Here is a 57,671-nt window from a genome sequence, read left to right as displayed (position 1 = left end):
GACGAAGGTCCCATTTGTCGACAGCCCATTATCGATGACGACCCAGTAGTCGCTCACCCGCTCGATAATCGCGTGTAGGCGCGAGACGGTCGCGTCGGCGCCCACGGTTATGTCGGCCGCCTCCGACCGCCCGATTGTCACACTGTGCGCGTCGCGATCGAGCGGAATCTCCTGCCAATTTCCCTGGCCGATCCGGTGCGACAGGGTGCCACCCCCGGCTGACTGTTCGCGCGCATGCACGCCTGCGTCTGGGTACGGCCCGGGACGCAGTGCCTGTTGTCCGTATGACGTGGACATGATGCGTCGTTCCCAATCCGAGGTACGTCGTGAACTGCGGGCACCGATTTGTATGACTCAGAATGCGCCTTTCTGCCGGCAATTTGTGCGAATTCAACTAACTTGATGCACGGGGTGGGGGGCTGATCGTTCCACCGGTCCGATTTCTGCCGCTATTCCACACCATGGTGCGGTTAGCGGGATATCGGGTTGTTCGTTCGGTCGCGACTATGCCCCAAGGTGGTAGCTTGCTCCGTTTATTGCGGATCCGGGGCGGGCAGCGGCCAGCGATCCACCGTGTGCAACGTCGAACCGGCTTGGCGCGCATAGTGTTCGGCGTGCAGGGCCGCCGGATGTAGTCGGCGGGCGGCCGCCAGCCAGCCGCCCGCTTGGCGGAGTACTTCGGCGCGGGTGAGCGGAGGGTCGTTCCCCAGCAGCAGACCACCGTGTTCGGGGGCCAGGACGACCGCCGATCCGAGGTGCTGGAGGCAGCGGCCGGTACCGAGATCGTCTTCGAGCTCGCGGTAGGCGGTGAGGGCGTGTTGCCAGTGCCGAAGCGCCCGGCGGGGTTCACCACGGGTCCACCACAGGACGCCAAGGGTTTCATGCGTCTGGGCACGACCTGCGGGGTCGCGGCCGTCGCGAGTCAGGGATTCGGCCAATTCCAGGCGGTCCTGGGCGGCGTCCAGCCGACCCTGATGCAGGTGGACGACGGCCAGGTTGATCAGCGCGCAGACCACCCCGGCCAGATCCGTGCGCGGCAGCAGCCACCAGGCGGCTTCCAGTTGCTCGGCCGACTCGGACAGCACGGTCGGACTCGGCGGCTCGGCGTGCAGTCGATGCAGCGCGGTGTAGTGCGACCAGCGCGCCGACAGACTGGTGGACAGGGCGCGCGACCCGCTTGCAGCAAAGCTCTTCTCGTCCCCATGCTCCCCCAACAGAGCGGTGATGGTATCGCCGAGGATTATTGCATCACCCTGCTAGTCGGGAAGGAGCTTTCCCAAGGGGCCCAAGTCGATGTTGAGATCTTCTGGGGTGAGGCCGAAATGGTCGCGCAGCTCGTCCATGCGTTGTTCGAGCAGCATCAGGGTGGTGCCGATGCGTTCGATCTGGGTCTCGGTCAGATCGCCCGCGTCCACGCGTCGCAGGGCCTGCCGTTCCATCAGCTGCCGCAGCAGCTCCACCAGTGTGAGCACGAGCGTGACCAGACCGCGCTCGACGGATTCGGGGTTGGTATCGATACGCGGTGGAATGCCACCGATTTCATCCATCTCGGGGCGGTTCCAGTTCGGGGTGTGCCGCGGATTCGACCGCGGAGACAGATAACGTACTGACGGATGAGATGAGGGCGCGCAGCGAGATCGCGACCAGATCGACGTCCGCGATGGCCAGCCTGATATCGCCGGTGATGACTACCCCGCCCGCCAGCACTCGGTCCAACAGATCGACGAGTGCGACCCGGCGCTCGCCGTCGACGCTCTGGTCGGCCGGTCTCATATCGGCTCCTGGTCAACGCCCGCGAACGAATACGGCGGCCACGGACCGGTGATTTCGAGTCGGATGCCGGGCAATTCCTCGCCGAGTTCACGTACCGTCGCGGCGAAGTCGTCGGCGCGGTCGTCATCGACCAGATAGGTGCCGTTGAGCACCATCCAGTCGCGGCGTCCGCTCAGCGCCGGATCTGTCGCCGCTTGGCGACGTCCCGCGGCGGAGTGTCGGACCAAGCTGGCGTGGATCTGCTCGGCCCGCTCCGCCGCGTCGCGTTCCACAGTCGCCTGTGCAGACAGTTCCGCCCGGCGACGGGCCAGATAGGCTGTGCCCCTGCCCTTTTCGGCCCCCATGCTCGACCGGGCATCGGCCACGGCGGCGGTGAGGGCGGCGCGGTCGGTGTAGGCTTTCACGCCCCACTCGGTGCGTCCGGTCACCAGGGTCAGCGCTGCGACGAAGTCCGCGCGCCGCGCGTCGAGCAGTTCGCGCACCCGCTCGTCGTCGAGAAAGACAGTGGCCAGGCGCAGCGGGACGGTCGGTCCGCGGCGCACCAGGGCCGACACGACCGCGTCGTGCGCGCGAGCCGTCGCAGCCAGCCAGTCCAGATCCTCCAGGTTCCGCCGTAGTGGCTGCTCCCCGAATACCGCGAGCGGCACCGATCCGACGAACGCCGCCAGCACATCCGAAACCACCGTGCATACCCGCTCGCCCGCCACGCCGGTCATCGAGCCGGAGTCCGCCGCGGCGTCCGCGGCGCGGGTCACCGCGTACAGCCAGACACCGAACTCGTCAGTCACGCCGCCTCGATTCCCTGGGCTCGCGGCGACGTTCGATAGATTGCGGGACCTCGCGTCCTGCCTCGAGTTCGGCGATCCGGTCGCGCAGTTCCCGGTTCTCCAGTTCGAGGTCGTGATCCTGCCGCTCGAGTGTGTGGGCCTTGCTGTTGAGCCAGGGGTCGGTTTCCCACCAGTCGATGCCCACCGCCTTGGCCGTTTCCAAGGACGCGATGACCAGTCGCAGCTTGATCGTGAGCAATTCGATGTCGAGCAGATTCACCTGGATATCGCCCGCGATCACCAGGCCCTTGTCGAGCACCCGTTCGAGGATGTCGGCGAGATTCGTCGAGTGATGTCCGCCTCCGAACGGCTGCGGTTCGGACGAGCCGCCACCGACCACCGTCATCGTCGATCTCTTCCGCCGATATCGGTGCTGCCGCGGTAATAGCGCCTGGTTCTGCGGTAGGCCAGCAGACCTCCGTCCAAATCGAGCTCGAGCTCGTAAAGCGCCAACATGTCCCCCGATGACGGGATACGGCGATCCTCGAGCACCTCCATCTCGACCAGCCAGCCGTCCTCGATGGGCTCCATGGAGGTCACTCCCTCCACGTGCTTGGAGGTCAGCTCCACGAGGATCTCGATTGCCGCGGCCGAGGCCTGCGCCGCGGTGATGGGAGGCGGCTCGTCCGACACCGAGTCCACATTCTCGGGGTTTTCGGGAGTGGTCATGCGTGCCACGCGAGTCACTCCTTCCGGGTGTTCGCCGTCGTGTCGCCTTCGGGCCGGAGGCGATCCAGAACGGCCCGCTGCGCTTGTTTCCGCTCGTCTTCGGACAGGCGCCCGGCGGCCGCGGCCGCATCGATCTCCTCGAGTTCGTGCCGCACTGCTGCGGGACTTTGTAGCTGCTGCTCTACCTGGTCCTGGATCAGTTCGCCCAGCCAGATCACGCCGCGCACCGGAGCGAGGGGCAACGACAAGATCGCTGAGACCAGACCCATGGTTCAGCTCTCGGGTGCCTGCTTGGTCACGAAGTCGTAGGCCGCCATAGGTCCGAGCAGGGACAGTTCGACTCGGTCGTCCCAATCCGAGGCGATCCGGCGCAACACATCCTCGAGATCGCCTTGCCGATCCCTGTCGAGTAGGACCGCGATATGGACCGCGTCCTCCTCGTGGGTGGGCTGGCGCTGGTTGACGAGCGGGTCGAACTCGTCGAGTTCGGAAATCACTCTGCGGGTGTCCTCGGCGCGTTTGGCTTCGATCGCCTGATTGATCATCTCGCCCAGCGCGATCCGGGCATCGCGGGTGGCGTCTTCGGGTTTGTCGCGGATCTCCTCGCGCAACCGGGCGACTTCGGCGTTTTCCTCGACGAGTTCACGCAGGACGGCATTCTCGACGTAGCGTCCCTTGATCACGAACTGTGCGCGACCCTCCAGTTCAGCCAGGGCGGCCCGGAACTCGTCCTCGTGTTCCCCGAGCAACTCGTTCTCCACCGCCCCGGCATCGGTCATCACCGCGCCGAAACGCAACGGCAGCACCGGAACCACGGCCGCCGACTCGTCCAGCAGCTTGGCGTGCGCGGCGAGGTCATCGGGCTCGCCGAGCGGGCGATCGGTGGTGATGTCACTGACCAGCGCGGCGATCTCGCCGTGCCGGACCACTTCGACATTGCTCGGGGGATCGCCGACACCACTGGCATGCGGCTGCGGCTCCACATCTGCGGGCACGATTCCATAGACGTACAGGGCGTGGCCGGTGGTCATCATTCCTCCCTGCGCCTGGAAGACCGGGGCGCTGTCTGGCGCCTCTCCTCGACGTCGTCGAGGAAGCCCTTGACTTTCTCGCCCGCCGCCTCCAGCGCACCCTTCGTCTTGTGTTTGCTCGCGCCTTCGGTGACCTCGCCGACGATATCGGTCAAGCCCTTGGGTTCACTGGTGGAAATTTCGAGCCGGTTGACCGCCTCGGCAAAGCGCAGATACGTGTCGACGCTGGCCACTACGACTCGGGCGTCGACGGTCACCAATTCGATGCCGACCAGCGACACGCGCGCGAACGCGTCGATGACCAGGCCTTTGTCCAGAATCGTGTCCACAACGTCGGCGAGGCTGGAGGAATTCGGGCGCGCCATGGTGCCGGTTCCGCCACCGCCTGCGGGTTCGATGGTCATGTTCGTGCTCTCCTCTCGCTCGACCGGCGCGCCGCTGTAGTGCGGCGCTGAGAGCCCGAGCGACGGCGGCGTGGGGCGGGCGCGGGCTGTTCGTCCTCGCCTTGCTCGTCCTCGTCGAACTCGTCGGACTCGTCCGTGCCTTCCTCTTCGTCTCGGTCTTCGTCGTCGACGGTTTCGGCCTCGGCGTCTTCTTCGCGCCGTGCGGTCTCGTCGTCCTTGACGACCTTGCTGTCGTGGATCTCGCCGTGCCAGCCCACGACGTCATCAGGATGCAGCACAGCCTCGGTCATGACGTGCCGCTCGAATTGCTTCAGTTCCAGGCGGCACCGGCGACCGGCCGCGCGCCACAGGTTGGCTGTCTTCTCGAAGACTCCGTGCGGTCGGTATTCGAGCACCACGAGAATGCGGGTGAGGCCCGGTGTGATCTCGTGGAAGCTCACCGCGCCGTCGATGTAACCCTTGGCGCCTTCGGAACGCCACACGATTCGCTCGTAGGGCACCTGCTCGACGATCGTGGATTTCCAAGTCCGCCTGGACCAGAAGACCTTGCCGGTCCAAGTGAGTTTCTCGTCCGAGACCTGCTCGACCTGCTCGACCTTCTTGGCGAACTTCGGAAAATCCGCGAACTGGGTCCACTGGTCATAGGCCAGGTCGATCGGAACGCCGAGATCGAGGTGCTCGACGATATTGGTCAGTTTGCGCTGCTTGCCGCCCCCCTTGCCTTTACCGCGGGTCATCGACTCCTTCGCCGCTTCGAAGTTGTCGCGGACGGTGTGCTTCAGCTTGTCCATCCCCGCACTCATCGAAGCTCGCAGTGGTAGGGCGCCCACGCTGAGTTTTTCCACTCCCGTCAACGCCGAAAATAGGCTTCCCCCGCCGTCGTCGGCGTATTGATTGAGCCGGTCGGCGGTCTTCGATACCTTGCCGGACAGCCCGGCAGCCGCGCGTGCGGCCAGGGTTGCGGTGAGATTCTGCACCGATTGCTGCAGGGGGCTGGTCGGGACGGCTTGTTGGGCCTTGCGCTGGATGGTCGATCCCGCCCCGGTCGCGGCCTTGGTGGCCCGGCCAGCGGACTCGACGCCCTTCTTACCGACTCGGGCCGTCGTATCACGCAATGTCTTGGCCGCCATCGGCCTCATCTCCTCGTGCGTCGCACGGGCGCTTCATCGGGTTCATCGGTTTCGGCGCGACTACGGCGTCGACGGGGCGATGGCGCCTTCCGGTCGGCGGAGCCGGGCGCACGGTCCGAAGTCGGGGAGGCCGTCCTGCGCCCGGCGGTACGCGTGCGGCGTGCCCGCGGGCGCGCGCTTGGCCGCTCGGAATCGTCCTCGTCGTACTCGTCTCGGGCTCGCTCGGAATCGTCCTCGTCGTACTCGTCTTCGTCTTCCTCGGCCGGTTCTTCCTCAGCGCGTTCTTCTTCGGCGGGTTCTTCTTCGGCCAGTTCTTCCTCGGGCCGCTCGTCCTCGTCCGAATCCGGCTCCCGTGACTCGCCTCGGTCCTCCTCCGAATCGAGTATCGCGGGCTGCTGCAACCGGGCGTTGAGTGCGTCGATGCGGTTGCTCGCTGCGGTGACCGCGGCGGAGCGCACAGCGCCCAGCAACTCACTCTTGACGGTATCGGTGATCTGGGTCAGCTCCGGCGACGATTTGAGCAACGATGTCCCGCGCTCGAGCAGATCCCCCGACGTTCCGGCCGACCGCCTCGACATTGCCGCACCCGCCAGCGCCAATGCCAAGCGCATCTTTCGCGTGCGCCCCAGCACATACCCGATGCCCACCCCTATCGCAATTCTTACTCCACCTTTCACGGCTCACTCCTTGCTCGCCTCGACATCCGAACGCATCAGCGAAGCTGGGACGTCCGAGATACGACGCCCAGAGTGGGATGGATCGGGACGCAGAACATTCGGCAAACTTCAGCGTATTCCTGGTTACCGGATAGGTCCATGGGTGCGGCCCGCGAAAGCGGTCGGACTTCGAGGTTCACCCGGACAATGATCTGCGCCGGGTCCAGCCTGGACCTTCCGGCGCCAGCCGGATGGTCCGCGATGCCGTCGGAGCGGGGTATTTCACCCGGGTCGACTCCGCACACAATCGGCGGCGAGTAGTCCTGACGCTCACCGACAACGGTCGAGACCGGCTCACCGCGTCCCAGGACTCGCAGCGTCGATGCTTCGATCGGCTCACCGCGTCCTTGCCCGAACGCTACCGCCGCCAATTCGCCGCCTACCCGCAACGTCTCGCCGACGAGACAACCCGCGACGGCGCTGAGTAGCGTCGACCGGTATGGCTACACCCCAGCACCCGGTCGCCACTGCGGGTACGCGAAAGTTGGCCGCGGCCTGCCGGGCGGAGATTCCAGTGCTGACCCGGCGGTTGCTATCGGCGATCTTCACCGACAACCCGGAGTGGACCGACTACACCTCGGTGCCGCGCAGGGAGTTACAGGAAGGGTGTCGGCAATATCTGACCCGGATTCTGGATCTCCTCGGCGGGGCGGCGACCGATCCCGAACACGACGATGTGGCCGCGGCGATCGGCAGGCATCGCGCGGCGCAGGCGGTGCCGTTGGAGGCGATGCTGCGCACCTTCCGGCTCGGCGGCGGAATCGTGTGGGAGGCGTTGCTGGACAAGGCCGATGCGATTGAGGCGCGGGAGATCCGCGAGGCGGGTACCGCGATGTGGACGGTGATCGATGGGTTGTCCTCGGCGCTGGTCACCTCGTATCGCAATGCCGAACTCGAACAGGTGCGCCGCGACGAGCGCCGCAGGCATGCGCTGATCGAGGATCTGCTCGCCGGGCGCGCGCATGATGCGACCTTCGCCGCGCGGGTGGCGCGCGAGCTGAACCTGCCCGTCCAGGGTGCGTATCTGGTGGTCGCGGTCCGCGGCGGCGAGGGGCGGCCGCTGCGCGCGGGCACCGAAACCGCATTGGGCGCGTTGGGGATTCGGTCGGTATGGCATGACCGGGTGGATGCCACGATCGGGTTGGTGTCGCTGGCCCGTCACGACAGCGCTACCGTGCTTACTCATCTTCGCCCCCAGATACGCGGACTGGCCGGAGTCTCGCCCGCCGTCGGGGGACTCGCCGATGTCGATTCCGCGCACGCCCTAGCCCTGATCGCGATGCAGACAATGCCCTGGGACGCAACGGGATTGGTCGCTCTTGACGAACGTTATCCGGAAGCGCTGCTGGTCCGGTCGCCCGACCTGACCGAGCTGCTGGTCACCCGAACCCTCGGCCCGGTGCTGGCGCTCCCGTCCAAAGAGCGCGACTCGCTGCTGCACACCCTCGCGGTGTGGCTGGCGGAGAACTGCTCGGCGGCCAATGCCGCGCCGCGTCTGCATTGCCACCGCAATACCGTAATCAACCGGCTGCAACGCCTCTCGACCCTGCTCGATCGTCCGCTCGAAGGGCAGCGTTCCTACCTGGAGCTCTCGCTCGCGCTCGCGGCGCTGCAACTCGGCGCGTCGGCAGAGTACCGATAGCGGAATTGGGCTCAGCGCCCATTCTCGAGACCGATTTCCTGGGCTCAGGAGTGATTGTTTGTGCGCTGGGTGGTGACGAGACTCGTCGATGATGACTCGCGCCATACCCGTGCCGAGTCGAAATCGTTCGAGACGAGGAGCACCACGAGTGCCGGACTTCGATCTTCTGGTGGTCGGCGGCGGCCCCGGCGGCTATGTGGCCGCCATCCGCGCCGCCCAGCACGGCTTGACGGTCGCCTTGGTGGAGAAGGAACGGCCGGGCGGGGTCTGCCTGAATTGGGGCTGCATTCCGACCAAGGCCATGTTGCGATCCGCGGAAGTTCTCCAGACCGTCAGCGCCGCAGCGGATTTCGGTGTCTACGCCGACAATGTGCGCTTCGATTTCGCCGCCGTGCGTCAGCGCAAGGATGGCATCGTCAAGGAACTCACCGACGGTGTCGCGGGTTTGCTCGCGGCCAACGGGGTGACGGTCATCGAGGGCCATGCGCGCTTCATCGATCCCACCACCGTCGAGGTGCACCAGGTGGGCCCCTCCCCCGTCGGCCCTGAAGGCCCGCGCTACGCCGCCGCCCCGACCACGCCGATCCGACAGGTCAGTGCCCGTGATGTGATCATCGCGACCGGCTCGGTGCCCGCTCGGCTGCCGATTCCGGGCGCCGACCTGCCGGGCGTGATCACCTCCGACGGCGCGTTCGGGTTGACCGAGGTGCCGAGGCGGCTGGTGATCATCGGCGGCAGCGCGGTCGGCGCCGAATGGGCCAGCCTGTTCGCCACCTTCGGCGCCGACGTCACGATCGTGGAAATGCAGGAACGGCTCGTTCCCGCGGAGGACACCGATATCGGGGCCGCGCTGGGCCGCTCCTTCGGCAAGCGCGGCATCACGGTGCTCACCGGTTCGACAGTGAAATCCATTGCACAAGAGTCGAATCGAACGCTGCGCGTGACTGTGGACGGCCCACAGGCGCGCGAGCTCGATGCCGACGTCGTACTGGTCGGTGTCGGTCGACGACCCAACACCGCCGACCTCGGTGTGGATATCGCCGCGATCGCCACCGACGACCGGGGATTCATCACCGTCGACGAGCAGTTGCGTACCGGTACCGCGCACGTGTACGCCATCGGCGACGTCACCGGTCGGGCGCTGCTCGCGCATGTCGCCTCCCATCAAGGCCTCACCGCCGCCGATGTGATCGCCGGACACCGGGCCCATATCGATTACACGGTGATCCCGGCGGCTACCTTCACCCATCCGGAGATCGCCAGCGTCGGACTCACCGAGGCCGCCGCCCGTGCCGCCGGGCACGAGGTGATCACCGCGCGCTTCCCGTTCGCGGCCCTGGGTCGAGCCAAAACCTTCGGCGAGACCGAGGGTTTCGTGAAAATCATTGCCGGGCAACAGCATCAGGAGGTCCTCGGTGTGCACATCATCGGGCCCTCGGCGAGCGACCTGATCACCGAAGGCGCACTGGCGATTTCGCTCGAGGCGACGCTCGACGAGTTGGCGAACACCATCCATGCCCACCCGACCCTCGGCGAGATCGGCATGGAGGCGGCCCTGGCCGGACTCGGACTGCCCGTACACATCGCGCCACGCAAACGCTGAGGAGTCACCGTGACCACGACCACCGCACCCCGGAAACCCACGTCGAAGGCCGCGGCCCGCAAGGCATTCGCGGGTACCGATCCCGAGACACTGCGCGGCTACTTCCGCGACATGCTGTTCGTGCGCCGCTTCGAGGAGCGCACCGCGCAGGGCTACACCCAGGCCAAGATCGGCGGCTACTGCCATCTCAACCTCGGTGAGGAAGCCACCGTCGTCGGACTCGCCGCGGCGATGCGCCCGACCGACTACTTGTTCACCAACTACCGCGAACACGGCTACGCGATCGCCAAAGGCATCGAGCCCGGCCGGGTGATGGCCGAGCTCTACGGCCGATCCACCGGCACCTCCAAGGGCTGGGGCGGCTCGATGCATATGTTCGACACCGCGACCCGACTGCTCGGCGGCTACGGCATCGTGGGCGGCCAATTGCCCTTGGCCGTCGGCGCCGCACTGGCCATCGACTACCGTGGCGGCGACGATGTGGTGGTCTGCCAAATGGGTGACGGCACAACGAATATCGGCGCATTCCACGAGTCGCTGAATATCGCCGCACTGTGGCACCTGCCGGTAGTTTTCGTGGTGATCAACAACCAGACCGGCATGGGCACCACCGTCGAACAGTCCTCCGCCGAACCCGACCTCTACAAGCGGGCCAGCGCATACCGGATGCGCGGCGAACGAGTCGACGGGACCGATGTGCTCGCGGTACGGGATATCGCCACCGAGTTGGTGGAAGCCGCTCGCCGGGAGGGAAAGCCAGCCCTGTTGGAAGCCGTCAGCCACCGGCTCAAGGGGCATTCGGTCGTCGACCCAGCGAAATACCGTAGTGCCGAAGCGGTTTCGTCCGCGCGCGAATCCGATCCGGTCGCGCGGCTACAGCGCGAGCTGATCGCCGCCGGTCTCCTGGACCAAGACGCGGTCGCCGCCATCGAAGCGGAGGTGAGCGAAGGGGTCGACGCCGCAGTGGCATTCGCCGACGCCAGTCCGCACCCCGAGCCGACCAGCCTGTTCGACTACACCTACGCCACCCCGGTGGCCGGTGAATCCCGACGGCTACCCGCCGATCCGCTGTTCTGAAACCTTCCCGCAACCGCTGAGGACACCACCGTGCCTGTCATGACCTATCGCGAAGCGCTGCGCGAAACCCTGCGCGAGGAGATGCGTCGCGATGACGACGTCCTGCTCATCGGGGAAGAGATCGGCGTCTTCGAGGGCTCCTACAAGATCACCGCCGGACTGCTCGCCGAATTCGGCGAAAAGCGGGTCCGCGATACCCCGATCGCCGAAGAGGGATTCGTCGGGGCGGCCATCGGCGCAGCCATGCTCGGCCTGCGCCCGGTCGTGGAACTCATGACGATCAACTTCTCCTTGCTGGCACTGGACCAGATCGTCAACCACGCCGCCAAGATCTACGGCATGTTCGGCGGACAGACCAGTGTCCCGATGGTGATCCGCACTCCCGGCGGCGGCGGCCAACAACTCGGCGCAACCCATTCGCAGAACATCGAGCTGTACTACGCGTTCGTGCCCGGACTGAAGGTCGTCGCGCCCAGCACTCCGGCCGACGCGCGGGCACTGCTGCGCGCCGCGATCGAGGACGACGACCCGGTGCTGTTCCTGGAGAACCTCGCCCTCTACAACACCAAAGGCGAAGTACCCGAGGATCTTCCGCCCGCCCCGATCGGCAAGGCGGCCATCACACGTACGGGCACCGACATCACCCTCATCGGTTACTCGCGCATGGCGACCATCGCCACCCAGGTCGCCGAACGCCTGGCCGCCGAGGGGATCTCGGCCGAGGTCATCGACCTGCGCAGCCTGCGCCCCTTGGACCGCGACACCATTGTCGACTCGGTACGCAAGACCGGCTGCGCCGTGGTGGCCGAAGACGACTGGCTCACCTACGGCATCGGCGCGGAAATCGCCGCCTCCATTTCCGACGGCGCCTTCGACTACCTCGACGCGCCGGTCCGGCGGGTCGCCGCCGCGGAAGTCCCGCTGCCCTACGCCAAAACCCTCGAACAGATCGCGCTGCCGTCCGCCGAATCCCTGTACACCGCCGCCGCGGAAACACTCGCGGCCGTCGGCCGACGCCGCTGAGAGGACATCACATGCCCGACATCATCATGCCCCGCCTCTCCGACACCATGGAAGAAGGCGTCGTCGTCGCCTGGCTCAAGCAGGTCGGCGACAAGATCAGCCGCGGCGATATCCTCGCCGAAATCGAAACCGATAAAGCACTGATGGAACTCGAGGCCTACGAGGACGGGGTCCTGGAGCAGATTCTGTTCGAGCCCGGCTCGCGGGTCCCGATCGGAAACACCATCGCGCTGATCGGTGACGGAACCGGATCCGCGACGGCCGTACCGAACCCTGCTGCCGAAAGCGCGGCATCGAATAATGCGGTGAAGGAAAAGAGCGCCGCGTCGAGAAGCCTTGGTACACAGGATAATCCGATCGCGGCGGCGGAAAATGCCTCCTCAGCGGTAGAGACCCGTAGGAAGTCCTCACCACTGGCGCGCAAGATCGCCCGTGAACTCGACGTCGACCTCGCCACCGTAACCGGTACCGGACCCGGCGGACGGATCACCCGCCAGGATGTCGAATCCGCTCACCGCACTGACGAATCCACTCCCGCCGCACCGCCGGTCGCCTCCTCGGCCCCGGTGGGCGACTACGACGAGATCCCGCTCAGCACTATCCAGCAGGTCTCGGCCAAACGCCTCACCGAGAGCAAACAGCAAGCCCCGCACATCTACTTGACCAGCGCCATCGACGTCACCGACCTGCTGGCCTTCCGCGCGGAGATCAACCGCACCCTCGAACAAGCAGGCAAAACCAAGGTCAGTGTCAACGATCTACTCGTCAAAGCGGTCGCCACCACACTGCGCACCGACCCCGCCGTCAATGTCTCCATCGCCGACGATAAACTCCTGCGCCACCGCGGAATTCACCTCGGCATCGCCGTCGCCACCCCCGCCGGACTCCTCGTCCCGGTGATCCGCGACGCCGACCGCAAACCCATCTCCGAAATCGCCACCGAAACCCGCGATAAAGCCGAACGCGCCCGTGACCGCAAACTCCGCGCCGACGAAATGAGCGGCGGCACCTTCACCATCTCCAACCTCGGCATGTTCGGTATCGAACAATTCACCGCCGTCATCAACCCACCCGAATCCGCCATCCTCGCTGTCGGCGCGGCCAAGGACGAACTACGCCTCGACAATTCCCAGGTCGTCACCCGCAGCATCCTGCGCGTCACCCTCTCCGCCGACCACCGAGCTATCGACGGCGCCACCGCCGCGCGGTTCCTCCAGCAGTTGACCGAACTCCTGGAACATCCCCTGCGCATCATCACCTGATGTGACGGGCCTTCGCGCCAGGTCGCGGCTACCACATCAGATTAGTTGCCCAAGGCAACTAGTCCGCGCTCCCGAGTGGGGACAAGTCGGACGAATGTCACGTGCCCTTGGAGGAACCTACAAACGCAACGGGATGAACTCGGTCATATTTCGGATTTATCGTTCCTAGCTGCACCTCTGGACGAAACGGTGTACTAGCCGCGATGCAATGCCATGTCGCAATCCAGTTTCCGGGTTGGCCGCCCTTGCACTACCGGGCAGAGTCCCTGGCGGCGCACACCTTCGCGAGGGCCATCTACGCACTGCGACTGGCGACGGTTCTGATCGACCGGGATATGCGCGAAGCTCTGCGGCCCCTCCCTTGTCATCGACTCTGGGTCTGAGCAGCCGTGCGGCCTGACGCTACGACAGAAGACGTCCGGCTGCGTCGACAACGGGCGTCTCGGCTGCTGCGCGTGGGGAGAAATTGTCCGCACCGTGCAGCCACGGTTTGGTCGTGCTGAAGAAGATCGAGGTGTTCAGGACAACCAGCAGCAGGCACAGCGGCGGAACCGCGCCCACGGCCGCTTTCGCGATCAGCGGAAGCTCACCGGGATCCGTTGCGTTGAACGCGTTGCCGACCACGGCGGCCGCGACACCGCCGAGCAGCAGAATCCCGAAATACAGTCGGATGATTCCGGTCCGGTACGGCAACGTTCCGACCATCACGTAGCAGTACGCGATCTGAAATACCGTGAGGCCCACGACAATCGGCCAGAGCCACGCGATGATCGGTGGCGTTCCGGCCAACCGTGCCAGATGGTGTCCGAACATGAAGGATGCGACCGCCGCCAGTGCGATCAGGACCGAGGCGCACACAATAGCGACTCGGTTGACGCAGAGCCGCTCCGTCCATGGATTCATCCGTTCCTCCGAAGTGAGAAAGCGTGTGAGTGAGGGGAATTCGTCGCCGTCGACAGGCAATCCAGCTGTTGCGGCCGAATCGCTTCGCCGTTACGCGGATAGCTGTATCGGCGAGCGAGCTCGCCGCACCGCCGACGCGGGCAGCCGGCCGGTTGTGTAGCAAGTTCGGCAACAACGAGCGACGATCGCACTGATCACAACGGGCCCTTCGGGTCTTGTCTCTCCTCGGTGCAGCTTCGGCTCGCCCAGTATGCCCTCGCCATCACGCCGACACGCGGAATACCCGCATCCACTGGATCGCGATCGGATGAATCACTTTCGGGGACTCGATGGCTCGAGTGCACGCTCCTGTGACAGCCGGTTCGCGGGAGCGTGGGGTTCGGCGCATATCGCGTCCAGTGCGGTGGTCATGGCGGTGACGATGGACTCGATTGTCGATCGATCGAAAAGTTCGGCGGCATAAACTATTTCGCCGCGGATTCCGGCGCATTGTCCGTCGGGATGGTATTCCTCCCGCAGGTTCAGCAAAAGCTCGAACGGGGTTCGGGGCACCGCTACCGGCCGGTGCCGGATCGCCAATCCGTCTGGGGCCGAGTCGGTGTCGAATCCGCGCAGATAGGTCACCATCACCTGGAACAGCGGATGATGGGTTCGGGAGCGGCGCGGGTTCACCAGCTCGACAAGGTGATCGAAGGGGAACTCTTTGTTCTCGTACGCGCCGAGGACACGCTCGCGGACCTGATGAACGAGTTCGCGATAAGTGGGCGCGCCCGACAGGTCGAGGCGCACTACCGCCGTGTCGACCACGCATCCGACGAGATCCTGCAGCCCGTCCGAATCGCGTCCGCTCAAGGCCACCCCGATGGGCAGGTCGGTGCCCGCACCATGACCGTGCAGGGCTATCGCCAGCGCGGTGTGTACCAGCATGTAGATGCTCACCCGGCAGTCGAGGGCGGTCCCCGCGAGCCTGCGATGGGTTTCGTGGTCGACGAGAACGGGCACCGCGGCCGCCGCGTTCGTCCGCCGCTCGGCGCGGGGACGGTCGACGGGAAGTATCGGCTGTTCCGGTACGCCGTCGAGCATGCTGCGCCAGTACCGCGTCTGCTGCTCGAGCACGTCGGAATCCGGGCCGAGCAGCTGCCTCAGCCACCCGGCGTAGTCCGCGAATTGTGTTGCCGTACTGGACCATTGCGGTATCTGACCAGCCACTCGAGCTCCGTAGGCGGTCAGGAAATCACGCTGGAGAATGCCCATGGATTCGCCGTCTCCGGCAATGTGGTGGACCACCCCGAACAAGACGTGGTGCTCGCGGCCCAATCGGTACAGGCGGGTTCGCAGCGGCGGCTGCGCCGTCAGGTCGAAACCGCGCAGCATCTCCGATTCCATTGCCCGGTCGACACTTTCGATACCGTCGGCGTCGACGATGCGGAAATCCGGCTGCGCCGACCCGATCGGCAGAATCCGCTGCACCGGACTGTCCACCGCATAGGGCAACACGGTGCGCAGGATTTCGTGCCGGGCGACCAGATCGTCGATGGCCGCCTGAACCGCCGACGCGTCGAGCGGTCCACGGATGTCGAGAGCGGTCGCGATCAGGTAGTCGGGTTGCTGCCCGCCGAGATAGTTCACCGTCCACAGGCGCAGCTGGGCGGGCGACAGCGGGATCGGGTCGGTGCGGGGGGCATGCGCGAAGCCCGGCCGGGCAGTCCCCGTGCCGTGCCCGCGCCGATCGAGCGTCTGCTCCAGTGCGGCAATGGTCGGTGACTCGAACAGATCGCGCAGCGAGACCTCGACGCCGAGTGTCGACCGGAGTGCGGCGACAACGCGAATCGCGGACAGCGAATTTCCACCGTGTGCGAAGAAGTCGTCGGTTACCCCTAGCGCCCGGCCGCCGAGCGCCTGCGCGACGGCTGCCGCGATGACCTGCTGACGGGGCGTTCGGACCGGAGCGGGAGCAGCGGCGGGCAGCATCGGGAGCGCGCCGATATCGACCTTGCCCGTGCTGGTCAACGGCAGTTCGTCGACCCGCACGATCACCGACGGCACCAGGTAGGAGGGCAAGCTCGCGGCCAGCCGGGTGCGCAGCTCCGCGGTGTCGAAAGCGTCGCGCCCGACGACGTGCGCGACCAGCGACTGACCGCCACCGGACCGCCGCACAGTGACTATTGCCGCGGCAATGCCGGGCTCGCGTCGAATCGCCGCTTCCACCTCACCGGGTTCGACCCGGAATCCATTGATCTTCAATTGCCGGTCGGCGCGGCCGAGGAAGTGCAGCAGACCGGCCGCGTCCCAACGGCCGAGGTCACCCGTGCGGTACATCCGGGCGCCGGGCGGTCCGTACGAGTCGGCCACGAACCGCTCCGAGGTGCGGGCCGGGGCCCGGTGGTAGCCGTTGGCGAGCCCAGCACCGGACAGGTAGATCTCCCCGGACACGCCGACGGGTACCGGTCGCAGCGCCGAATCGAGCACCATGACCCGTGTGTTGTCGGCCGGACGTCCGATCGGGACGGGCAGTTCGGGTGACGCGTCGTCGGGAATCGAGAAGGTCACCGCGAAGCTGGTCGCCTCGACCGGGCCGTACAGATTCCGCACCGCAGGTGGGTGCTCGCCCCGGCGCACCGCCACCGCGGCCCGCGGCGACAGCACGTCCCCGGCGACCGCGAGTTTCGACAAGCGGGCGAGCTCGTCCGGAGCTTGCTCCGCCAGCAGGTGAAACAGGCCCGCCGACAACAGCATCGACGTGACACGGCCCGCGCGCAGCAGGTGCGTGTAGTCATGGACATCGAGCACGCCGGGCCGCGCGAGCACCACGGTGCGACCGGTCAGCAGCGGCAGCCACAGCTCGTAGACCACCATGTCCCAGGTGTGCGGCAGATGCATCAGCACCCGTTCGTGCCCGTCGCCGTGGCCGACGCGATCGCGCGCTCTGGCCACGATATTGCGATGGGTCACCTCGACGCCCTTCGGCGCTCCGGTCGACCCGGAGGTGAACATGAGCGTCGCGACCGTGTCGGGGGCGATGGCGATACCGAGGTCACTGTCGTCGTCGGTCGCGGTGGCCGCGCCGTCGAGATCGTCGAGCACCAATTCGGTTCGGGTGAAACGCAGCAGACGCCGCACGTGTGCGGGCGGATAGCGGTCGCTGAGCGGTACACACACCGAACCCAGTTTGTAGACGGCGAGAAAGGCGACCACCAGATCGACCGAGCGCGGCAGCGCTATGCCGATCGGTACCCCTGGTCCGGCGCCGCGATCCCGCAGCCACCTGGCGACACGATTGGCACGGGCGTTCAAGTCCGCGTAGGTGATCTCCACGCCGTCGGACCAGATCGCGACACGCTGCGGGCACCGGCGCACCACCGACTCGAAATAGTCTGCGATGCTGGCATTTTCGATATCGGTGCGCATGCCGCGTCCGGCGGCGATGAGCTCGTTCCGGCGCGCGGGCTCGACCAGGACGATTCGCCCGACCAGCGGCTGCTGCGCCGCGGCGAGCGCCTCGCAGGCGGCCAGAATCCGCGACCACAGGTCGTCCGCGTCGGCGAGGCAATCGATGCGGGCGAGCTGCATACCGATCCGGAATGTCAACTCATCGCTGCCGGGGACGATGACCACTGTCAGCGGAAAATGCGTGCCACCACGGACTTCGACGTTCGCGACCGAGAAGTCCGCGTCCGGGTCGTCGAGCAGGCCGGTGTCCACCGGGAAGTTCTCGAAGACGAGCGAGGTGTCGAAAAGGTCGGTCTCCCCCACCGCGGACACGATGTCGGTCAGTCCGAGATGGTCGTGCTCCATCAGTTCCGCGCGCCCGGTCTGGATCCGCGCGGCCAGGTCGAGTGGGGACTCTCCCGGAACCAATCGCACTCGCAGGGGGACGGTGTTCATGAGCAACCCGACAACCTTTTCCATCTCGGCGCCCGCACGGCCGGACACCGTGATGCCGAAGACGACGTCATCACCGCCGGTCAGATTCGACAGCACCAGCGCCCACATGGCCTGCATCAGCGAGTTGAGCGTCAACCCGCGTTCGGCGGCCCGTTCACGCAGCGCGGTGACCGTGGCTTCCGGCATGCGGAAGGTGTGGTCTTCGGGCCGCTGCCAGCGCTGCCGATCGGCCCGTGCCACCTTGCTCGGTTCGGCGCCGACGAGCGCCCGCGCCCAGGCCCGGCGGGCGCTGTCGCGGTCCTGCGCCGCGGACCATTCCAGAAACCGGTGAAACGGTGTCGCGGGCGGCAGCTCGATGCCGCGGTAGCCGAACAGCAGCTCGCGCAACAGGATTCCCACCGACCAGCCGTCGAGCAGCGCGTGGTGGTGTGTGAGCACCAATGTGAAGCGTCGAACCTCGGTGCGGATCAACGTGAGCGTGAGCAGCGGTGCCACGAGCGGGTCGATCCGGGCGTCCGCTATGCGCAACAGGTTGACAGCGGACTTCCGCTCGCCACCGGTGGTCGCGACGAGATCAACGACACGCCAAGGCAATTCGACATCTTCGCGAATCTCGTACCGCGGCTGCTCGCTGTCGTCGACAACGAAGCGGCCGATCAGATGCGGGTGCCGCGAGAGCACGGATCGCAGGGCGGCGCGTAGCCGATCCGCGTCGACCTCGCCGTCCAACTCCAATGCGAACTGGACGAGATAGGGGTCGTCGCCGTCGCCGCCGTCGTAGAGGGAGTGGAACAGCAGGCCGGACTGCAATGGTGTCGCGGGCAGGAACCGGTGGCCATCGCTCGTCGCGGCCGGGGTGATCGCGACCGCGGGCGCGGCGACCGGCCGGGCCGTACGCGCGAGCGCGCGCACCGTCTGCTGCTCGAACACTGCTCGCGGCGAGATGGCGAGCCCGGCCGCGCGCGCCCGATCCGCCAGCCGCACAGCCAGAATGCTGTCACCACCGGAGGCGAAGAAGCCGTCGTCGATGCCGATGCCGTCGTCTCCGAGCACATCGACGACGAGCGCGTGCAGCCGCGCCTCGATATCGGTGCTCGGTGGTGCGCCGACGACGCGTGCGGCGCCGTTCGTGGCGATGGCGCGCAGCCGCCGTTCGTCGATCTTGCCGTTGGGTGTCATCGGGATGGTGTCGACCGCCATGATGGCGGATGGAATCGCATGCGCGGGAAGCAGTTCGGCGATGCCGGTGCGAACGGTGTCGACATCGACCCCGTTCCCGGTGACGAAAGCGACGAGCCTGCGGTCACCGGGGTGGTACTCGACGGTGAGAACCGCAGCCGCACGTACGACTGGTTGCCCGCACAGGGCCGCCTCGACCTCACCGGGCTCGATCCGGAAGCCACGCACCTTCACCTGCCGGTCGGCCCGGCCGAGGTATTCGAGCGTGCCGGTGGTGGTCCATCGCGCCGTATCCCCGCTGCGATACATGACGCTGCCGGGCGCGCCGAACGGATCGGCGACGAAACGTTCCGCGGTGCGGCCAGGTCGGCGCAGGTATCCCATGGCGACGCCGGGTCCGGCGACGTAGAGCTCGCCCGGGATGTCCGGCGGGCACGGACACAGCGTGGCGTCGAGCACGTATACGGACTGGCCCGGCAACGGTGTGCCGATGTCGCCCGCCGACGGGTTGCTTAGCAAGGGCGTTCCGGTGGTGAGCACCGTCGTCTCGGTGATGCCGTACATATTGACCAGACGCGGCCGCCGCGGATCGCGTCGCGACCACCACGCGGCCAGCCGCCACGGCTCCACCGGTTCGCCGCCGAAGATCACATGGCGCAGCGACAGCTCCTCGCTCGCGGCGGGCCGGGCCGCCAGGGCGTCGACCAGCATCCCGAATGCGGACGGCGTCTGGTTGAGCACCGTAACCCGTTGCGCCACCAGCAGATCCAGGAAATCACTCGGCGAGCGCGCCACCTCGGCGTCGACGACTACGAGCTTGCCGCCCTGGCACAGCGCACCCCAGATCTCCCACACCGAGAAGTCGAATGCGGTGGAGTGGAACAGGGTCCACACATCGTCGGCGCCGAAGCCGAACCACTGTTGTGCCGATGTGAGCAGTGCTACGACGTTCGCGTGCGTGACCACCACGCCCTTGGGCCGATCGGTGGTGCCTGAGGTGTGGATGACATAGGCGGGGTGCCGCCCCGACGGGCGGGCCGCGGGCTCGGCCGGTATGCCCCGTGGTGGGTCACCGATTCGCAGGACGGGCACCGTCGCAAGCGAATCCGGCAGGGCGACTTCGCCTCCGGTGACGATCAGCGTGGGGACCGCATCGGCGACGATGGCCCGCAGCCGCTGCTCTGGATAGCCGGAGTCCAGCGGAACGTAGGCGGCGCCGGTCCGCAGCACGGCGACCACGGCGACCACGAGATCTAGGGATCGGGGCACCGCGAGGGCCACGAATTCCCCTGCGCCCACACCGTATCCGGCAATCAGCTCCGCCAGCCTCCGCGAATGCCCGTCCAGTTCGGCATAGGTCAGCGACTCCGCACCGCAGACGACGGCGGTGGCGTCGGCGCGTTCGGTGACGGTCCGCTCGAACCAGTCGACGAGCGTCTCGGGCCTTTCCGCGGCAGCGGTGGGCGCCGCTGGATCTTCTGGGAAGGTTCGAAGCGCGGGCTCCGGCGGTGTTCGGTGCGGCGGTGTTCGCGGTACAGAATCCGGCGGGACCGCCGATCCCTGGCCCGCCGATGTTCGTAGGCGACCGACCGGACGATCCTCCGGGGCTGCGGCGATGGCCGCGATCGTCTCGGCGAGCCGTCGATGGTGCGCGGCCAGGTCGCGCTCGGAGTATCGGAGCGTGCTGGATTCCAGCACGAGGGGCAGGACCGGCTCGCCGTTGTCGTATACGCCGATCGTCAGGTCGTCGGAGCGGCCTGCCGAAAGATGGCGCAGCGTAGCCGTTTCGGTGCCGAAGCGGAGGTCCTTCTGCATGGGCAACACATTGATGGTGGGGCCGACGATACCGCCCCCGCCACCGCCCGCCCTGAGGTCGGCGAGCATATCGGCCTGCTGGTACCGCTGGTGGCGCAGGATGACCAGGGATTCGGCACGCACCGCACCGACGAGTTCGCCGACGGACGCGGACGGGTCGACCGGTATGCGCAGCGGCACGACATTCGCGGTGACACCGAGGGCGGTGCGGGACCGTTTCGCGGGCACGGCGAGGCCGAGCGTGACCATGCGCGCGCCCGAATCCGCGTGCAGCAATAATGCGATCGCGGCGAAAACCCAGGCGGGCCATGCGGTTCCGGATGCGTCCGCCCGGGCTCGGAGGGTATGCCATACCGGTGCGTCGAGCGCTCCGGCCTGCCTGATGTAGCGGGGCCCGTCGGCCGTCGCCGGGATCCCGGCGAACAGCGGCGCATCGTCGGGTCCGGGAATCGCGAGCCGTTGCGCCCAGAACCGCCGATCGTCGGCGAACCGGGCCGAGGCGCGGTAGCGAATGTCCTCCGCTACCAGGGCTTGCACCCGGTCGAACACCGATTCCGGCACCGGCCGACCGGCGACGAGCGCGGTGTAGGTGTCGGCGACCCGTTTGATCATGGCGGCCGAGGCGGCACCGTCGAGAACCGCGTGATGCGACCTGACGAACCACGCGGTGCCCTCGGTGCCCAGATCGATCAGATGGTGTTCGAACAGCGGGGCGCGGCGCAGGTCGAAGGGCCGGTCGAGCGCGGCGTACATGAAACGCACCGCCTCCCTGCGCGGGTCGGCCGCATCGCGAAAACTGCTGCGGTGCAAGGGCCAGTCGGCCGCGTCCTCGAGGATCTGGACGACCTCGCCCTCGGCATCGGTATCGAACCGCACCCGCATCGTCTCGGCGCCCGCGACAACGATGCGCAGCGCCCGCTCGAACGCGGCCTCGTCGAGCGCGCCGTGGATGTGCACGTATCCGCCGACCACGAACCGGCGCCCGGTGTCGTCGAGTTGCTGGGCGACCCAGACGTGTCGCTGAGCTCTGGTCAGCGGCCAGCTCGATGTCATCGCAGCTCCTCGACGGCGGCGTCGGGGTTTCGCACGAACGCGGCGAGCAGGTCGCGCAGTTCGACGCCGAGCGCGGCCACCCGTGTTTCGTCGAAAAGGTCACGCAGGTAACCGAATCGGATGGTCAGTGAGTTTCCTGGAGCGATGGTGAGCGTCAGCGGATAGTGCGTGGCGTCGTGCAGTTCGACGCCGCTGCCTGTGACGCCGGCGACCGTGGCGGCCACGGCGGCGAGCTGCTCGGTGTCGACCGGATAGGACTCGTATGCCAGTGCCGTGTCGAACAGGGCGTCGCGCAGCCCGGCGGCGGCATGGATCTCGGTAAGCCCGAGCTGGTGGTGCTCGATCAATTCCGCCTGCTCGGCCTGTACGGCACGCATGAGCGCCACCGCTGGCATGTCCGCGGCGAAGCGTACCCGCACCGGCACGGTGTTGATACACAGTCCGACAATCGATTCGACGCCGGGCAGCGCGGCCGGACGACCCGAAACGATCGCGCCGAACACCACGTCCGCACGGCCGAGCCTGCGCCCCAACAGGATTGCCCAGGCGACCTGTAGCACGGTATTGACCGTGATCCCGAGTCGCATCGAGGTCGTGCCGAGCGCGGCGGTGGCGTCCGGGGCGAGCGCCCAGCGGTATTCGGCGGCTGTTGCGGTGATCTTCCGGTTGCGGCTAGCCGGGGCGACCAGTGTCGGCGCGGATACGCCGTCCAGCGCTCGCCGCCATGCCGCCGCAGACGCCGTCGCGTCGCGGTCGTGGTTCCACGCGAGATAGGCGCGGAACGATCCACCGGGCGGCGGCAGTGGATCGTCGGAGGCATAGAGCGCCATGAGATCTCGCATCAGCAGGGGCACCGACCAGCCGTCCAGCAGGATGTGATGGTAAGTCGCGATCAACACGTGTACCGAGTCCGCGACGTGGGCGAGGGTGAATCGCATCAGCGGCGGCCTGGCCGGGTCGAACCAGTGGGCACGGTCCCGGTCGAGCAGTTCGGACAGTTCGCCTTCGGCACGCAGATCCACCTCGCGCCACGGGAGTTCGACCGTCTCCGGAACCACCTGCCGGGGTGTGCCCGTGCTGTCGGCCATGAATGCCGCGCGCAGATTCGGATACCGCCGCAGCATTTCCTGCGCGGACCGGCGCAGCCGATCGCCGTCCACTGCCCCGCCGATGCGCAGCACCGCCTGCACGTTGTAGACGTCGACCGCGGTGCGACCGGCAGCTAGCGGCTCGGCGAGCATCGCGTGCAGGTACAGGCCAGGTTGCAGCGGCGCGAGCGGCCACACATCGGTGAGCCGTCCATAGCTGCGCTCCCACCGTGCGATGTCGGCGCCGCTCACCCGGACCAGTGGGAAGTCCGAGGGCGTGTGCCCGCCCGCGTGCGCGGTCCGGGCGTGGGCGGTGATCGCGCCGAGCGCGCGCACCCACAGGTCGGCCAGCTCCGACACTTCGGCGGCGTCGAGAAGTGTTTCGGGATAAGCGAATCCGGCACGGAGTCGGGAGCCGGTCACGATCGCGTTGATATCGATCACAGCGGCCGCGGGCAGGTCGGGGTCCGGATCGGCTGGCGTGGTGAGCACTTCGGCACCGCGCTCGTCGACGCGTCCGAGGTAGTTGAAGCCGATCTGCCCTGGCATCGGTCCCGGCAGCAGTTCCGCGGTATCGGGGTTCAGATAGCGCAGCAATCCGTAGCCGATCCCGTGATCGGGGATGGCGCGCAATTGTTCCTTGACCGCCTTGATCGCAGTCCCGGCCGCATCGGTACCGGACAGTGCCGCCGTGGCGTCGATATCGGTGAGGTCCAACCGAACCGGGTAGACCGAGGTGAACCAGCCCACCGTGCGGGACAGGTCCGCGCCGGGCGCGATCTGCTCCTCGCGGCCGTGGCCCTCCAGCCGGAGCAGGGCTACTGGTGCGTTCTCGCCCCGCCGCGCCCGCCACATGAGCAGCGCGACGGCCAGCGCGGAGATCAGGATCTCGTCGACACCGGCGTGGAATAGACCGGGTACGGTTCGCACGAGCGCCTCGGTGACCGTCTCGTCCACGGTGACGTCTACCGTCGCGATGCGCGATGCGACATCGATGCCGGAATCGAGCGGCCGCGACCCAAGCAGCGGATCCGGTGTCGCGCAGATACGCCGCCACAGACCGAGTTCGGCGATCCGGCTGGGATCACGTGCCGCGTCGACGAGTGCGTGCGACCAGCGGCGCATCGAAGTGCCGGGCGGATCCAGTTGCGGCGGTGCGCCCTTCGCGCTCGCCTGGATGGCCACGAGCAGGTCGGGAATGAGGATTCGCCATGACACACCGTCCACCGCGATGTGGTGTGCGCAGACGATCAGTCGGCTGGGCACCCCCGGGTGCCGCGGATCCAGCCAGACGAACTGCACCACGATGCCGTTCGCCGGGTCGAGTCGGTCGAGCGCGGCGTCGACCTCCGCGGCGGCGACCGCCTGCGGGGTGGCGGCGTCATCGATGTCGTACCGGCGCAACAGCTCCGCCGGGTCGACCGTACCCGGCGGGGAGGTCTCCAGCCGCCACTCCCCGCTATCGTCGCGGAACAGCCGACTGCGCAGCATGTCGTGCCGGTCGACGACCGCCGTGACGGCGGATGCCAGGGTGTCGTGGTCGATGCCGACGGGAAGCTCGACGGTGAGGGTCTGGTTGACGCGGCGGAAGCTGCCGCCGCGTTCGGTCAACCAGCGCACGACCGGTGTGAGTGGGAGCTCGCCGACCCCGCCGCCAGGCAGTTCCGGCAGGCGTGGCACCCCTGCGCCGGAATCCACCGTTCGTGCCGCGGCGGCGATCGCGGCCACCGTGCGGTGTTCGAAGACGTCTTTCGGCGTGATGTGCAGGCCCCTGGCCCGTGCCCGGGAGGCGAGCTGAATCGAGATGATGCTGTCCCCGCCGAGCGCGAAGAAGGAGTCGTCCACACCCGCTCGGTCGACACCGAGCACCTCGGCGAACACGTCGGCTATCGCCCACTCGGCCGGGGTGCGCGGCGCCTGCGCCGACCGCGGCCGGAAGACCGGATCGGGCAGCGCCGCACGATCCAGTTTGCCGTTGGGGGTCAGCGGCAGTGTATCGATCACCACGATGGCTGCGGGCCGCATGTAGGGCGGAACACGCTGCGCGACATGCGTTTCCAGCGCCACCGGGTCCAGTGTCGAATCCGGCATGGGAGCCGCGTACGCGATCAGTCGCGGCCCCTCGGCGCGGGCCACGACGGCGGCCTGCGCCACCGAATCGTGTTCGAGCAGCGCGGCCTCGATCTCACCCGGTTCGATCCGGTAGCCGCGGATCTTCACCTGTTCGTCGCCGCGCCCGAGGTATTCGAGGTGTCCGTCGGTGTTCCAGCGCGCCAGGTCGCCGGTGCGGTACATGCGGGCGCCGGGCGCTCCGAGCGGGTCGGCCACATAGCGGCCCGCGGTCGTCGCCGGGCGCGCGTGATAGCCGCGGGCGAGCTGGTGCCCGACGAGGTAGATTTCGCCCGCCGCACCGACCGGTGCCGGACGCAGCCGCGAATCCAGGACGCGGACCGTCATTCCCGGTAGGCCGCGACCGATCACACTTGCCCGCGCCGACCCTGCCGCTTCGCGATCCACCGCGTGGTGCGTGGCATGCACCGTCGCTTCGGTGATGCCGTACAGATTCCAGATCCGCGTGTGGTCGGCCGGGCGGGCGTCGTACCACGCGCGCAGCCTGCGCAGGTCGAGGGCCTCGCCGCCGAGCACGATGTGCCGCAGTGCGGGACCGACGGCACGGCTGTCGTTGTCGAGCAGCGTGTAGAACCCCGACGGTGTCTGGCTGAGCACCGTAATCCCTTCCCGCGCAAGCAGTTCACCGAACTGCAGCGGCGAGCGCGTCAGGTCGGCGTGCACGATGACGAGCGTGCCGCCGGTCGCGAGCGCGCCCCACATCTCCCATGCCGAGAAGTCGAAGGCGGGCGAGTGGAACATCGTCCATACGTCGTTGTGGTCGACATCGAGTAGCGAGGTTGTGGCGGCGAGCATCGCGACGACATTGCGGTGCGTCACGCATACGCCTTTCGGCCTGCCGGTCGAACCGGAGGTGTACAGCACGTAGGCGGCGTTGTCCGGATTGGGCGACGCGGGTGCGATATCGGACGGCGCCAGACCGTCCGCACCGAGCACGAGGCACGGCAGCTCACCGCTGGGCAGCGCGGCCCGGTCGGCCTCCGTGGTGACCACGCAGTCCGGATTCGTCTCGGCGAGAACGAATTCCAGGCGCCGCGCCGGATTGTCGAGATCGAGCGGTAGGTAGCCCGCCCCGGACCGCAACACGCCGAGCATCGCCACGATCAACTCGACGGAACGCGAAACAGCCACCGCCACAATCGATTCGGTCCGGATCCTGCGGGCGGCAAGGGCGCGCGACAGCTCGGCGGAGGCATGGTCGAGCTCACGGTAGGTCAATGCGCGGGCCCCGTCTCGGATGGCGATCCCGTCGGGTCGAGCGGCCGCCTGCGCCAGGAAGAGGTCGACGAGGGTGGCCTCGGGCACCTCCGCGGGCCGCTGCCAGCGCTCCAGCACCAGATTTCGTTCCGCCGCACCGAGCGGATCGATATCGGCGACCGCGATATCCGGATTCTCGGCGATCGCCAGCAGCACCCGCACCAAGCGCTCACCCAGCCTGGTAACGATCCCCTCGTCGAGCAGGTCCGGACGCCAGCCTGCCAGGATGTGCAGTCGGTCGCGCTGCCGGACGGTCAGCGTCAGCGCGTAGTGGGTCGCCTCCCGGGAGCGCAACCCGGTGATGGCCATGCCGGCGCCGGTGGCGGCGGCCGCGCGCAGCCGCGCCACATCGAACGGATACGACTCGACAACCAGTAGCGTGTCGAACAGCCCGCGCTCACCGACATCGCCGTGCGAAACGATGTCGGACAGACCAATGTGGTGGTGCGCCGACAGCGCGAATTGTTCCCGCTGCACCCGGCGCAGCAGCGATCCCACGGTTTCGTCCGGAGCCAGCCGAACCCGCACGGGGACGGTATTGATGAACAATCCGACCATGGATTCGACGCCCACGAGGTCGGCGGGACGACCCGATACGGTGGTACCGAAAACGACGTCCGCCCGATCGGTCATGCGCGCCAGCAGGATTGCCCACGCGGCCTGCAGCACGGTGTTCACCGTCACCTCGAGGTCGGTCGCGAGGCGGGAAAGCCGTTGTGTCCGTGCCTCGTCCAGGGTGATCTCGTGCTCCAGGGGCAAAGCGGCCGGTGCGTGCACGGGTGCGTCGCCCGCCAGCAGTGTCGGCTCCCGCAGCTCCGAGAGCATCTCCGTCCAGGCTTTCAGTGATACCGACTTGTCCTGTCGGGCAAGCCATTCCACGTACTGGCGATAGGGACGCGGCGATGCGGCGGCGACACCGGCATATCCGGCGACGATCTCGCGCAGCAGCAGCGGTATGGACCAGCCGTCGAGCAGCAGATGGTGATAGGTGACGACCAGCTGGGTGCGACCAGCGCCGACACGGGCCAGCAGGAACCGCAGCAGCGGCGGCCGCGCGAGATCGAACGGCGTCGCGCGTTCGGTGTCGAGCACGCGGTCGAGGTCCCCGGCCGGTGCCTGGGCCAGGTCCACCTCGCGCCACGGCAGTGCCACGTCTTCGGCAACGAGCTGGATGGGCGACCCGCTTCGGTCGACGACGAATGCGGCGCGCAGGTTCGGGTGCCGCTCGAGCACGGCCGCCGCGGCCGACCGCAGCCGGACGGCGTCGACGGCGCCGTCCAGGGTCAGCACCAATTGCACCGTGTAGACGTCCACCGCGCCGGGATCGAACATGGCGTGGAACATCATTCCGGCCTGCAGCGGCGAGACCGGCCACACCTCGGTCAGCGCGGGATACCGTGCCTCCCAGGTCTCGATATCCCCCTGATCGAGGGTGACGAGCGGGAAATCGGACGGGGTGTGCCCGCCGCGCGTGCGCGGATCCCGCGCATGCCGCGCGAGGGCGGCCAACGCATCGCGCCACAGTTGCATCAGCTCCCCGCCCGCCGCGTCGGTGAACAGTGTGCGCGCGTAGCCGATGCTGGTCCTGAGCCGGTTGCCGAGGACGATGGAATCGACTTCGATGGCGCCGAGCGCACCGCGCCGGGCGTCGGGCCGGATCGGCAGCATGGCGTAGTCGGGTGCGGGCAGCCAACCGATTCCGGCCAACTCCGCCGGGAGGTCGACACCGGTGATGTGTCCGAAGTAGTTGAACGAGATCTCCCCCGGCTCCTTGCGCGGCAATGCCGCCGCGGTGTCCTCGTTGAGATATCTGAGCAGGCCGTACCCGAAACCGTTGTGCGGTGCGGAACGCAGCTGTTCCTTGACGGCCTTGATCGCGGCGCCCATGGCTGGGCCGCCGGTGAAGGCGTCGTCGATATCGATCCCGGTCAGATCGAGCCGCGCCGGGACGATGGAGGTGAACCAGCCGGTGGTGCGGGACAGGTCCGCGCCCGGTACCGCGTCCTGCTCGCGGCCGTGGCCCTCGAGCCGCAACAGCACCGACCGCTCGCCTTCGCCGCGCCGCGACCGCCATCGGATGACCGCGAGCGCGAGTGCCGTCAACAGTGCGTCCGCCACCCGAGCGCGGTAGCGGCCGGGTATCGCGGTGATGAGCGCGGTGGTGTCATGTTCGTCGAGTTCGATCGGGGTGTGCGCCACATCGGCGGCGAAATCCCGGTGCGGGTCGAAGGGTCGGTCACCGAACGAGGGATCCGGCCCAGCGACGATTTCGCGCCAGAGCGGCAGTTCCGCGACTCTGGCCTCGTGCCGGGCGGCATCGACCAGCGCGTGTGCCCACGCCCGCATGGATGTGCCGCCGCCGGGCAGCGCGGGTGTGCTCCCCGCTGAGACGGCCGCCCACGCGGCGACGAAGTCGGGCAGCAGGATTCGCCAGGAGACGCCGTCGACGGCAATGTGGTGCGCGGCGATGATGAGCCGGCCGGGTGACGTGCGCTGTTCAGGGGTGAGCCAGACGAACCGCAGGACCGCGCCGGTCGCCGGGTCGATCCGGTCGACGGCGGCATTCAGTTCGGCGGTGGCCAGCGCCGCGAGCTCGGCGCCATCCAGGTCGGTGTCGTGGACGACATGGTCGATCAACGAGTCGACATCGACGCTGCCGGGCGGTGCGACGCTCAGATGCCACTCGCCGGTGTCATCGCGGTAGAGCCGCGACCGCAGCATGTCGTGGTGATCGACGACGGCGGAAATGGTGGAAACCATTGCGCCGCGGTCGATTCCGTCGGGTAGATCGAGCGTGATCGACTGGCAGAAGCGGTCGAAGTTGCCGCCGCGCTCGACCAGATAGCGAATCACCGGTGTGAGCGGCAGCTCCCCGACGCCACCGCCGGGCAACTCGGCGAGCCGCACTGTTTCCTCCGCGTCGGCGGCCTCGGCGATGGCCGCCAGACGCGCGACGGTGCGATGCTCGTACACCTCCTGTGCCGTCACCGCGATGCCGTGCGCCCGCGCGCGGGACACCAGCAGGATGGACATGATGCTGTCGCCGCCGAGAGCGAAGAAGGACTCGTCGACGCCGATGGTGTCGCGGCCGAGCACCTCGGCGAAGACGGCGGCGAGTTCGCGTTCGGTCTCGGTGCGCGGTGCCCGGAAGGGCACCGGCTCGAATTCGGGCGCGGGCAACGCTTTTCGGTCCACCTTGCCGGAGCGGTTCAGGGGCAGCTCGGTGAGCACGATGATCGACGAGGGCACCAGGTGCCGCGGCAGCACCTCGCTCAGCCGCTGCCGCACTGCCTGCGGGTCGATGCGGTGTCCGGCCGCAGCGGTGACGTAGGCGACCAGTCGATTGCCCTGGTGGACGGTCGCGACCGCCTGAGCGACGGACTCCTGCCCGGCGAGGACCGCCTCGATCTCGCCGAGTTCGATCCGGATACCGCGCAACTTCACCTGAAAATCACGGCGACCGAGGAACTCCAGCTCCCCGTTTCCGTTGGTGCGCACGATGTCGCCGGTGCGGTACAGCCGCCGTCCCGGATCACCGAACGGGTCGGCGACGAACCGCGTGGCGGTGCGTCCCTGACGTGCGAGGTAGCCGCGAGCGAGTGCGGTGCCGCCGAGATAGAGCTCGCCTGGTACGCCTGCCGGGACCGGCCGCAGGCAGGCGTCCAGCACATACGCACGCGTATCCCAGGACGGCGTGCCGATCGGGACCGTGTCGATGTCCTGCACACCGATCTCGTGCCGGGTGACGGCAACGGTTGCCTCGGTCGGGCCATAGAGGTTGTCGTATCGGGCGTCCGGCGCGACGGCGGGCAGCTGCACGGCGAGGGCGGGCGTCATCGCCTCCCCCGCGACGAGTACGCGGCGCACGCTCGCCGCGAACGGCTCAGCTACCGCGCGTCGGTGCGCGGCGAGCGTAGACGGTGTGAATTGCACTGTGGTGACGGCGTTCTCGGCGATCAGGCGCGCGAGCTCGACCGGATCGAGGTGCGCACCGGAGTCGTCGATCACGACCTGCGCCCCAGCGGTGAAGGGCCACAGCACCTCCCATGCCGACACGTCGAACGACAGCGCGGTCTTGCGCAGCACGACATCGGTGCCGTCGAGTCCGTGCGCGTGCTGCATCCAAGCGAGGTGTGTGCAGAGGGCGGCGTGCGTGACACCGACGCCCTTCGGCCGTCCGGTCGACCCCGACGTGAACAGCACGTACGCAAGGTTTTCCGGACGCAGCGGGGCGATCCGGTCGGCATCGGTCACCGTCGCGGGCGACTCGCCGGACAGGTCGAGTTCGTCGAGATGAAGCACCCGAGTGCCCGGTGGCGCGTCGAATCCGTCGCGCCGGGTCGTGAGCACGCACACCGGACGCGCGACATCGAGTAGGTAGGCGTGGCGATCGCGGGGGTGGTCGGGGTCGAGCGGCAGATAGGCGCCGCCGCTCGCCAGTGCCGCGTGTATCGCCGAGATCTGCTCTACCGATGGACCGATCGCCACGGCCACCACCTGCTCCGGTCCCACCCCGAGGCGGATCAGTCTGCGAGCCAAGCGATTCGACGCTTCATGCAGCTCCGCATAGGAGATGCAGCGACCGGTGCCGACGAGAGCGACGGCGTCCGGCGAGCGCGAAGCCTGGTTCGCGAGCAGGGCTGTCAGTGTCATCGGCGGGACATCAGAGCTGGTGCCCGCGAGGTATTCGATGTCATCGGGCCCGGTGAGGCCGATGCGGCCGATCGGCGTGCGTGGTGCGCGAGCGAGTCGATCCAGCAGCCGGACCACGCGGTCCCGATGCTCCTGCGCGGCAACGGCAATGCGCCAGCCGCCCGCGGCACGGTCGTCGACGCATACGGCGAGCCCGTCCCCCGGACCGAAAGAAGCGGTTATCGCGGATCCGCCCAGCCGGTCCAGCGCCGCATCGGCGAGCATCCGCACCGAGAGCGGCCACCGCCCGCGCACCGGCGATTCGGACCATGGCTCGTCGATATCGGCGATGTACCGGTGTCGCCGGGCCCGGCGCAGTTCCAGCCCCACCTGTTTGGCGATCGTGTCGAAGCTCGTGTGCGGCGGCACCGAAATCCGCAGCGGCACCGTGGTTTCGCCGTCGGCGACCGCGACCACATACTCGCTCGTCATGGTCAGCCGGGATCCGTACACGGCCAAAGCGGCCAGCACGACGGCGGCAGTGCCACCGCCGCTGGTCCGCGCGATCCTGGTGAGTTCCGTCGATGCCGCCACCTCGGTCCACAGCCCCGCGGTCACCGGAACCGGCCCGCTGCCCGCAGCGAGGGATTCGGGACGTGCCGCGGCGGCCAGGGACCGCGCCCAGTACGCGCGGTCGGCGGCCCACGCGCCCGACTCGCGATAACGGCGCTCGTTCTCGAGCCGGTCCGCGATCGCGCCGAACGGTGCGCTCGCGGGTGGATCCGAGCGCACCCCGTCCAGGATCTCGCGCACCCTGGCGACGATCGCGAGCATTCCGGGTTCGTCGTTGATCAGGCGGTGGTAGCGCTGGAACCAACCGAGCCGGTTGTCCGCGAGCCGGAACAGCACCTGCCGGTACAGCGGTCCATGGGCCATATCCAGCGTGCGCGACCGTTCCTCCGTGAGCCACGACGACACGAACCGGTCCGGATCGCTGCCGTCGCCCACGATCACCTCGGTCGGGACGGGCACGGTCTCGTACACCCGCACGCCGCTGTCATCACCGCGAAACACGTTGTGCAGCAGGTGACATTCCCCCATGACGGCATCGACGGCAGCTCGCAATGCCTCCGCGTCCACCGGGCCGCTCAGCTCGAGGTACAGGTCGAAACAGCGGTCACCGGCCGCGAGCGCCGCGCGTCGCGCGTCGCTCGGTACCCACGTGTGCATCGTCTCAGCGATAGTCATGGAACCCCCGTCCGGTCTTGCGCCCGAAGTGTCCGGCGTCGACGAGTGCCGCGAGCGCGGGCGGCACGCGATAGTGCGACTCGCCGGTCTCGCGTCGCAGCACCTCGATGGTGTCGGCCACGTTGTCCAGCCCGATCAGGTCGGCGGTGCGCAGCGGGCCCATCCGGTGCCCGAGGCACTGCTCGAACAGGTCATCCACCGTCGCGGCGTCCGTTCCGGTGTCCAATGTCGCCGCGGCCTCCGCGATAGTCAGCATGAGTACGCGGTTCAGTACGAAACCGGGGCGGTCGCCGACGACGATCGCCTCCTTGCCGAGCGCGGCGATCAGATCGGTGGCCCGCTTCAGGGTCTGCGGTGCGGTCTGCTCGCCGCGTACGACCTCGACCGCGGTCGTCAATGGCGCCGGGTTCATGAAGTGCAGGCCGAGCACCCGTTCCGGTCGTTCGGTGGCGGCGGCCAATCGGGCGATCGGGATGGCGGACGTGCAGGATGCGAGCACGGCGTGTTCGGGACAGTGCCGGCCCAGTTCGCCGAACACCTTCTCCTTCAGCGTGATCCGCTCGGTCGCGCACTCGATGACGAAGCCGACGGCGCTCAACTCGTCGATCCGCTCCAACCATCGCACGCGCCCGCCGATGCCGGATGCGGTCCGGCGATCACCGCGGCCGAGCAGCAGCGCCAAGCGCACCGCCTCGTCGAGGCCGTGGCGCGCCCGCTCGGCGGCGCTGCGATCGGGTTCGACGACCTCGACCTGGTATCCCGCCTGCGCAAGGCACTGCGCGATACCGCTACCCATGGTGCCCGCGCCGATCACCGCGACGACGTCGTTCATCGGGTCACCTCCGTTGCCTCGATACTGCGCAGCGTGATATCCGGCACCGGATCGTCGGGCTTCTCCCGCATGGCGCGCAGCAGCCGGAGCAGATCTCCGAGCATGTCGCGGGCGGTGGATTCGTCGAAAAGCTCGGTGGCATAAAACAATTCGATGATTGCCGCGTCCCCGTCCGGCGCCAGATCGAGCGCGAGCTCCGTCGCGTCCGGTCGGCCGGCGCGGTAGCTGATCGCTGTGTCGCCGACGGTGGCGGTCGGTGTCGCCAGCGCCGCGGTGACCCGCGCGAGCAGTTCGGTCCCGTCCGGTTCGTCGGCGAGGTCGATGCGGGCCGCACCCGCCGCCAGTCCCACCGCGACCTCGTCCGAACCCGAATACCAGCCCAGCAGGGCAATCCACGCGCCAAGCAGCTCCGCATCGCCGGGCGCGGCGTCCAGTCGCGCACGCACGGCCGCGGTGGTGTACCGCATGGTGGCGGTACCGCGCGGTCGGTCCGTCGGAATCTCCAGTGCCGCCGCCGGTTCCGGCGCCGTCTCAGGGGTCACGAGCTCGTCGATCGGACGGTCGGAGGCCGACTCCACCAGCTCGGCGAGGACATCGAGATAGGCGGCGGCGAATCCGGCGGCCGTGCGCTGGGTGAACAGTTCGGTGCTGTACTCGAAGCAGGCCAGCATGTCCCGGCCGTCGCTGCGATCGTAGGTGATCAGGCTGAGGTCGAATTTCGCCGTGCCGACCGGCAATCCGCCGAACGCGTTGTGTATCGAGTGCTCCAGGTCGAAGAATTCCGGCTCGCCGTCGCCGAGGGGATTGCCCGTGCCGGGGAGTTCCTGGTGGACGTAGAGGACGTCGAAGATCGGGGTGCGGGACAGATCGCGTTGGTCGTCGAGTGCGTTGACCACCCGTTCGAAGGGGATCTCCTGATTCTCGAGCGCTCCAAGGACGGTTGCGCGCACCCGCTCGAGCAGATCGGCCACCGTCGCGGGACCGGACAGGTTGGCGCGCAGGGCGACCGTGCTGTTGAAGAAGCCGATGAGCCCTTCGAGCTCGCGGCGGGTGCGGCCGGTGGTCGGCGTGCCGATCACGATGTCGCGTTGCCCGCTGCGGCGCGCGAGCAGGACGTACAGGCCGCTCAGCAGAACCACGAACAGCGACACCGACGCGCGCTTCGCCACCGCGCGCGATCGCTCCAGCAATTCGGCCGAGACCGTGAACGGTTCCAGATCGCCGACGAACGTCTTGCGCGGCGGCCGGGGAAAATCGGTGGGCAACTGCAGCTTCGGCGCATCGCGCAGCAGGTGCACCCAGTATTCGAGTTCGTGCGCGAGGGCGCCCGACTCGACCATGTCGCGGTGCCAGCGCGCGTAGTCGCGGTAGCGGATCGGCAGCGGTTCGAGCGCAGCCGCCCGGCCCTCCTGCCGGGCGGCATACAGCTCGGGAATCTCGCGCGCGAGGATGGCCGGGGTGGCGCCGTCGGTGACGCAGTGATGGCAGGTCACCTGCAGCACATGCTCCTGCGGTGCCAGCGTCACCAGCAGCACCCGCACCAGCGGGTCCCGGGCCAGGTCGAATGGCGCCAGAGCGGCCTGGCGAATCAACTCGCGCGCGGCGGCGACGGGATCGGCCGCGCCGGAAACATCGGCGACACGGAAGAATTCGCCCAGCGACGGCCGAACCCGGACCGCGGGCTTTCCGTCGATCTCGACGAGGTTGTAGCGCAGCGGTTCGTGCCGCTCGGCGAAATCCTCGAAGGTTCCCTTGACGGCGGCGATATCGATCGCACCCCGCAGCACGTTGACCACCGGGTAGTTGTAGAGCGTGGTATCCGGAACGAGCTGGTGGTGGAACCACATTCGCTCCTGTCCGGCCGACATGACCAGCTCGTCGGTCCGCGTGATCGGCGACAGCCCCGGCTCGGCCACCGCCGGGACGGCTCCCGCACGCAGCAACTCGGCGAAATCGGCGACCTTGGGCCGCTCGTAGACATCGAGCAGCTTGGGTCGGAATCCGTAGGTCTCGGCGACACGCTCGACCAGTTGCACGGCGATGATCGAATTACCGCCGAGGTCGAAATAGTCGTCGTCCGGGCCGATTTCGGTCTCCGAGTGCAGGAGTTCGCGCAGCATCGAGCGCAGCCATTCCGTCGCATCCTCCGGTCGTTCCCGAGTGGACCGCACCGCGGGAATGCCGACGGGCGCAGCCGCGGTTGGCAGCTCGACCCAGCATCGTGAGCCGTGCAGCGGATGTCCCGGCAGCCGCACCCGGCGGCCGTCATCGGCATTCACCTCTGCCCAGTCCAGGTTCACCCCGCGCTCGTAGAGGCGGCCGAGGATGCCGATCGGACCACCCGAATCGGCTGTGCCGAAAAGGATCTCCGCGTCGGCACGGCCCCGCAGGTCTTCGGCGAGCAACCGTCCGAGCATGCCGTCCGGACTCGGGTCGACGAACACAACCGGCCCAGCATCCAACAGCGTTTCAGCCGCCGCGAGCAGTCGGGGCCGGTCCACGACGGGCTCCGCCGCGGCGCTGGCCAGCTCATCGGGATCGACGGGCGCCGAGGATCCGAGCAGATACCTGGCCGCGAACTTCGACGCCGCACCGCTCAGAATCGCGGCGAAACCAACACCGCAGGCGCGCAATCGATCGTGTATCGCGATCTGACCAGCGAGCACATCGGCGACGGCGCCTGTCGCGGGCAGCTGATCGGGCAGCCGGGCAGGCTCGATCCCGACGGGTGCAGCACCGGGCGAGAGCAGTAGCGCCACCCGCGGCGGGACCGGCTGCTCCGCGTCCGGAGCGATGCCGGCGCCACGCCGAACGAGCTCATCGACGAAAGCGTCGGTGCCCGTGGCGCATACCGCCACGCGATAGCCGTAATGCGTGCGGCCCCTGCCGAGGGTGAACGCTATGTCGGCCAGATCGACCGCGGCGCCGCGCAGCGCGGTCGCCAGCTCCCGGCACAGCTCGGCGAGCGCCGCCGGGGTCCGCGCCGAAATCCCGACGAGCCGGTGACCCGGCTCTCGGGGGTGTCCGAGCATCGGATCGTCGGGCGCCTGTTGCACGACACAGTGCGCGTTCGCACCGCCGAGGCTGTAGGAGCTGACGCCCGCGAGACGCGGCCCGCTCTCGGCGGCCGACGACCGCGGCCGGGTGACCACCTCGATCCCAGCCGCGGCCAGATCGAAATCGCCGGTGGGACGGCGGAAATGCAGCGATGGATACAGGCGGCCCTCGGCGACGGTCAACGCCGCCTTGACCAGTCCGGCGACTCCTGCGGCATGGTCGAGATGCCCGATATTGGTCTTGACCGATCCGATCGGCAGCGGCCGCGACCGTCCCGCGAACGCGGTGCGCAGGCCCTCCAGCTCGACCGCGTCCCCCAGCCGGGTCGCGGACCCATGTGCCTCGAGGTATCCGGCATCGCGCGGATCGAGGCCCGCATTCCGCCAGGCTTTCGTGATCACCCGCGCCTGGGCGGCGGCGCTGGGGGTGCTGATCGTCGCGGAGGAGTGCCCGTTGTGCAGCACAGCACTACCTCGGATGACGGCATATACGGGCGCGCGGTCGGCGCGGGCACGGCCGAGCGTGGTCAGCAGCAGGGCGGCGCCGCCCTCGCCGGGCACCGTGCCGTCGGCGTCCGCGTCGAAGGCCCGGCACTGGCCGCTCGGCGAAGCGATTTCCGTCATCGTCTGCGCGGCCCATTCCGGAGATCCGTTGGCGCGCACACTGACCCCGCCCGCGAGCGCGTAATCCGCATCGCCACAACGCAACTCGCGACAGGCGTGATGCACGGCGATGAGCGACGCATTGCAGCCGCTGTCGATCGCGTAGCACGGCCCGGTCAGCCCGAGCAGGTGCGCGATGCGGGCCGTGACACCGAATGGCAGATTGCCCAGCATGCTGAGCGGGCCGGGATCGACCGCCATGGCGTGGTAGGAGGGCATCGGTGCGCTGAACACCACGGCGGTCGTGGCCGCGCGCAGGGTGGCGGCCGCGTATCCGGCGTCCTCGATCGCCCGGTGCGCCAGCTCGAGCGCGATGCGCTGTTGCGGATCCATCAGCGACGCTTCGCGTTTGGACAATTCGAAGAAGGCATAGTCGAAGGTGTGGATGTCGGCCAGATGCCCCATGGGCAGGTAGCCGACGGTGCGGTCCAATGCGGTCGCCGCCGCGCGGGCCTCCGGCATCGGCCCGATCGAGCCCCGGCCGTCGGCGAGATTCGCGCGGAATTCGTCCAGATTCGACGCGTCCGGAAAGCGCACTCCGATGCCGACGATCGCGATGTCGTCGTTGCTTGCTCTATTCACGATTACGGTGTCCTTCACACCTCGAAAGCCAATGGCGTGCTGTCCGCCGGTTCGGACTCGATTCGGGTCGCCCGATCCGGCGACAGCGCGTCCGCCTGTGCGGCCACGGTGTCGAGGTCGAACAGCATCCCCACCGAGATCGCACCCGGCCACCCGGCCTCCAGGCGCAGATGGAGCGCGACCACCCGATGGGAGTTGCCGCCTACGTCGAAAAACCGGTCCGCACGGTCGAAGTCGTCGTGCTGGAGCACCCCGGACCAGATCTCGCCGATCGCCCGCTCGTTCTCGGTCCAGCCATCCCGTGACGGGGCCGTGCGCTGTTCGGGACGGGAGCGCAGCAGCGCGCGCAGCGCCGCCTCGTCGAGCTTGCTGCTGCCCGGTGCGATCGGCAGGGCCTCGACGGCCACGAACCGTTCCGGAACCGATTCGGGGGCAAGGCGTTCCGCGCAGTACCCGGTCAGCGCGGCGACGGTGGGCGGCGGTGCGGAACCGGCTGCCGGCACCCACAAGGCGGCCAGGTACACGGCATCATCGGAGTCCGTCGCGTCCAGCACGACCGCCTCGCGGACGGCGGGATGTCCCGCCAGTACCGTCTCGACCGCGGCGCGTTCGACCCGCACGCCCCGGACCTTCACCTGACTGTCGGCCCGCCCGTGGAATTCGATGTGACCGCCTGCGTCGACCCGCGCGAGGTCTCCGGTGCGATACATGCGCCCGCCCGGCTCGGTCGAGAACGGGTCGGCTACGAATCGGGCCGCGGTCAGTCCGGGCTGTGCCGCGTAACCGTCGGCGATTTGTCCACCGCCGAGGTACAGGTCGCCGCGGGTGCCCCAGCGGACCGGCCGCAGCGAGCGGTCGAGAATGTGCGCCGTCGTACCGTCGGTCGGCGTGCCGATCGGCACCACCGGCTGAGGTGTCTCCGCGACGACGTGGCAGATGCAGGTGACGGTCGCTTCGGTCGGGCCGTATTCGTTGTGCAGGCTTGTCGAGGGCAGAACCTCGCGGTGTTGTGTGACGAGGCGAACCGATACCGGCTCGCCGCAGAGGGTGACGATCCGCAGTGTCGACTTCAGCTCGCCCAGTCGCGGCAGCAGCAGCCGATAGAACGACGGCGTCGCGACGAAATGCGATACGTCATGGCGCACAGCTAGTTCGGCGACCGCGTCGACATCGGGCAGCATCCGAGCATCCGGGAGCACGCTGGTGCCGCCGACGGTGAGTGCCCAGGCCAGCGCCGAGAGGGAGCCGTCCCAGATCAGGCGCATCGCCGAGAAGGTCACGAGTTCGCCGTCGGTGTACGGATAATTCCGCGAGCCGATCAAGGTGGCGAGGTTGGCCCGCGAGACGACGACCGCCTTCGGCGCGCCGGTCGAGCCGGAGGTGGTGATGACGTACGCGGGTGCCCGCAGCGGCGGCTGGTCCGGCAGCGCCACGACGGATGGCTCAGTGTCCTCGGCGATGTTGGCGATGTCGAGCACCGCCGCCGCTGTCCCCGTCACCAGCGCGGCCACCTCGTCACGCGGGGTGGAATCGTCGCGACCGTCGAAGATCAGCGCGGTACAGGTCGTGGCCGCCAACACCGAACGCACCGCCGAGACGGGACGGCCCGGTTCGACCACACACCATGCCGCGGCCGCGCGCAGAGCCGCGATCATGCCGATCACGGTGTCCAGGCTCTGCCGTTGGAACACCATGACGGTCTGCCCTGGCCGCACTCCCATGGCGACCAGACGGCGCGCGAGATGCGCTGTGGCGGTGTCGAGTTCGCGGTATGTGAGCGACCGGTCACCCACCACGAGCGCGGTGCGGTCGGGTACCAGTCGGGCTTGGTGGAGGATTCCCCACAGCAGGTCCGTCGCCCGAGCACCGCCCGGCATCGAATCGGTCTGCGATGCCGGGCGCCCATCCATCACCCGGCCACCACCCCTCATGGAATCGCTACGCGACGCTGTGCTCATCCAGTCACCTCGACATGGCCGGTTCCGCTGATGTCCTCCGGTGGCACCGTGCAGACGAGCAGGACGCGGTCGCCGTCGGACTCGAGCACCTCGAATCCGGCGAATCTCAAGGTCACGAGCATCACCCGGTTCACCGGGGTCGCCACGAATTCCGCGGTCGGTCGCCGACCCGCCGCGCGGGCGCGCCGGACGATTTCCCGGATCAGCGCCGTCCCGACTCCGCGTGACATCACCCGGCAGGACATGAGCAGCAGGAGCAGCACCGAGTCGGAGCCGCGGATCTCCGAGACCGCCAGCCCGATGGTGCCGTAACCACCGAACCGGTCGCGCAGGGATGCCACGAGCACCTCGTGGCGCGGTGACGCGCACAGTTCCCGCAGTTCGTCGATGTCGAAGGTGGCCCCGGTGGTATTGAGCTGATGGGTGCGAACGGTCAGCTCATTTGCCCTGGCAAGGTCGGCCTCCGATGCCACGCGCACGGTCATCACCAGGCCCAACGATGCGAGGAAGTCCGCATCGGATCCGGCGAATTCGGCCTCGCCGACTCGGCGGGCATGTTCCGCGCGATAGTACGACCGGCGCTGCCGCGCTTCGGATGTCACGGTCTCCGGCGAAAATTCCGGAAGGTTCACCAGGTCGGGTACGCGATCGGCCGGATAGCACCGCACCTCGGGACAGGAGGTCGCCACCTCGGCCAACTCGACCGGGTCGTTGTCGACGAATGCTATGGTCTCGCGTCCGATATTCAGCGATTCGGCGATCCGACGGATCGCCGCCGACTTCGGGCCCCAGCCGATCTCGACCGCCGAGAACATGTCCTCGATCCCGTGTCGACGCAAATGCGCTGTGGCGGCGGATAATTCGCCACGGCTCGCGACGGCATGCAGGATTCCACGTTCGTCGAGGGTCCGGATCGCCCGCAGCACTTCGGGTTTCGGAGTCCCGCCGTCGGATTCGAGTACGACACCGGGCCAGACGGTGTCGTCGAGATCCCAGACCAGGCACTTCACCGTTGCCGCCATAGCTCAAACCCTCCGCATCAGGGCAGCGCTCCAGGCGGCCACCGGACTGCTGTTCAACAGCAGCGCATACGCACCGGACGTGCGGGTGGCCGCGGCGGACTCCAGGTTGACCAGCATGTCCGCCGAACCCAGGTGGCCGTATGCCGCGAGATTGCTCCGGCACGCCTCGTCGATCGTGGCGTCGAGGGCCTCCTCCCAGAAGGCGAACGCACCGCCCGACAGGTTCTGCATGAGGATCGGTCCCACCGAGTCGACCTGAATGTCATTGCGTTCCAGCAGCTCCGCAATGATGACGTCGAACCGCTTCTTGCTCTCGACCGCGAGCCGGAACGAGTAGCTGGATTCGTCGGTGCATTCCTCGGCCCACGCTCGCGACGGGGTGTCGCGGTAGTCGATTCGGAACAGGTCCGCGTACTTGCCGTCGCTGCGCAGGATCTGGTCGACGAACTCCCAGCGCCCGCCGGAGGCAGTGACGAGCAGCGCGGCCGCGCCATCGCCGAGCAGCGTCATGGGCGGGCGGTACCGGTGGCGGGTGGGGGTCTTGGCCGCGGCGACGACGAGAACGGTGCGGCACCCGGCGTCGGCGCGCAGCAGCGCCCCGGCGAGGGTCAGCGCGGCGGAGACCGATACGCAGCCGAGATCACCCACGCCCGCGGTGAAGGCGCGAGTTGCGCCGATCCGGTGTTGCAGCCGTGTCGTTTCCGATGCGAGCAGGTATTGCGGCGCGCGTCCCGTGACGAGCAGCAGCGCGTCGATATCGGCGGCTTCGAGCCCGGCCTCGTCCAGCGCCGCCGTCGCCGCCGCGGCGGCCAGGTCCACCTCGGACAGCTCGTCCGCCGTGCGCACCGTCTCGATGCCGAGTGCCAGCGCGTGTTCTCGTCGGTGCGCCGGAAGTTCGTCCAATTCGGTCAGGCTGGCGACCCGCGCGGAGGTGGCGGGGAACCACGTCGCCACCGGACCCAGCCGTACCGGTCCGTTCACCATCGCGCACCCCGCAATACGTGCTCACCGATGGTCACCTCGACGACCTCCTGTGCTCCCTCGATAATCCGCATGACCTTCGCGTCGCGGTAGAACCTGCCGACGCGGCTATCCGGTGCGCACCCCGCCGCGCCCAGTACCTGCACCGCCCGTTCACTCACCGTGGCCGCAGCGTTGGACGCCGCGTACTTCGCGGCGATGGTCGCGACGAGGGCGTGCGCGGATCCGGCGATCCGGTCGTCGGTCGCGCGGTCGCAGATGGCTTGTGCGCCTTCGACATCCACCCAGCAGCGGCCGAGCATCGCACGGATCAACTGGTGCTCGGCGAGGGTGGTACTGCCCTGGACGCGGGTGGCGGCGTGCGCGGCGGCGTCGGCGAGACAGGCTCGCGCGATCCCGACGCACCCCCATGCGACGGTGAACCGCCCGTGGTCGAGTGCCGTACCGATGACATGGGACAGGCCGAATCCCGGCGGGGCGATCAATTGTTCCGCGGGTATGCGCACGCGGTCGAACCAAATGTGCGCCACCTTGGCGCCGCGCATGCCGAGTTGCCCCTCGACCGGCTCCACGGAAACGCCGGGACGGTCGCGCTCGACAAGTGCGGCGCACAGTCCGCCGGGCGCTGTACCGAGTACCAGGAAGACGTCGGCGACCTGCCCGAACGTCACCCACAGTTTCTGCCCGGACAAGACGCGTTCCGCACCATGGTCCTCGAAAGTCGTTGTGACACCGGCCAAGTCGGTACCCGCCCCGGCCTCGGTCGCCGCCAGCGCGGCAACGACCTCGCCGGCCGTGAGCCTGGGCAGCCAATCGCGGCGCTGTTCGGCGGTTCCCCACCGATCCAGCGCGGCGGCGACCATGCCGTGCACGGTGACCAGCGAGCGCAGACTGGTGCAGTGTTCCCCGAGCGTGGCGGCGATTCGGCCGAGTTCACGCGCGTCCAGACCCGCACCACCGAATGTCACCGGCCGATCGGCGCCCAGCAGCCCGGACCGGGCCGCGAGCGTGATCATCTCGTCGGGCAAGCCCGCTCGATCCCACTGGGCCGCATCCGATTCCGCGGCCGCGACCACCTTCTCGACATCGATCACGACGGTCCGTTCCCGGACCGCTTGCGCTCGACGAACGCGGCCGCGCGGGCCGCGGTGCGGAAGTTGTCGAGATCGAGATCCTCGACCTCGACCGAGATCCCGTAGGTCTGTTCCACGTGTACGACGATCTCCAGTGCACGCAGCGAGTTGACCAGGCCCAGCGCGAAAATATCGTCGTCACTGGCCAATTCGACGGCGGCGATCGAGCCGAAGTACGCCCGCAACTCCTCCGCCAACTCCGCTCGGCGTGCCACGACCGGCTCCACCTGTTCCACGCGCACCTTCACCTCTCGACGTCATCCGGTGGCGAACGGCCGTGCGCCCTCGCTCCCCGCAGACCACGACAACACGGGCCGCGATCACCCGACAAGCCCCGGTTTCCCTTGCCACCGGCTCTGCCCAACCGCCGAATTACGGATCTGCTTCGTACGTCTGTGCGGCGCCGAAATTTCATCACGAGCCCACGGATAAGCGAAAGTCTCACTCTCCGCGCCTGATTCGGAAATTGGATCCACCCATCCGGATCACCGAGGTTCTTCGCATATGAAGCGCGGGAACAACCCACCGTACGCAGCCGATAACCCCAAAATTACGGCGATAGAATGCAGCACTCCAGGGTCAGGAAATCCCGATGAGCGACATCATGTTTCTCCCATATGAAAATCCGGACCGAGCGCCTCATTCGAGATAACGTCGAGCAATCGCCTCTGCGGTCGATATCAACGCGCAGGCGGCCGTTTGGGCACGGCATGCCGAAAGTGTCGAGTCCGCAGAACGGGGCAGATCGGCGGCAACGCCGACCGGTGCGCATTTCGCCGCGTACCGCGTGCAAACGCGGGGAGTTGTCGCACAGCGCCCGGAGAATCGCAGTCTCGCGCCCGGTCATAGACCGTGCCGATATGGATCGGCACGACGCATGCCAGCTCCGCAGGCGAATTCATCGGCGGCACGGTCGGGGGTGGACAAATGGGCACAGGGGCGAAAGGCTGTTGGTGAAGTGCGCACCGGAGGGATCCGATATTCCTCGGTGCGGGACCGGGCTCAACCACTTCGAAGCGAGCGACGATGGACCACAGCCTCGGCGCGAGCACACCCGGCGCCGGTGTCGCCCGCGCGACAGCAACGCAGACCGCGTTGACGACTCTGGTTGCCCAGTTCGCCGGGGACTGGAAATCATCGAGCGAACCGCCCGATCTGTCGGCACACCTGCCCGCCGAGCCCGCGCTGCGGCGGACCACGCTGATCGAGCTGATCAAAGTGGATCTGCACGAAAGATGGCAGCGCGGCGATAACGCGCCGCGGCTTGCCGACTATCGCGAACATTTCCCGGAATTGCGCACCGCCCCGCTGCCGCCGGATCTCATCTACGAGGAGATCAGTGCCCGCAGCTGCCGCCACGACGTCGACCTGACCGAGTACGAGCACGACTATCCGACCCAGATGGCCCGCATCTCCGAGACTTTCGACGTCGGCGGCCTGCGCAGCACGCTGCTGGCCGACCCAAGGGCCCTCGATGCCCTCGACTCCATCGGTACGGGTGCCTCCGTCGACGATTTCGATCTGCTGCTGCCCCTGGGCTGCGGCGCCTTCGCGCGCGTATTCCTGGCTCGGCAGCGATCGATGAGCCGACTGGTCGCCGTGAAGATCTCCCGCGACCGCGGCACCGAACCGCAGACGCTGGCCCAGCTCGACCACGACTACATCGTCCGCGTCTTCGATCAGCGTCAGCTCGCCGAACAGCATCTGAAGCTGATGTACATGCAGTATGTGCCCGGCGGCACCCTGCTCGGCGTGCTGCGGGAGCTGCACGGCACCCCACCGGCCCGACGCAGCGGCAAGCTGCTGCTGCAGGCCATCGATGCCGCCACCACCAGCGGCGGCGTGCTCGAGCCGCAGCCCTCGCCCGCCCGTGCGGAACTGGAACAGCTCACCTGGCCTGAAACCGTAGCCTGGCTGGGCGCCCGGCTGGCCACCGCGCTCGATTACGCCAATCACCACGGCGTGCTGCACCGCGACATCAAACCCGCGAATGTGCTGCTGTCCGCCGACGGCCAGCCCAAACTGGCCGACTTCAACATCAGCTTCAGCCGCCACCTGCCCGGCGCGAACCCCGTCGCCTACTTCGGCGGCTCGCTGGCCTACATGTCCCCCGAACAACTCCAGGCCTGTCATCCCAGCCTGGCCACCACTGCCGCCGATCTCGATACCCGCAGTGACCTCTACTCGCTGGCGGTGGTCCTATGGGAACTGCTCACCGGACGGCGACCGTTCGACGACGGCATCGGCGCGGGCGAATCGGAGCAATCGTTGCAGGCGATGATCGATCGACGCTGCGGGCTCGTCGAAGCGAACCTGGAGGCCGACCTGCCCCCGGACTGCCCGGCGCTACTGCGTCATGCGCTACTCACCTGCCTTGCGCCCGACCCCGCCGACCGGTACCCCGGCGGCGCCGAACTGGCCCAGCAGCTGGAATTGAGCCAGGACCGGGCCGCCCGCGACCTGGTCGACCCGCCCGCACACAGCCTGCGGGCACGGCTGCGCGGGCGGCCGATACCGGTGGTGATTCCGGCGAGCATGTTCGGCCAGGTCGCGGCCGGACTGTACCTGTCGGCGCACAATGTCCGGCTGATCCAACTCGAACTGGGGTCCGAGGCCGCCGGGCGGCTTACCCACCTGGGGTACGTGGTGATCGCGATCTCCTATCCGGTCGCCATCGCCGGGCTGCTGTACTGGTGCCGCAACGTCTTCCTGGTACCCGACGGCCTGCGCCGGGGCGAACATTTCGACGAGACCACCCTTGCGCGGGCCCGCGCCGACACCCTCGCCTGCGGCGACCGGATCGCGGCGGTCGCGTTCATCGGATGGATCCTGGCCATGGGCATCTTCGCGGTGAAGCTGCTGTCGTTGGGGCCGGTCCCGGCCGGGCTGCTGGCGAATCTCATCGCGTCGAGTCTCGTCGCGGCCGCGGTGGCGGTCGTGTACACGTATTTTCCGGCCACCTTCTTCGTCTTGCGCTGGTACTACCCGGGTTTGGTCGCCGCCGGTCACATCTCTCCCGACGACGCGCCCCGGCTGCATCGGCTGATCCGGCGGACCCGCGTGTATCTCGGTGTGGCGGCATCGGTTCCGCTGATCGGTGTGTCATTGGGGCTGACATTCCTGACTCCGCATCAGCAGCACACGGTGATCGGTTCGATGGTCGCCCTCTGCATCGGCGGACTGGTCGCCTTCGCCGTCGCGCTGCGCACCTTCTACGCCCTGCAATCGGATCTGGCGGCGCTCGACCGCATCGTGAACCCGCATTCCCGCCCGCACACCTGACCGCTGAACGACCTGCCATCGATCGCTGACCACCATGAGGTGATATTTATGCGAACAGACGGAGACAGCTGGGACATCGTGACGAGCGTCGGCCTGACCGCCCTGGGCGTCGCCACGTTTCGCGCACTCGAGACGCGCGATCCCGAGCCGATGATCCACGACGAGTACGCGGCGTGGTTCGTCGAGGCGGCGGGTGAACCGCACTTTCTGCAGACACTGGACGACCCGGCTTCGGCGGGCAATATCGGACTGTTCGGCCGGTTCATGGGCATTCGAACCAAGTTCTTCGACGAGTTCTTCGCCGCGGCGTGCCAGGGGGGTGTCCGGCAGGCGGTGATCCTGGCATCGGGTCTGGACGCGCGGGCGTATCGGCTGGAATGGCCGGCGGGCACCGTCATTTTCGAGATCGATCAGCCCCGCGTGCTGGAGTTCAAGGACCAGGTGCTCGCCGAGCACGGCGCCGTGGCCAAGGCCGATCGGCGCCCGCTTGCGGTCGATCTGCGCGACGACTGGCCCGCCGCGCTCACTGCCACGGGTTTCGACCCGCGGCAGCCCGCGGCGTGGTCGGCCGAGGGATTGTTGCCGTTCCTGCCAGGTTCGGCACACGACGCATTGTTCGAACGCATCGACGCCCTGTCCGCAACCGGCAGCCACGTGGCCGCCGACGACTTCGGCCGCGGCATGGATCAGCACCACTTCGACATGGCGGAAAGGTTCTTCGGCTCCAACCCGTTCGGCAATCTGAACGTGCGCGACCTCTGGTACAGCGACGCCCGCGCCGATCCCGGCGACTGGCTGTCCAAGCACGACTGGTCGGTCCACCGCATCACCCCCTTCGACTTGGCCGCCGCCTACGGCCGCCCGATCACCGATCTGCCTGCCGACGTGCCCGCCGAGCTGCTCGACCGGTTGCGGCAGGCGTCCTACATATCCGCCGCGAAGCAGCAGTGAAAGACCCACGACTCAGCCACTGGTCAGCGAACGGTCCGCCAATGCGGCGATCACCGGTCCCAGGGTCCTGGCGTAACCGACGGTGAGGTGATTGTCGTCGCGGTACACCAGGTTGTCACCGATGATGAGGGGACAACGGGCGGCGCTGCAGAAGAGCGGGGTCAGATCGGCGTACTGGCCGCCACCGGCGATGGCCGCCGCATGCTCGGCCGCGATACCGGCGTCGTCGACCGCCACCTGCCGCACCGGCGTGCATGCCACCGCATTGTCGATATGTTCGGACAGGCACGCCGGAACGGTGGTGTGTGGATCGGGAATCGACCCGAGGACGAGCACCGCCGCTCCGGTCGAGCGCAGCTGGCCGACCATGCGGTTGAGGCTGTCCACCCAGGCCTGATCGTAGGAGACGAAGCCGAAGTCGGCGCCGTAGCGCCGGGACATGCTCACCACGATCAGCCGAGGACGTTCGGCCCGCAACCGGGTCAGGATCAGGTCGCGCCACTGCTCGCATTCGGTGTATTCCCGGCCCAGATAGGGGCTGGTGATGGGCAAGTCGAGCAACGGGCAGGTGACCTTGGCCATGGTTTCGAGCCGCCAGTGCCGCTGCGCCGCGATCGGCTCGAAAGCCGGATGCCACATCGCGGCGTGTGAATCGCCGACCAGGGCCACGGTCGTGGCCGAGTCCGGATCGCCCGAGGCACACTCGGCCTGTCCCGCCTCACGCCACGATCGCACGCAGCCGTCGAGGAAAACGCCCGCCTTGTCGCCGGGTGCGTCGGCCAGCGATGGGGTGAGATTCGAAGGGACAGCGCGGATTTCGGCCGAGGCAGCGACCACGGCCTGCGTCTGCGCGGTCAGCTGCTCGACCGCCACATCGCCCGCGTCGGCGCTGCTCGTGGCCGCTGCGGCTGGGGTGGCAAGGGTGAGAGCCGCGGCCGCCGCGCCGCGGCCGACCGGAACGGGAACGAGCACGAGCAGCACCAGTGCCACACCACCGGCGACCGCGGTGATCGCACCGCCACAGGCGAGGCTGCGCGCGCCCGACCCCCGCAATCCGGCGGCGAAGCGGACCGGATTCTCGACCAGCCACAACGTGAGCATGGCGAGTCCGCCTGCCATCATCACCGCGCCCATCGAGCCACCCCGTCCGAGCTGGTGACCGAGCACGCACGGCGCCAGCAGCAATACCGGCCAGTGCCACAGATACCAGGAATACGACATGCGACCGACGGCCCGCATCACCGGCAGCGCCAGTGCGCGCCCGACCCCGAATCGTGTTCGCACACAACCCGATAGGATCACCAAGGCGGTACCCAGAACAGGCAGCAGGGCCGCGGTGCCCGGATACGGTGTCTTCCCGTTCAGCTGGCTACACGCCGCGACGATCAGCGCCAGCCCGACCCATCCGGCAGGAGCGGCAACCGATTTCGGCAACCGGGACCACACAGTGACCGACAGCGCGATCATGCCGCCCGCGCCCAACTCCCAGGCCCGCGTCGGCAGCGAGAAGAACGCCAACGGTGGCAGCGTGCGGGTCCAGATCAGCGAGATCGCGAAAGAGAGCGCGGCGACAACCGCCAGAACGATCAGGTACGGAAATACCGCGGCCGATCCGATTCCGCGCCGCCGCGCGAACCAGGCCGTGGCGGCGATCAGTACCGGCCACAACAGATAGAACTGCTCCTCCACACCGAGCGACCAGAAGTGCTGGAAGGGCGACGGAGGCGTGTCGGCGGCAAGGTAGTCGGTGCCGCGCAGCGCGAGCCGATAGTTCCCGGCATACAAGGCGCTGGCGATCCCGTCGCCGAGGACCTGACGAGCCTGCAGCGGCGGCAGCAATACGGCCGCGCCGACCGCGGTGGCTACCACCACGACACCTGCCGCGGGCAGCAGACGGCGGGCCCGCGCGCCATAGAACCGGACCAGCCCGACAGTGTCGGCGAAAGCCGCATCCCGCCAAAGGATTCCGGTGACGAGAAAGCCGGAAATGACGAAAAAGACATCGACACCGACGAATCCGCCCCCGACACCGGGCATGTTCGCGTGAAAAAACACAACGGCCAGTACGGCGACGGCTCGTAGCCCCTCGATATCGGGTCGAAATGTCCCGCGCGGCGTGGCATCGGTCGCCTGATCAACCCGCAGATTTATCAATCCACCGCTCGCCGCCACCGTCATGCGCGGCATTGTTACCGATCGCACCAGCTATGTCACGGCAACTCACCGCGCACCGCGCAGCCCGACCTCAGATCTTCGGCCCCGTAGGCGACGGAGTTCGGTGTCGAGATTTCACTATGCATCGAGCGGTTCGGGCTGCGGACAGTCGGAAGTCCGGATAATTCGACCCGACAAATGAGGAATTCGATCGATGCCGAGAGTGCTTGCAGAGCAAGGGGTTCAGTAAATTCACCGAGGTGTATCGACTGCCGAGGTCGAAGTGAAATATCAGGCCGGTCTCGACCAAGTGCCCGTAGTGGTCACCCAATGTCCAGTGTCTCGGAGACCGGCGCGGCCGTCTTCGACACTGCTGTGGTCCAGCCGACGATCGCGCGGCACGGCGTGCACGCGCGTTGCGAAAAGCCAACTCTCCATTGCGGATCCGCACCGCGCAGTGGGCTACGCTGCCACAGCGCGCTTGGGTGGATGCCGTGAACGATTCTCTACCCGTCCGACGAATTGATCCGAACCGTGACGGCCACCTTGCTCGGAGCCAACGCGCCGTCGGACTCGACCCCTCTCTTTTTCGGCCTCACCCTGGCGGGACCGGATCAGATCGGCGTTCTCACGCTGCCGACATCGGCTGATCCGCCGTTCCAGGATTTAGCGATGCTGGCTTTCTCGCGTGCGCCCCGCCGGACGCTGTGGGGATTCGGATTCCATTCGGAAGCGATCCTGATGCGGACCGTCGACGCGCGGGGCCATGCCTGGACGGCATCGCGTGACCACCCCGATGCCGATGTCGTGGAAACATTCCGGTCGGCAGATCACGGTGTAGCCGAAGATCCGATCGATCGAGAACTGTGGGCCGCCGCAGTGGCTCTCGCGGCACTCTGATGTCGGTCACTCGATAACCTGCTCGGCAACCGCTCAGTGTTCGGCCCGCGGATGCAACCCATGTGACGTCATGATGCCGGTGCCTGTGATTTGATAGGGCACAATTGCTCCAAAATCGATTCCTTCTCGCTGTGTTCGACACTGGTCCGCCAACGGTGTGCCGGGATCCGGCCGGGTTCGTGGGTTTCGGCTAGAGCTGGTTCGGCGCGAGAGGACTGTAGTACTCGAATGGATAGGGTTCGTCGCACTGTTCGGGGTCGAATTCGCCGCAGATCGAGTATTCCGCTCTTCACGCAGTTGTTGGGAGCCGCGGTCGAGTCCGCGGCCGACTCGATCGCGATCCGCTACAACCCGACCGGCGAACCGGCTGACCAGCGCGAACTCACCTACACAGAGCTGGACCAATCGTCGTCACGATTGGCACGGGAACTGATCGCCCGGGGCGTCGGCCCCGGCGACGTCGTCGCCGTCGGCTTCACCCGCTCGATCGAATCGGTTCTGGCGATATGGGCCATCGCCAAGACCGGTGCGGCCTACGTGCCGGTCGACCCCACCCTTCCGCCGGAGCGCAGCGCATACATAGTCGCCGACTCCCGGGCGGTGCTGGGGCTCACCGACTCGACGCACCGCGCGCGGCTCGGCACCGAGATCTACTGGCTCGACCTCGATGATCCGCTGCACCGGGAGCGGATCGCGGCACGACCCGCACATCCGATCTCCTATGTCGACCGGGTGGGCACACCGACCGAACAGCATCCGGCCTACGTCATCTACACCTCCGGCTCGACCGGTCGCCCGAAGGGCGTTGTGGTGACGCACGCCGGTCTTGCGATGCTGGTCAACGCGCAGCGCGAGCGCTACGCGGTCGACAGCGATTCGCGGGTGCTGCACGTTTGTTCGCCGAACTTCGACGTATCGGTGCTCGAAGTGCTGCTGGCCTTCAGTTCCGGCGCGACGCTCGTGGTGTCCCCGCCGACGGTGTTCGGCGGCGCCGAACTAGCCGATCTGCTCCGTCGTGAGGGTGTCACGCACATGCTGATCACGCCCGCCGCGCTGGAGTCGGTCGATCCGGTCGGACTCGACGCGCTGCGGGTCGTTGTCGTCGCGGGTGATGCCTTCGGCCCCGGGCTGGTCGAGCGGTGGGCGGTCGACGGGCGGTCCTTCTACAACGCTTACGGGCCCACCGAGGTCACCATTCTCGCCACCGAAAGCGCCGAGTTGGTGCCCGGGCAGCCGATCACCATCGGCACCGCCCTGCCGGGTATCGGCGCGGTGGTGCTCGATTCGCGGTTGCGCCCGGTACCCGCCGACGTGATCGGCGAACTCTATCTTTCCGGTCCCGCGCTCGCGCAGGGCTACCTGGGGCGGGCGGCGCTCACGGCGGAACGATTCGTGGCGAATCCGTTCGGCGGGGAAGCCGGCTGCCCTGGCGTACGGATGTATCGCACCGGCGATCTGGTGCGGCGCCGCGCCGATGGCACACTCGAATATCTCGGCCGCTCGGATTTCCAGGTCAAGATCCGCGGCTTCCGTATCGAGCTAGGTGAAATCGACGCCGCACTGACCGGTCACCCCGATATCGAATACGCCGCGACTCTCGGCAAGGTCGCACCCTCGGGCGCGACCGTACTGGTCTCCTATGTGCTGGCGAGCAACGGCGTTTCCGTCGATATCCGGGAAATCCTGCGCTTCGCCGGAGCCGTATTGCCCGGCCATATGGTGCCGTCCGCGATCGTTGTGCTCGACGCGATCCCCTTGTCCGCCAATGGAAAGCTCGATCGGCAGGCGTTGCCCGAGCCGGTCTTCGAGGCGGCGGTGTCGCGCGCTCCGGTGGGCTCCGTGGAATCTCGACTCGCCGAGTTGTATGCCCAGGTGCTCGGTGTGCGGGTCGGGGCGGAGGACTCGTTCTTCGCGGTCGGCGGAGACAGCATCCTATCGATCCAGCTGGTGTCGCGGGCCCGTGCGGCAGGGATAGTGTTCACCCCGCAGGATGTGTTCGAGCAGCGCACGGTGGCCGGTTTGGCGCGAGTCGCGGTGATCGGTGCCGATCCCGTGCCGAGGCTCGCGGAGTTGCCCGGAGGCGGTATCGGGGAGATTCCGCTGACACCGGTGCTGGCCGCCCACCTCGTCGGGGGAAGGTCGTTCGGCCGGTTCACCCAGCACATGGTGCTGGACTTACCCGAGCACATCGACCGGGCCGGTTTGGTGGCCACACTCACCGCGGTGCTGGATCACCACGACATGCTCCGCGCGCAGGTGTGGTCCGTGGATGGGCGATGGCAACTGCGAACGCTGCCAGCGGGTGCGGTGGACGTGGACGCGCTACTCACCCGGATCGACGTCCCCACCGGACTCGACATCGATGAGTTGTGCGAAACAGCCAGTGCGGCAATGGATTCCGCCCTCGACACGCTCGATCCGGCGTCGGCTCGGATGGTCGCCTGCACCTGGCTGTCTCGACCGGACGGCCGGGATGCGCTGATCATCGCCGCGCATCACTACGTGATCGACGGCGTGTCATGGCGCATTCTGATTTCGGACTTGGTGACCGCATGGGCACAACGCGACGGTGGACACCGAATCGCCCTGCCCGCCGTCGGCACGTCGTTCCGGCGGTGGGCACACGGTCTGGTCGAGGCGACGACCGACCGTAGCGACGAACTGCCGTACTGGCAGCGGGTACTGACCGTCGCTGATCCACTGTTGGGCGCGCGGGCATTCGACCCGGTCATCGATACCGCGGCGACAGTGCGCCGGTTCACCATCACGGTGCCGACCGAAGTCACCCATGCGGTGTTGTCCGAGTTGCCGACGCTGTATCGGAGCGGGGTCAACGACGGTCTGCTCGCGGCGTTGGCGCTGGCGGTGCGCTCGTGGCGGGCGACGAGAGGGATCGATGCCGCGGCCACGCGAATCCGGCTGGAGGGGCACGGTCGTGAAGAAAACGCCGTTGCCGGTGCCGACCTGAACCGCACTGTCGGCTGGTTCACCAGCATGTATCCGGTGGTGCTCGATCTGTCCGGCGTCGACGCCGATGCCGCGTGGAATACCGCCGACGCGACCGCGGCGATGCTCAAGACGGTGAAGGAGCAACTGCTCGCGGTGCCGGATAAGGGCATCGGTTTCGGCATGCTGCGCTATCTCGGCGCCGATGACGCGGACGAGCTCGCCGGTGCGCTGGGCCAGATCGGCTTCAACTATCTCGGTCGGATTTCCGCGAGCGACGTACCGGATGTGCTGACAGATCGGAGTTGGCTGCCGACCGCCGACTGGGGCGCCCCGGAAGCCGACCAGGATCGGGCGATGCCCGCGGCCGCCGTGGTCGATATCAACGCGATCGCGACCGATACCGACGCGGGCGTGCAACTGAATGCGTCGTTCGCGTACGCGTCCGAGATCCTCGACGAGGACTCGGTGCGGGAGCTGGCCGAGTGCTGGGTGGCCGCATTGACCATGCTCGCCGGACACGTCCACGATCCGGCGGCCGGTGGCCTGACTCCGGCGGATGTCCCGCTCGTGCGGATCACCCAGGGTGAACTCGATATCTGGCAGCGGGAGCACCCGGGCCTGGTCGATGTCCTGCCGCTGTCGCCATTGCAGCTCGGATTGCTTTTCCTGACACAGCTTTCGGACGAGTCGGCAGATCCCTACCTGTTGCAGTTGGCGGTGGAGTTGTCCGGCGTGATCGATCTGGATCGCCTACGACGGGCGGCGCAAGCGGTGTTGGATCGGCAGGCGATCCTGCGGGCCGCGTTCAGAACGTCGGTCGAGGGCACCCCGGTCCAGATCGTTGCCGACGGCCTGGCGGTCCCGTGGCGCATCGTCGACACATCGGACACCGATCCGGCGTCGCTGCTGGCCGCCGAAGCACGCCGCGGGTTCGATCCGACGGTGGCACCGCTGCTGCGATTCACGGTGTATCGCACGAACTCCGGACGCGTACATCTGGTGTTGACCGCGCACCACATCCTGTTGGACGGCTGGTCGATGCCGTTGCTGATGAAGGAACTCCTGGTTTCCTATGCGGCCGACGGCATTTCGACGCCGCTGCCGCCGGTCCGGCCGTATCGGGACTATCTCGCCTGGTTGGCGCGCTACGACCGGGACACCACCGAGCGGAGATGGCGCGCGGCGCTGGCAGGTCTGACGCCCACTCGGCTGGCCAGCACCCTGCCGCCGCCCACGACCGCCGCCGACGGCCACGGTGTTCGCGCCGCCGAGCTGTCACCTGCCGAGACCGCGGAGCTGCTGAGGTTCGCCGCCGCAACCGAGGTCACCGTCAATACGGTGGTCCAGGCGGCGTGGGGTCTGGTGCTGGCGGCCTGTGCCGGAGGCGATGATGTCGTATTCGGTGCGGTGGTTTCCGGGCGGCCGCCCCAGGTCGACGGGGTCGATGAAATGGTCGGCCTGTTCGCGAATACCATCCCCGTTCGGGTTCGGTTCGACTCCGATGCGCCGGTGCGGCAACTGCTGATTCGGCTTCAGTCCGAACAGGTTTCGTTGCTCGACGGTCATTACCTCGGATTGGCCGATATTCAGCGCGCCGCTGATGCGGGCGAGTTGTTCGATTCTCTGGTGGCCTTCGAGTCGTATCCGGTCGACACCGATGGCTTGCGGCAGGCCCACGGGACGATCGACGGCCTTGAAGTCCTCGATCTCCAAGGTCGCAACTTCACCCACTATCCGGTGGCTGTCGTGGTCGAGTTGGGCACCCGACTCCATGTACAGGTGCAGTACCGGCGCGAGCTGATCACCACCGCCGCCGCGCAGGCGCTCGCCGACCGATTGCGGGCGCTCATCGGTGAATTCGTCGCGACGCCGGAGCGCACGCCAGCGGAAATCAATCGGATCTTCGACGATCGCGGCGATCTGATCGCGCAGACGCGCTACTGGAGGACCGCGCTCCAGGGGCTGCCGGATGAGTTGAACCTCCCCAGGGATCGCCCCCGGCCGGCCGTGCCTACCCGTGCGGAAGCCTGTGTCGAGTTCGAGATCGGTGCGGATCTGCAGCTACCTCGGGTCGCGCGGACCCGCGATACGACGGTGTTCACCGTCGTACACGCGGCATTCGCGGTACTCCTCGCGCGACTATCGGGTACCGAGGACATCGCGATCGGCACCCCGGTGGGAACCGGTGACTCGGTCGATACGGTGGTACTGCGCACCGGCGTGCCGGGTGAAATCTCCTTCGATGATCTGCTCGCGAAGACGAAAGACATTGCCCTACAGGCATTCACACGAGCCGACCTGCCCTTCGACGGGTTGGCGGCATTGCTGGATCCGGACCGGTCGCTGGTACAGGTGATGTTGTCCGCCGGTGACCGGACTCCCGTCGCCCGCGGACCATTCGATCTGTGGCTGCACATTCGGGAGAACCGAGACAGCTCCGGCATCGTCGCGACCCTCTACTTCGCGCCCGATTTGTTCGACCGACGCACAGTAGATGTTTTCGCCGAGCGATTCCGTCGGCTACTGGCGGCGGCGGTGCATCGCCCGTGCGACCCGATCGGTGATCTGCCGATGCTCGGCGACGACGAACTGGCCCTGCTGACCAGAGTCGATGACGATGACGTGCGGACGCCCCGATTGCTGCCTGAGCTGCTGACCCGTGGGGTCACCTTGGGCCGGGACCGGGTCGCGGTGCGATACGGGGGTCGGTCGATCAGTTATGGCGAACTCGACGAACAGTCGTCGCGGTTGGCGAGGGTCCTGATCGATCGAGGTGTCGGTCCCGAACTGCCGGTCGCGGTGGCACTGCCCCGTTCCTACGAGATGGTGCTGGCGGCGATCGCGATCGCCAAGGCCGGTGGTGCGCACCTGCCGGTCGACCCCGCTCTTCCCGCGCATCGGGTGCGGCACATGTTGACCGATTCCGGTGCGGCCCTGGGCATTACCGGCTCCGACTATGTCGACCGGCTACCTGATGAGGCCGATTGGCTGGTGCTGGATGCACCGCTGACGGCGGTGTTGTGCGCCGACAAGTCCGCCGACCCGGTCACCGATGCCGAGCGGATCGTGCCGTTACGGATACAACATCCGGCCTACGTGATCTATACCTCGGGCTCGACGGGCCTACCCAAGGGGGTCGCCGTGACCCATGGCGGGCTGAGCGATTTGGTCGATCATTCGGTCGGCCAATACTGCCTCGAACCGCACCACCGGTACCTGCATATCTGTTCGCCGAGTTTCGATCCGTCGGTGATGGAATGGATGTGCGCGTTCTCGGTGGGGGCGACATTGGTGGTCGTGCCGTCGGATGTCATGGGCGGACCGGAACTCGGCGAGTTGCTGCGGACCGAGCAGGTGACGCACACGATCATCACACCGGCAGTGCTCGGCACCGTCGATCCGACCGGCGTGGACCGGATGGAAGTGCTGTTCGTGGGTGGGGATGTGCTGACCCCGGAGCTGTTGGCCAAGTGGCAGCCCGGCCGCCGGTTGTTCAACGCGTACGGCCCGACCGAGGCGACGGTCATGTCGTCGAATGTGGAACTGGTTGCGGGGCAACATATCACGGTCGGCAAGCCGATTCTGGGTAGCTCGGCGTTCGTGCTGGATTCGCGGTTGAATCCGGTACCGCCCGGTATTACGGGTGAGCTGTATCTGGCGGGCGCCGCGTTGGCTCGTGGCTACTGGAACCGTGCCGGGTTGTCCGCGCAGCGGTTTGTCGCCAATCCCTGGGGTGGGCCCGGTTCGCGGATGTATCGCACCGGCGACCTCGTGCGCTGGTACGCGGAACCGGAGCAGCGAGCGGGGAATCTCGCCCTTGCGTCGGCGGATTGGCAGCTCGACTATGTCGGTCGCGCTGATTTCCAGGTGAAGGTGCGGGGTTTCCGTATCGAGCTCGGCGAGATCGATGCCGTGCTCGGCCGACATGCCGATATCGATTTCGTGGTCACGCTGGGTCGTGAAATATCCGGTGGTGCGACTGCATTGGTGTCGTATGTGCTGGCGGCACCGGGGCGGGTCGTGGATCCGGCCGAGCTGCGGGAGTATGCGGCCGGGTTCCTGCCGTCGCATATGGTGCCCGCGGCGATTGTGCTGTTGGACCGGGTTCCATTGACTTCGAATGGAAAGCTGGACCGTAAAGCGTTGCCTGAGCCGGTGTTCCCTACGGCGGTTTCGCGTGCTCCGGTCGGCGCGGTCGAGACGCGGCTTGCCGAGCTCTTCACGCAGGTGCTGGGTGTGCAGCGGGTCGGGGTGGACGATTCGTTCTTCGCCCTGGGTGGTGACAGCATCATGTCGATCCAGTTGGTGTCGCGGGCCAAAGCGGCAGGGCTGGTATTCACGGCGCGGAATGTGTTCGAGCACAAGTCAGTCGCGGGGTTGGCTCGTGTTGCCGTGGTCGGCGCGGAGTCGGGGGCGGCGGTCTTAGCCGAGCTGCCCGGCGGTGGAGTCGGCACGGTTCCGCTCACCCCGGTACTCGCTTGGTTCCTCGCCAACGGTTCGTTCAGTCGGTTCGCCCAGAGCATGGTGCTCGGTTTGCCGGAGGGCATCGATCGCGCGGGTGTGCTGGCCACCATCGGCGCGGTGCTCGATCATCACGATGTGCTGCGCTCGCGGGTGTGGCAGGTGGACGAGGAGTGGCGGTTCGAGGTGTCGGCTCGTGGCGCCATCGAGGTCGACGCGTTGGTCGCCGAGGTCGAGGTGCCCGCGGGTGTCGACCAGGCCGAGCTGAACCGAATTGCCAACGCGGCCATGGATTCCGCGCTGGCCGGATTGGATCCCGCTGCGGGCCGGATGATCACGTGCACGTGGCTGCGCAGGCCCGACGCGCGCGATGCTGTCGCCGTCGCGGTCCATCACTATG

At 67.7% G+C, this 57,671-nt stretch carries 33 protein-coding genes (2 of these 33 running past the window's edge); 10 read left to right on the top strand and 23 right to left on the bottom strand.

Annotated features, from left to right (window positions below; translation table 11 throughout):
* From ACQP1T_RS17365 to ACQP1T_RS17310, 12 genes are all read right to left on the bottom strand, one after another.
* Positions 1–240 carry the 5' portion of an FHA domain-containing protein gene (locus tag ACQP1T_RS17365; RefSeq protein WP_433761511.1) on the bottom strand. 399 nt of this gene lie to the left of the window's left edge, so only the first 240 of its 639 coding nucleotides appear in the window; it begins with the start codon at positions 238–240; its stop codon lies off the left edge, out of view.
* 293 nt (positions 241–533) lie between these two features.
* Complete coding sequence (locus ACQP1T_RS17360) at positions 534–1,214, bottom strand: tetratricopeptide repeat protein (RefSeq protein WP_433761510.1); 681 nt, start codon at positions 1,212–1,214, stop codon at positions 534–536.
* A 42-nt stretch (positions 1,215–1,256) separates the two neighbouring features.
* Positions 1,257–1,547, bottom strand: a complete 291-nt coding sequence (locus tag ACQP1T_RS17355) for a gas vesicle protein K (protein ID WP_433761509.1) — start codon at positions 1,545–1,547, stop codon at positions 1,257–1,259.
* The gene (locus ACQP1T_RS17350; RefSeq protein ID WP_433761508.1) at positions 1,540–1,773 is read right to left on the bottom strand and encodes a gas vesicle protein; all 234 of its coding nucleotides are present in this window, start codon (positions 1,771–1,773) and stop codon (positions 1,540–1,542) included. Before ACQP1T_RS17350 ends, ACQP1T_RS17355 begins: the two co-directional genes overlap by 8 nt.
* Positions 1,770–2,561, bottom strand: coding sequence for a GvpL/GvpF family gas vesicle protein (locus ACQP1T_RS17345; protein ID WP_433761507.1), 792 nt, complete (start codon positions 2,559–2,561; stop codon positions 1,770–1,772). The genes ACQP1T_RS17350 and ACQP1T_RS17345 overlap by 4 nt, the downstream gene beginning before the upstream one ends.
* Positions 2,554–2,946: a gas vesicle protein GvpJ gene (gene gvpJ, locus ACQP1T_RS17340; RefSeq protein WP_433761506.1), complete on the bottom strand. Its 393-nt coding sequence runs from the start codon at positions 2,944–2,946 to the stop codon at positions 2,554–2,556. Before gvpJ (ACQP1T_RS17340) ends, ACQP1T_RS17345 begins: the two co-directional genes overlap by 8 nt.
* Positions 2,943–3,269 (bottom strand): gas vesicle protein GvpO, encoded by a 327-nt coding sequence (gene gvpO / locus ACQP1T_RS17335; protein WP_433762235.1) that lies wholly within the window; start codon positions 3,267–3,269, stop codon positions 2,943–2,945. Before gvpO ends, gvpJ (ACQP1T_RS17340) begins: the two co-directional genes overlap by 4 nt.
* A gap of 14 nt (positions 3,270–3,283) precedes the next feature.
* Positions 3,284–3,538, bottom strand: coding sequence for a gas vesicle protein GvpG (locus tag ACQP1T_RS17330; RefSeq protein ID WP_433761505.1), 255 nt, complete (start codon positions 3,536–3,538; stop codon positions 3,284–3,286).
* Positions 3,539–3,541: 3 nt separating this feature from the next.
* Complete coding sequence (locus tag ACQP1T_RS17325) at positions 3,542–4,303, bottom strand: GvpL/GvpF family gas vesicle protein (RefSeq protein WP_433761504.1); 762 nt, start codon at positions 4,301–4,303, stop codon at positions 3,542–3,544.
* Positions 4,300–4,704, bottom strand: coding sequence for a gas vesicle protein GvpJ (gene gvpJ, locus ACQP1T_RS17320; RefSeq protein WP_433761503.1), 405 nt, complete (start codon positions 4,702–4,704; stop codon positions 4,300–4,302). The genes ACQP1T_RS17325 and gvpJ (ACQP1T_RS17320) overlap by 4 nt, the downstream gene beginning before the upstream one ends.
* The gene (locus ACQP1T_RS17315; RefSeq protein WP_433761502.1) at positions 4,701–5,834 is read right to left on the bottom strand and encodes an SRPBCC family protein; all 1,134 of its coding nucleotides are present in this window, start codon (positions 5,832–5,834) and stop codon (positions 4,701–4,703) included. The genes gvpJ (ACQP1T_RS17320) and ACQP1T_RS17315 overlap by 4 nt, the downstream gene beginning before the upstream one ends.
* A 5-nt stretch (positions 5,835–5,839) precedes the next feature.
* Positions 5,840–6,511, bottom strand: a complete 672-nt coding sequence (locus ACQP1T_RS17310; protein WP_433761500.1) for a hypothetical protein — start codon at positions 6,509–6,511, stop codon at positions 5,840–5,842.
* A 230-nt stretch (positions 6,512–6,741) separates the two neighbouring features.
* On the opposite strand from ACQP1T_RS17310, the gene ACQP1T_RS17305 reads away from it, so the two are divergent.
* From ACQP1T_RS17305 to ACQP1T_RS17280, 6 genes are all read left to right on the top strand, one after another.
* On the top strand, positions 6,742–6,978 hold the full coding sequence (locus ACQP1T_RS17305) for a hypothetical protein (RefSeq protein ID WP_433761499.1): 237 nt from the start codon (positions 6,742–6,744) through the stop codon (positions 6,976–6,978).
* A gap of 11 nt (positions 6,979–6,989) precedes the next feature.
* Positions 6,990–8,192, top strand: a complete 1,203-nt coding sequence (locus tag ACQP1T_RS17300; protein WP_433761497.1) for a PucR family transcriptional regulator — start codon at positions 6,990–6,992, stop codon at positions 8,190–8,192.
* 148 nt (positions 8,193–8,340) lie between these two features.
* A complete protein-coding gene (gene lpdA, locus ACQP1T_RS17295) occupies positions 8,341–9,795 on the top strand; it encodes a dihydrolipoyl dehydrogenase (RefSeq protein WP_433761495.1) in 1,455 nt (484 codons plus the stop codon).
* A 9-nt stretch (positions 9,796–9,804) separates the two neighbouring features.
* The gene (gene pdhA, locus ACQP1T_RS17290) at positions 9,805–10,872 is read left to right on the top strand and encodes a pyruvate dehydrogenase (acetyl-transferring) E1 component subunit alpha (protein WP_433761494.1); all 1,068 of its coding nucleotides are present in this window, start codon (positions 9,805–9,807) and stop codon (positions 10,870–10,872) included.
* A 39-nt stretch (positions 10,873–10,911) separates the two neighbouring features.
* The gene (locus ACQP1T_RS17285; protein ID WP_433761493.1) at positions 10,912–11,895 is read left to right on the top strand and encodes an alpha-ketoacid dehydrogenase subunit beta; all 984 of its coding nucleotides are present in this window, start codon (positions 10,912–10,914) and stop codon (positions 11,893–11,895) included.
* 11 nt (positions 11,896–11,906) lie between these two features.
* Positions 11,907–13,157: a dihydrolipoamide acetyltransferase family protein gene (locus ACQP1T_RS17280; protein ID WP_433761492.1), complete on the top strand. Its 1,251-nt coding sequence runs from the start codon at positions 11,907–11,909 to the stop codon at positions 13,155–13,157.
* A 402-nt stretch (positions 13,158–13,559) separates the two neighbouring features.
* On the opposite strand, the gene ACQP1T_RS17275 is transcribed toward ACQP1T_RS17280, so the two are convergent.
* From ACQP1T_RS17275 to ACQP1T_RS17230, 10 genes are all read right to left on the bottom strand, one after another.
* Entirely contained in the window at positions 13,560–14,060 is a 501-nt protein-coding gene (locus ACQP1T_RS17275; RefSeq protein WP_433761490.1) for a hypothetical protein, read from the bottom strand.
* Positions 14,061–14,372: 312 nt separating this feature from the next.
* Positions 14,373–21,992 (bottom strand): amino acid adenylation domain-containing protein, encoded by a 7,620-nt coding sequence (locus ACQP1T_RS17270; RefSeq protein ID WP_433761488.1) that lies wholly within the window; start codon positions 21,990–21,992, stop codon positions 14,373–14,375.
* Entirely contained in the window at positions 21,989–32,329 is a 10,341-nt protein-coding gene (locus ACQP1T_RS17265) for an amino acid adenylation domain-containing protein (RefSeq protein WP_433761486.1), read from the bottom strand. Before ACQP1T_RS17265 ends, ACQP1T_RS17270 begins: the two co-directional genes overlap by 4 nt.
* A gap of 4 nt (positions 32,330–32,333) precedes the next feature.
* On the bottom strand, positions 32,334–33,179 hold the full coding sequence (locus tag ACQP1T_RS17260; protein ID WP_433761485.1) for a 3-hydroxyacyl-CoA dehydrogenase family protein: 846 nt from the start codon (positions 33,177–33,179) through the stop codon (positions 32,334–32,336).
* Positions 33,176–37,480, bottom strand: a complete 4,305-nt coding sequence (locus ACQP1T_RS17255) for a condensation domain-containing protein (RefSeq protein WP_433761483.1) — start codon at positions 37,478–37,480, stop codon at positions 33,176–33,178. Before ACQP1T_RS17255 ends, ACQP1T_RS17260 begins: the two co-directional genes overlap by 4 nt.
* A 14-nt stretch (positions 37,481–37,494) precedes the next feature.
* On the bottom strand, positions 37,495–39,438 hold the full coding sequence (locus ACQP1T_RS17250; RefSeq protein WP_433761481.1) for a non-ribosomal peptide synthetase: 1,944 nt from the start codon (positions 39,436–39,438) through the stop codon (positions 37,495–37,497).
* On the bottom strand, positions 39,435–40,460 hold the full coding sequence (locus tag ACQP1T_RS17245; RefSeq protein ID WP_433761480.1) for an HAD-IIIC family phosphatase: 1,026 nt from the start codon (positions 40,458–40,460) through the stop codon (positions 39,435–39,437). Before ACQP1T_RS17245 ends, ACQP1T_RS17250 begins: the two co-directional genes overlap by 4 nt.
* A gap of 3 nt (positions 40,461–40,463) precedes the next feature.
* Positions 40,464–41,444 (bottom strand): 3-oxoacyl-ACP synthase, encoded by a 981-nt coding sequence (locus ACQP1T_RS17240; protein ID WP_433761479.1) that lies wholly within the window; start codon positions 41,442–41,444, stop codon positions 40,464–40,466.
* Positions 41,438–42,535, bottom strand: a complete 1,098-nt coding sequence (locus tag ACQP1T_RS17235; RefSeq protein WP_433761477.1) for an acyl-CoA dehydrogenase family protein — start codon at positions 42,533–42,535, stop codon at positions 41,438–41,440. Before ACQP1T_RS17235 ends, ACQP1T_RS17240 begins: the two co-directional genes overlap by 7 nt.
* The gene (locus ACQP1T_RS17230; RefSeq protein WP_433761476.1) at positions 42,532–42,822 is read right to left on the bottom strand and encodes an acyl carrier protein; all 291 of its coding nucleotides are present in this window, start codon (positions 42,820–42,822) and stop codon (positions 42,532–42,534) included. The genes ACQP1T_RS17235 and ACQP1T_RS17230 overlap by 4 nt, the downstream gene beginning before the upstream one ends.
* A 778-nt stretch (positions 42,823–43,600) precedes the next feature.
* Between ACQP1T_RS17230 and ACQP1T_RS17225 the strand changes: the two genes are divergently transcribed.
* Positions 43,601–45,856: a serine/threonine-protein kinase gene (locus ACQP1T_RS17225; protein ID WP_433761474.1), complete on the top strand. Its 2,256-nt coding sequence runs from the start codon at positions 43,601–43,603 to the stop codon at positions 45,854–45,856.
* A 48-nt stretch (positions 45,857–45,904) separates the two neighbouring features.
* Complete coding sequence (locus ACQP1T_RS17220) at positions 45,905–46,807, top strand: class I SAM-dependent methyltransferase (RefSeq protein ID WP_433761472.1); 903 nt, start codon at positions 45,905–45,907, stop codon at positions 46,805–46,807.
* A gap of 12 nt (positions 46,808–46,819) precedes the next feature.
* Here ACQP1T_RS17220 and ACQP1T_RS17215 read toward each other — a convergent pair whose 3' ends face one another.
* On the bottom strand, positions 46,820–48,985 hold the full coding sequence (locus ACQP1T_RS17215; RefSeq protein ID WP_433761470.1) for an acyltransferase family protein: 2,166 nt from the start codon (positions 48,983–48,985) through the stop codon (positions 46,820–46,822).
* Positions 48,986–49,495: 510 nt separating this feature from the next.
* Here ACQP1T_RS17215 and ACQP1T_RS17210 point away from each other — a divergent pair.
* Together ACQP1T_RS17210 and ACQP1T_RS17205 are read left to right on the top strand one after the other, a co-directional pair.
* The gene (locus tag ACQP1T_RS17210; protein ID WP_433761469.1) at positions 49,496–49,861 is read left to right on the top strand and encodes a hypothetical protein; all 366 of its coding nucleotides are present in this window, start codon (positions 49,496–49,498) and stop codon (positions 49,859–49,861) included.
* A 228-nt stretch (positions 49,862–50,089) separates the two neighbouring features.
* Positions 50,090–57,671, top strand: the 5' end (the start) of a protein-coding gene (locus ACQP1T_RS17205; protein ID WP_433761467.1) for an amino acid adenylation domain-containing protein. It continues 8,945 nt past the right edge of the window; only the first 7,582 of its 16,527 coding nucleotides appear in the window; it begins with the start codon at positions 50,090–50,092; its stop codon lies off the right edge, out of view.

The sequence above is a fragment of the Nocardia sp. CA-135398 genome (assembly GCF_050955845.1).
Lineage (GTDB): Bacteria > Actinomycetota > Actinomycetes > Mycobacteriales > Mycobacteriaceae > Nocardia.
This window is presented reverse-complemented; position numbering and strand designations above follow the sequence as displayed.

Coding starts and splice junctions, on each gene's coding strand:
- ACQP1T_RS17355 (WP_433761509.1), bottom strand. CDS start 1,547: ATGGATGAAATCGGTGGCATTCCACCGCGTATCGATACCAACCCCGAA.
- ACQP1T_RS17350 (WP_433761508.1), bottom strand. CDS start 1,773: ATGAGACCGGCCGACCAGAGCGTCGACGGCGAGCGCCGGGTCGCACTC.
- gvpJ (WP_433761506.1), bottom strand. CDS start 2,946: ATGACGGTGGTCGGTGGCGGCTCGTCCGAACCGCAGCCGTTCGGAGGC.
- gvpO (WP_433762235.1), bottom strand. CDS start 3,269: ATGACCACTCCCGAAAACCCCGAGAATGTGGACTCGGTGTCGGACGAG.
- ACQP1T_RS17330 (WP_433761505.1), bottom strand. CDS start 3,538: ATGGGTCTGGTCTCAGCGATCTTGTCGTTGCCCCTCGCTCCGGTGCGC.
- ACQP1T_RS17325 (WP_433761504.1), bottom strand. CDS start 4,303: ATGATGACCACCGGCCACGCCCTGTACGTCTATGGAATCGTGCCCGCA.
- gvpJ (WP_433761503.1), bottom strand. CDS start 4,704: ATGACCATCGAACCCGCAGGCGGTGGCGGAACCGGCACCATGGCGCGC.
- ACQP1T_RS17315 (WP_433761502.1), bottom strand. CDS start 5,834: ATGGCGGCCAAGACATTGCGTGATACGACGGCCCGAGTCGGTAAGAAG.
- ACQP1T_RS17305 (WP_433761499.1), top strand. CDS start 6,742: ATGGTCCGCGATGCCGTCGGAGCGGGGTATTTCACCCGGGTCGACTCC.
- ACQP1T_RS17300 (WP_433761497.1), top strand. CDS start 6,990: ATGGCTACACCCCAGCACCCGGTCGCCACTGCGGGTACGCGAAAGTTG.
- ACQP1T_RS17285 (WP_433761493.1), top strand. CDS start 10,912: ATGACCTATCGCGAAGCGCTGCGCGAAACCCTGCGCGAGGAGATGCGT.
- ACQP1T_RS17280 (WP_433761492.1), top strand. CDS start 11,907: ATGCCCGACATCATCATGCCCCGCCTCTCCGACACCATGGAAGAAGGC.
- ACQP1T_RS17275 (WP_433761490.1), bottom strand. CDS start 14,060: ATGAATCCATGGACGGAGCGGCTCTGCGTCAACCGAGTCGCTATTGTG.
- ACQP1T_RS17270 (WP_433761488.1), bottom strand. CDS start 21,992: ATGACATCGAGCTGGCCGCTGACCAGAGCTCAGCGACACGTCTGGGTC.
- ACQP1T_RS17265 (WP_433761486.1), bottom strand. CDS start 32,329: ATGCACACGTGGGTACCGAGCGACGCGCGACGCGCGGCGCTCGCGGCC.
- ACQP1T_RS17260 (WP_433761485.1), bottom strand. CDS start 33,179: ATGAACGACGTCGTCGCGGTGATCGGCGCGGGCACCATGGGTAGCGGT.
- ACQP1T_RS17250 (WP_433761481.1), bottom strand. CDS start 39,438: ATGAGCACAGCGTCGCGTAGCGATTCCATGAGGGGTGGTGGCCGGGTG.
- ACQP1T_RS17245 (WP_433761480.1), bottom strand. CDS start 40,460: ATGGCGGCAACGGTGAAGTGCCTGGTCTGGGATCTCGACGACACCGTC.
- ACQP1T_RS17240 (WP_433761479.1), bottom strand. CDS start 41,444: ATGGTGAACGGACCGGTACGGCTGGGTCCGGTGGCGACGTGGTTCCCC.
- ACQP1T_RS17225 (WP_433761474.1), top strand. CDS start 43,601: ATGGACCACAGCCTCGGCGCGAGCACACCCGGCGCCGGTGTCGCCCGC.
- ACQP1T_RS17220 (WP_433761472.1), top strand. CDS start 45,905: ATGCGAACAGACGGAGACAGCTGGGACATCGTGACGAGCGTCGGCCTG.
- ACQP1T_RS17215 (WP_433761470.1), bottom strand. CDS start 48,985: ATGACGGTGGCGGCGAGCGGTGGATTGATAAATCTGCGGGTTGATCAG.